Origin of the sequence: Ignatzschineria indica (assembly GCF_003121925.1) — a bacterium.
Taxonomy (GTDB): domain Bacteria; phylum Pseudomonadota; class Gammaproteobacteria; order Cardiobacteriales; family Wohlfahrtiimonadaceae; genus Ignatzschineria; species Ignatzschineria indica.
This window is the reverse complement of record NZ_QEWR01000004.1, coordinates 230,685-288,355: the sequence shown is the minus strand read 5'-3', so window position 1 is coordinate 288,355 and position 57,671 is coordinate 230,685. Positions and strand designations below refer to the sequence as shown.

60 protein-coding genes and 4 tRNA genes (2 of these 64 cut by a window edge) are annotated in these 57,671 nt (G+C 43.6%); 20 read left to right on the top strand and 44 right to left on the bottom strand.

The annotated features are described in order from the left end of the window. The 16 genes from rpoB to guaD all read right to left on the bottom strand — a co-directional run. Positions 1 to 290: the 5' portion of a DNA-directed RNA polymerase subunit beta gene (gene rpoB, locus DC082_RS08730; RefSeq protein WP_109236636.1), read on the bottom strand. It extends 3,841 nt beyond the left edge of the window; 290 of the gene's 4,131 nt are visible here — the first part of the coding sequence; the start codon lies at positions 288 to 290; the stop codon falls past the left edge of the window. A 205-nt stretch (positions 291 to 495) separates the two neighbouring features. Beyond that, positions 496 to 867, bottom strand: coding sequence for a 50S ribosomal protein L7/L12 (rplL, locus tag DC082_RS08725; RefSeq protein ID WP_094567435.1), 372 nt, complete (start codon positions 865 to 867; stop codon positions 496 to 498). 73 nt (positions 868 to 940) lie between these two features. After that, the gene (gene rplJ / locus DC082_RS08720; protein WP_109236635.1) at positions 941 to 1,450 is read right to left on the bottom strand and encodes a 50S ribosomal protein L10; all 510 of its coding nucleotides are present in this window, start codon (positions 1,448 to 1,450) and stop codon (positions 941 to 943) included. 250 nt (positions 1,451 to 1,700) lie between these two features. Then, entirely contained in the window at positions 1,701 to 2,390 is a 690-nt protein-coding gene (gene rplA / locus DC082_RS08715; RefSeq protein WP_109236634.1) for a 50S ribosomal protein L1, read from the bottom strand. 1 nt (position 2,391) lies between these two features. Continuing rightward, the gene (rplK, locus tag DC082_RS08710; protein WP_094567438.1) at positions 2,392 to 2,823 is read right to left on the bottom strand and encodes a 50S ribosomal protein L11; all 432 of its coding nucleotides are present in this window, start codon (positions 2,821 to 2,823) and stop codon (positions 2,392 to 2,394) included. Positions 2,824 to 3,069: 246 nt separating this feature from the next. Beyond that, positions 3,070 to 3,597 (bottom strand): transcription termination/antitermination protein NusG, encoded by a 528-nt coding sequence (nusG, locus tag DC082_RS08705; protein WP_109236633.1) that lies wholly within the window; start codon positions 3,595 to 3,597, stop codon positions 3,070 to 3,072. 9 nt (positions 3,598 to 3,606) lie between these two features. Beyond that, a complete protein-coding gene (gene secE, locus DC082_RS08700) occupies positions 3,607 to 4,035 on the bottom strand; it encodes a preprotein translocase subunit SecE (RefSeq protein WP_109236632.1) in 429 nt (142 codons plus the stop codon). Positions 4,036 to 4,137: 102 nt separating this feature from the next. After that, positions 4,138 to 4,213, bottom strand: a tRNA-Trp gene (locus DC082_RS08695). Between the two features lie 18 nt (positions 4,214 to 4,231). Beyond that, positions 4,232 to 5,422: an elongation factor Tu gene (tuf, locus tag DC082_RS08690; RefSeq protein ID WP_109202071.1), complete on the bottom strand. Its 1,191-nt coding sequence runs from the start codon at positions 5,420 to 5,422 to the stop codon at positions 4,232 to 4,234. Between the two features lie 42 nt (positions 5,423 to 5,464). After that, positions 5,465 to 5,540 (bottom strand) — tRNA-Thr (locus DC082_RS08685). Positions 5,541 to 5,545: 5 nt separating this feature from the next. Continuing rightward, positions 5,546 to 5,619 (bottom strand) — tRNA-Gly (locus DC082_RS08680). Positions 5,620 to 5,644: 25 nt separating this feature from the next. Then, positions 5,645 to 5,729 (bottom strand) — tRNA-Tyr (locus DC082_RS08675). Positions 5,730 to 5,904: 175 nt separating this feature from the next. Continuing rightward, positions 5,905 to 7,860: a L,D-transpeptidase family protein gene (locus tag DC082_RS08670; RefSeq protein ID WP_109236631.1), complete on the bottom strand. Its 1,956-nt coding sequence runs from the start codon at positions 7,858 to 7,860 to the stop codon at positions 5,905 to 5,907. A 415-nt stretch (positions 7,861 to 8,275) separates the two neighbouring features. Then, complete coding sequence (gene metA / locus DC082_RS08665) at positions 8,276 to 9,199, bottom strand: homoserine O-acetyltransferase MetA (RefSeq protein WP_109236630.1); 924 nt, start codon at positions 9,197 to 9,199, stop codon at positions 8,276 to 8,278. A gap of 238 nt (positions 9,200 to 9,437) precedes the next feature. Next, the gene (locus DC082_RS08660; protein ID WP_109236629.1) at positions 9,438 to 10,727 is read right to left on the bottom strand and encodes an O-acetylhomoserine aminocarboxypropyltransferase/cysteine synthase family protein; all 1,290 of its coding nucleotides are present in this window, start codon (positions 10,725 to 10,727) and stop codon (positions 9,438 to 9,440) included. 794 nt (positions 10,728 to 11,521) lie between these two features. Continuing rightward, the gene (gene guaD / locus DC082_RS08650; RefSeq protein WP_229821703.1) at positions 11,522 to 12,871 is read right to left on the bottom strand and encodes a guanine deaminase; all 1,350 of its coding nucleotides are present in this window, start codon (positions 12,869 to 12,871) and stop codon (positions 11,522 to 11,524) included. 309 nt (positions 12,872 to 13,180) lie between these two features. On the opposite strand from guaD, the gene DC082_RS08645 reads away from it, so the two are divergent. Then, positions 13,181 to 13,738, top strand: coding sequence for a MarR family winged helix-turn-helix transcriptional regulator (locus DC082_RS08645; protein WP_109236627.1), 558 nt, complete (start codon positions 13,181 to 13,183; stop codon positions 13,736 to 13,738). Positions 13,739 to 13,877: 139 nt separating this feature from the next. Here the strand turns inward: DC082_RS08645 and DC082_RS08640 are convergent, their stop codons facing one another. Next, positions 13,878 to 14,375, bottom strand: a complete 498-nt coding sequence (locus DC082_RS08640) for a GNAT family N-acetyltransferase (protein ID WP_109236626.1) — start codon at positions 14,373 to 14,375, stop codon at positions 13,878 to 13,880. Positions 14,376 to 14,705: 330 nt separating this feature from the next. Continuing rightward, entirely contained in the window at positions 14,706 to 15,251 is a 546-nt protein-coding gene (locus DC082_RS08635) for a hypothetical protein (protein WP_109236625.1), read from the bottom strand. Positions 15,252 to 15,583: 332 nt separating this feature from the next. On the opposite strand from DC082_RS08635, the gene DC082_RS08630 reads away from it, so the two are divergent. The 10 genes from DC082_RS08630 (at position 15,584) to DC082_RS10790 (ending at position 21,575) form a co-directional block, all read left to right on the top strand. Continuing rightward, complete coding sequence (locus DC082_RS08630; protein WP_109236624.1) at positions 15,584 to 16,729, top strand: exonuclease SbcCD subunit D; 1,146 nt, start codon at positions 15,584 to 15,586, stop codon at positions 16,727 to 16,729. An 11-nt stretch (positions 16,730 to 16,740) separates the two neighbouring features. Next, positions 16,741 to 19,971, top strand: coding sequence for an AAA family ATPase (locus tag DC082_RS08625; RefSeq protein ID WP_109236623.1), 3,231 nt, complete (start codon positions 16,741 to 16,743; stop codon positions 19,969 to 19,971). Positions 19,972 to 20,108: 137 nt separating this feature from the next. Beyond that, positions 20,109 to 20,264 (top strand): hypothetical protein, encoded by a 156-nt coding sequence (locus DC082_RS10825; protein ID WP_157957443.1) that lies wholly within the window; start codon positions 20,109 to 20,111, stop codon positions 20,262 to 20,264. Between the two features lie 28 nt (positions 20,265 to 20,292). Beyond that, positions 20,293 to 20,448: a hypothetical protein gene (locus DC082_RS10820; protein ID WP_157957442.1), complete on the top strand. Its 156-nt coding sequence runs from the start codon at positions 20,293 to 20,295 to the stop codon at positions 20,446 to 20,448. A 28-nt stretch (positions 20,449 to 20,476) separates the two neighbouring features. Continuing rightward, positions 20,477 to 20,632, top strand: coding sequence for a hypothetical protein (locus tag DC082_RS10815; RefSeq protein ID WP_157957441.1), 156 nt, complete (start codon positions 20,477 to 20,479; stop codon positions 20,630 to 20,632). A gap of 28 nt (positions 20,633 to 20,660) precedes the next feature. Beyond that, positions 20,661 to 20,816 (top strand): hypothetical protein, encoded by a 156-nt coding sequence (locus tag DC082_RS10810; protein ID WP_157957440.1) that lies wholly within the window; start codon positions 20,661 to 20,663, stop codon positions 20,814 to 20,816. Between the two features lie 28 nt (positions 20,817 to 20,844). Continuing rightward, positions 20,845 to 21,000, top strand: coding sequence for a hypothetical protein (locus DC082_RS10805; protein ID WP_157957439.1), 156 nt, complete (start codon positions 20,845 to 20,847; stop codon positions 20,998 to 21,000). Between the two features lie 29 nt (positions 21,001 to 21,029). Further along, complete coding sequence (locus DC082_RS10800) at positions 21,030 to 21,185, top strand: hypothetical protein (RefSeq protein ID WP_157957438.1); 156 nt, start codon at positions 21,030 to 21,032, stop codon at positions 21,183 to 21,185. A 29-nt stretch (positions 21,186 to 21,214) separates the two neighbouring features. After that, a complete protein-coding gene (locus tag DC082_RS10795; protein ID WP_157957437.1) occupies positions 21,215 to 21,370 on the top strand; it encodes a hypothetical protein in 156 nt (51 codons plus the stop codon). 28 nt (positions 21,371 to 21,398) lie between these two features. Beyond that, the gene (locus DC082_RS10790; protein WP_157957436.1) at positions 21,399 to 21,575 is read left to right on the top strand and encodes a hypothetical protein; all 177 of its coding nucleotides are present in this window, start codon (positions 21,399 to 21,401) and stop codon (positions 21,573 to 21,575) included. Here DC082_RS10790 and DC082_RS08620 read toward each other — a convergent pair. The 3 genes from DC082_RS08620 to DC082_RS08610 all read right to left on the bottom strand — a co-directional run bounded on the left by DC082_RS08620 (position 21,542) and on the right by DC082_RS08610 (position 26,245). Beyond that, positions 21,542 to 23,068, bottom strand: coding sequence for an AbgT family transporter (locus DC082_RS08620; protein ID WP_109236622.1), 1,527 nt, complete (start codon positions 23,066 to 23,068; stop codon positions 21,542 to 21,544). The two genes, DC082_RS10790 and DC082_RS08620, sit on opposite strands and share 34 nt — an antisense overlap. Positions 23,069 to 23,391: 323 nt before the next feature. Continuing rightward, positions 23,392 to 24,681 (bottom strand): amidohydrolase, encoded by a 1,290-nt coding sequence (locus DC082_RS08615; RefSeq protein ID WP_109236621.1) that lies wholly within the window; start codon positions 24,679 to 24,681, stop codon positions 23,392 to 23,394. A gap of 232 nt (positions 24,682 to 24,913) precedes the next feature. Beyond that, positions 24,914 to 26,245 (bottom strand): hydantoinase/carbamoylase family amidase, encoded by a 1,332-nt coding sequence (locus DC082_RS08610; protein ID WP_109236620.1) that lies wholly within the window; start codon positions 26,243 to 26,245, stop codon positions 24,914 to 24,916. Positions 26,246 to 26,600: 355 nt separating this feature from the next. Between DC082_RS08610 and DC082_RS08605 the strand changes: the two genes are divergently transcribed. Continuing rightward, positions 26,601 to 27,059 (top strand): RDD family protein, encoded by a 459-nt coding sequence (locus DC082_RS08605; RefSeq protein WP_109236619.1) that lies wholly within the window; start codon positions 26,601 to 26,603, stop codon positions 27,057 to 27,059. Positions 27,060 to 27,062: 3 nt separating this feature from the next. Next, entirely contained in the window at positions 27,063 to 30,425 is a 3,363-nt protein-coding gene (gene mfd, locus DC082_RS08600) for a transcription-repair coupling factor (RefSeq protein ID WP_109236618.1), read from the top strand. On the opposite strand, the gene DC082_RS08595 is transcribed toward mfd, so the two are convergent. Together DC082_RS08595 and DC082_RS10785 are read right to left on the bottom strand one after the other, a co-directional pair. Then, the gene (locus DC082_RS08595) at positions 30,360 to 30,833 is read right to left on the bottom strand and encodes a hypothetical protein (protein WP_109236617.1); all 474 of its coding nucleotides are present in this window, start codon (positions 30,831 to 30,833) and stop codon (positions 30,360 to 30,362) included. The genes mfd and DC082_RS08595 overlap by 66 nt on opposite strands. 10 nt (positions 30,834 to 30,843) lie before the next feature. Next, positions 30,844 to 30,984 (bottom strand): hypothetical protein, encoded by a 141-nt coding sequence (locus DC082_RS10785; protein ID WP_157957435.1) that lies wholly within the window; start codon positions 30,982 to 30,984, stop codon positions 30,844 to 30,846. 820 nt (positions 30,985 to 31,804) lie between these two features. Here DC082_RS10785 and glmU point away from each other — a divergent pair. Both glmU and DC082_RS08585 read left to right on the top strand, forming a co-directional pair. Beyond that, entirely contained in the window at positions 31,805 to 33,181 is a 1,377-nt protein-coding gene (gene glmU / locus DC082_RS08590; protein ID WP_109236616.1) for a bifunctional UDP-N-acetylglucosamine diphosphorylase/glucosamine-1-phosphate N-acetyltransferase GlmU, read from the top strand. A gap of 290 nt (positions 33,182 to 33,471) precedes the next feature. Continuing rightward, on the top strand, positions 33,472 to 33,786 hold the full coding sequence (locus DC082_RS08585; RefSeq protein ID WP_094567456.1) for a c-type cytochrome: 315 nt from the start codon (positions 33,472 to 33,474) through the stop codon (positions 33,784 to 33,786). Positions 33,787 to 34,451: 665 nt separating this feature from the next. On the opposite strand, the gene DC082_RS08580 is transcribed toward DC082_RS08585, so the two are convergent. The 4 genes from DC082_RS08580 to DC082_RS08565 all read right to left on the bottom strand — a co-directional run bounded on the left by DC082_RS08580 (position 34,452) and on the right by DC082_RS08565 (position 38,426). After that, on the bottom strand, positions 34,452 to 35,174 hold the full coding sequence (locus DC082_RS08580; RefSeq protein ID WP_109236615.1) for an LOG family protein: 723 nt from the start codon (positions 35,172 to 35,174) through the stop codon (positions 34,452 to 34,454). A gap of 95 nt (positions 35,175 to 35,269) precedes the next feature. Next, positions 35,270 to 36,097 (bottom strand): class I SAM-dependent methyltransferase, encoded by an 828-nt coding sequence (locus DC082_RS08575; RefSeq protein ID WP_157957434.1) that lies wholly within the window; start codon positions 36,095 to 36,097, stop codon positions 35,270 to 35,272. A 19-nt stretch (positions 36,098 to 36,116) separates the two neighbouring features. After that, on the bottom strand, positions 36,117 to 36,578 hold the full coding sequence (locus DC082_RS08570; protein WP_109236613.1) for a SufE family protein: 462 nt from the start codon (positions 36,576 to 36,578) through the stop codon (positions 36,117 to 36,119). Between the two features lie 342 nt (positions 36,579 to 36,920). Further along, complete coding sequence (locus tag DC082_RS08565) at positions 36,921 to 38,426, bottom strand: YifB family Mg chelatase-like AAA ATPase (protein ID WP_109236612.1); 1,506 nt, start codon at positions 38,424 to 38,426, stop codon at positions 36,921 to 36,923. Positions 38,427 to 38,776: 350 nt separating this feature from the next. Between DC082_RS08565 and DC082_RS08560 the strand changes: the two genes are divergently transcribed. The 3 genes from DC082_RS08560 to DC082_RS10655 all read left to right on the top strand — a co-directional run bounded on the left by DC082_RS08560 (position 38,777) and on the right by DC082_RS10655 (position 41,470). Then, on the top strand, positions 38,777 to 39,556 hold the full coding sequence (locus tag DC082_RS08560; RefSeq protein WP_109236611.1) for an enoyl-ACP reductase FabI: 780 nt from the start codon (positions 38,777 to 38,779) through the stop codon (positions 39,554 to 39,556). A gap of 484 nt (positions 39,557 to 40,040) precedes the next feature. After that, the gene (locus DC082_RS08555) at positions 40,041 to 40,259 is read left to right on the top strand and encodes a hypothetical protein (protein WP_109236610.1); all 219 of its coding nucleotides are present in this window, start codon (positions 40,041 to 40,043) and stop codon (positions 40,257 to 40,259) included. Between the two features lie 992 nt (positions 40,260 to 41,251). After that, positions 41,252 to 41,470, top strand: coding sequence for a hypothetical protein (locus tag DC082_RS10655; protein ID WP_133243701.1), 219 nt, complete (start codon positions 41,252 to 41,254; stop codon positions 41,468 to 41,470). A 102-nt stretch (positions 41,471 to 41,572) separates the two neighbouring features. Here DC082_RS10655 and priA read toward each other — a convergent pair whose 3' ends face one another. The 6 genes from priA to fabD form a co-directional block, all read right to left on the bottom strand. After that, positions 41,573 to 43,831 carry a replication restart helicase PriA gene (priA, locus tag DC082_RS08550; RefSeq protein WP_109236609.1) on the bottom strand — a complete coding sequence of 753 codons (2,259 nt, stop codon included), beginning with the start codon at positions 43,829 to 43,831 and terminating at the stop codon, positions 41,573 to 41,575. 224 nt (positions 43,832 to 44,055) lie between these two features. Next, positions 44,056 to 45,222, bottom strand: a complete 1,167-nt coding sequence (gene sohB / locus DC082_RS08545) for a protease SohB (protein ID WP_109236608.1) — start codon at positions 45,220 to 45,222, stop codon at positions 44,056 to 44,058. Positions 45,223 to 45,326: 104 nt separating this feature from the next. Beyond that, positions 45,327 to 46,208 (bottom strand): peptidylprolyl isomerase, encoded by an 882-nt coding sequence (locus DC082_RS08540; RefSeq protein WP_109236607.1) that lies wholly within the window; start codon positions 46,206 to 46,208, stop codon positions 45,327 to 45,329. A 13-nt stretch (positions 46,209 to 46,221) separates the two neighbouring features. After that, positions 46,222 to 46,497: a BolA family protein gene (locus tag DC082_RS08535; RefSeq protein WP_109236699.1), complete on the bottom strand. Its 276-nt coding sequence runs from the start codon at positions 46,495 to 46,497 to the stop codon at positions 46,222 to 46,224. Positions 46,498 to 46,690: 193 nt separating this feature from the next. Further along, positions 46,691 to 47,335, bottom strand: a complete 645-nt coding sequence (locus tag DC082_RS08530; protein ID WP_157957433.1) for an inner membrane-spanning protein YciB — start codon at positions 47,333 to 47,335, stop codon at positions 46,691 to 46,693. Further along, a complete protein-coding gene (fabD, locus tag DC082_RS08525) occupies positions 47,316 to 48,257 on the bottom strand; it encodes an ACP S-malonyltransferase (RefSeq protein ID WP_094567472.1) in 942 nt (313 codons plus the stop codon). The genes DC082_RS08530 and fabD overlap by 20 nt, the downstream gene beginning before the upstream one ends. A gap of 284 nt (positions 48,258 to 48,541) precedes the next feature. Here fabD and relB point away from each other — a divergent pair, with 284 nt between their 5' ends. Both relB and DC082_RS08515 read left to right on the top strand, forming a co-directional pair. Then, positions 48,542 to 48,820, top strand: a complete 279-nt coding sequence (gene relB / locus DC082_RS08520; protein ID WP_133243700.1) for a type II toxin-antitoxin system RelB family antitoxin — start codon at positions 48,542 to 48,544, stop codon at positions 48,818 to 48,820. Further along, positions 48,804 to 49,070 (top strand): type II toxin-antitoxin system RelE family toxin, encoded by a 267-nt coding sequence (locus tag DC082_RS08515; protein ID WP_109236604.1) that lies wholly within the window; start codon positions 48,804 to 48,806, stop codon positions 49,068 to 49,070. The genes relB and DC082_RS08515 overlap by 17 nt, the downstream gene beginning before the upstream one ends. Before the next feature lie 235 nt (positions 49,071 to 49,305). On the opposite strand, the gene DC082_RS08510 is transcribed toward DC082_RS08515, so the two are convergent. The 11 genes from DC082_RS08510 to DC082_RS08460 form a co-directional block, all read right to left on the bottom strand. Then, positions 49,306 to 50,259 (bottom strand): beta-ketoacyl-ACP synthase III, encoded by a 954-nt coding sequence (locus DC082_RS08510; RefSeq protein WP_109236603.1) that lies wholly within the window; start codon positions 50,257 to 50,259, stop codon positions 49,306 to 49,308. 11 nt (positions 50,260 to 50,270) lie between these two features. Then, positions 50,271 to 51,317 carry a phosphate acyltransferase PlsX gene (plsX, locus tag DC082_RS08505; protein WP_268245782.1) on the bottom strand — a complete coding sequence of 349 codons (1,047 nt, stop codon included), beginning with the start codon at positions 51,315 to 51,317 and terminating at the stop codon, positions 50,271 to 50,273. 180 nt (positions 51,318 to 51,497) lie between these two features. Next, positions 51,498 to 51,692 carry a 50S ribosomal protein L32 gene (rpmF, locus tag DC082_RS08500; protein WP_094567477.1) on the bottom strand — a complete coding sequence of 65 codons (195 nt, stop codon included), beginning with the start codon at positions 51,690 to 51,692 and terminating at the stop codon, positions 51,498 to 51,500. A 51-nt stretch (positions 51,693 to 51,743) separates the two neighbouring features. Continuing rightward, positions 51,744 to 52,253 (bottom strand): YceD family protein, encoded by a 510-nt coding sequence (locus DC082_RS08495; protein WP_109236602.1) that lies wholly within the window; start codon positions 52,251 to 52,253, stop codon positions 51,744 to 51,746. Between the two features lie 74 nt (positions 52,254 to 52,327). Then, complete coding sequence (gene moaC / locus DC082_RS08490; RefSeq protein WP_109236697.1) at positions 52,328 to 52,801, bottom strand: cyclic pyranopterin monophosphate synthase MoaC; 474 nt, start codon at positions 52,799 to 52,801, stop codon at positions 52,328 to 52,330. Between the two features lie 1,578 nt (positions 52,802 to 54,379). After that, positions 54,380 to 54,835 carry a YcgN family cysteine cluster protein gene (locus tag DC082_RS08485; protein WP_157957432.1) on the bottom strand — a complete coding sequence of 152 codons (456 nt, stop codon included), beginning with the start codon at positions 54,833 to 54,835 and terminating at the stop codon, positions 54,380 to 54,382. Next, complete coding sequence (locus DC082_RS08480; RefSeq protein ID WP_109236600.1) at positions 54,832 to 56,019, bottom strand: YihY/virulence factor BrkB family protein; 1,188 nt, start codon at positions 56,017 to 56,019, stop codon at positions 54,832 to 54,834. The genes DC082_RS08485 and DC082_RS08480 overlap by 4 nt, the downstream gene beginning before the upstream one ends. A gap of 43 nt (positions 56,020 to 56,062) precedes the next feature. Further along, complete coding sequence (locus DC082_RS08475) at positions 56,063 to 56,473, bottom strand: HIT domain-containing protein (protein WP_109236599.1); 411 nt, start codon at positions 56,471 to 56,473, stop codon at positions 56,063 to 56,065. An 80-nt stretch (positions 56,474 to 56,553) separates the two neighbouring features. Further along, a complete protein-coding gene (locus tag DC082_RS08470) occupies positions 56,554 to 56,838 on the bottom strand; it encodes a cell division protein ZapA (protein WP_109202206.1) in 285 nt (94 codons plus the stop codon). Between the two features lie 18 nt (positions 56,839 to 56,856). Next, positions 56,857 to 57,108, bottom strand: coding sequence for a hypothetical protein (locus DC082_RS08465; protein WP_109236598.1), 252 nt, complete (start codon positions 57,106 to 57,108; stop codon positions 56,857 to 56,859). Between the two features lie 11 nt (positions 57,109 to 57,119). Beyond that, positions 57,120 to 57,671 carry the 3' portion of a UbiH/UbiF/VisC/COQ6 family ubiquinone biosynthesis hydroxylase gene (locus DC082_RS08460; RefSeq protein ID WP_109236597.1) on the bottom strand. The gene runs 666 nt beyond the window's last position, so the window shows 552 of its 1,218 coding nt (coding positions 667-1,218); the start codon falls outside the window, past its right edge; its stop codon occupies positions 57,120 to 57,122.

The following is a 57,671-nucleotide window of genomic DNA, read 5'->3' as shown; positions in this document are numbered from 1 at the left end:
CACTCGCGAACATCAAATTCAGGCTCGCCAATGTGATAATCCACATACTCTAAAGAGAGGCGAAAGCCGTTAGATGTTGCTGTTTTAGCTTTGATAGCTTCAATTGGGAAGATCGATTTAAACGCCGCGTGCAATCCTTGATCTCTACGCTCGCGTCTAGGGGTATGCTCTTGCAAAAAATTCTCGTAAGAGTCAATTTGTGTCGCGAGAAGGAAAGGGACTTCCTGAACTTCGATCTGCTGTCCGAAGTCTTTACGGATGCGTTTTTTTTCTGTAAACGAATAGACCATGCAATGTATTCCTCATGAGATGGGGAGTGTAAACATATAAATTAATCCTTTGGCCAAAAGGCCTAATTTATACGCTTGAAAAATATTTTTTAGAAGCTAGTAAAGGCTAGAGTCGTAACCCTAGCCTTTATGTTTCATTCTTAATTAAAAGAGTACCTGGTAATATCAGGCAGATAGTTGTACATCTCTTTTAATTATAGCCTGATTATTTAAGTTCAACAGTTGCGCCCGCTTCTTCAAGCTCAGCTTTGATCTTGTCTGCTTCTTCTTTAGATACTTGCTCTTTAACTGTTGCAGGTGCACCTTCAACAAGCGCTTTAGCATCACCAAGACCAAGACCTGTGATACCACGTACCACTTTGATAACGTTGATTTTCTTGTCGCCGATAGCTGTCATTACAACATCAAACTCAGTTTGAGCTTCTGCTGCTGCACCAGCATCACCTGCAGGACCAGCTGCAACTGCAACTGCTGCTGTTACGCCAAATTTCTCTTCGATTGCAGAGATTAACTCCATAACTTCTGCAGTTTTCATCTCTTCAATTGCATTAAGGATATCTTCGTGTGAGATTGCCATAATATAACTCCTAAAATTATCTTAAAATTTTGATTAGTTAACGATTCTAAATTAAGAATTGTTAGCAGAGCGATTAAGCTGCTTCTGCTTCTTTCTTGTCTCTTACAGAAGCTAAAGTTGCTGCAAGTTTCTGAACTGGTGCTTTCAATACTGCTAAGAACATTGAGATCGCTTCTTCCTTCGTTGGGAGTGACGCGATTGCTTTCAGTGCAGAACCATCATGGACTTCGCCATCATGGGCAATTGCTTTAACTACTAACTTCTCATTCGCTTTTTCCTTAAGGAAATTGTGAATAACACGTGCGCCGGCAACTGGATCTTCCTCGCTCATAGAGAAAGCCATAATGATCGGACCAACAAGACTTGGGATCGCATCTTCGAATTGAGTATCTTTCAATGCAAGTCTTGCTAATGTATTTTTCACAACACGGATATCAACATCTGCTGATCTTGCCGCATTACGAAGAGATGTAATCTGAGCTACCGTAAGCCCGTGGTACTCAGAAAGAACTAGAGAGTGCGCATTATTTGCTAACCCACTAACCTCTTCTACCACTACTTGTTTACTTTGCAAAGAACTCATTTTTCACCTTTACATATCTGGTAATTACTTACCTGTTACAACACCCAAACAATTAAGTTTGGCCCTACGGTAACCCTAATCTAGAACCACCGTCTACGTAGACCATCTCGATAGCGTAAAACACTTAAACTATCTAGACAATTAAACCCGAAGGGAATCTACGGTCTTCGACTCACCTTTAATTAAAACTAGCTCCTCCTAAAGAGGAGCTACTCAAAATTAAAAGATAAGTTCACATTCTCTATTTTGTTTATACCGAAGCTAAATCAACAGTAATACCAGGACCCATTGTGGTCGATACTGTTAACTTCTTAAGGTATACACCTTTTGCTGAAGCTGGCTTCAAACGAGTCAACTCAGTAATAAGTGCTTTAAGATTTTCTCTGATTGCATTTGCATCAAAGTTTACCTTACCAATTGCAGCGTGGATAATCCCCGCTTTATCAGTACGGAAACGTACTTGACCTGATTTTGCATTTTTAACAGCGGTCACCACGTCTGGCGTTACTGTACCAACACGTGGGTTAGGCATAAGGCCTCTGGGACCTAAGATCTGTCCTAATTGACCTACAACACGCATCGCATCTGGCGTTGCAATAACAACATCATAGTTGAGATCGCCACCCTTCATGCTCTCTGCGAGATCTTCAAATCCAACAACGTCCGCACCTGCTTCTTTAGCCGCTTCAGCATTTGCACCTTGTGCAAACACAGCAACACGAACATCTTTACCCGTTCCGTTTGGCATAACTGTCGCGCCACGAACAACTTGGTCTGATTTACGTGGATCAACACCTAAGTTAATAGCAACTTCGAATGATTCTTCAAATTTTGCCGCAGGAACTTTTTTAAGTGTCTCAACCGCTTCTTCTAAAGAATATACTTTTTCTGAATCGATTAATTCTAAAATAGCTTTTCTTTTCTTAGTTAACTTAGCCATATTACACACCCTCCACTTCGATACCCATTGAGCGTGCACTTCCTGCAATGATTCTTACTGCAGCATCTAAGTCAGCTGAAGTTAAATCTGGCTCTTTAGTCTTCGCAATCTCTTCTAATTGCGCACGAGTCACTTTACCAACTTTTTGTGTATTTGGTTTTGGACTACCTGATTTGATACCTGCCGCTTTCTTTAAAAGATATGCTGCTGGTGGAGTCTTAGTGATAAATGTGAATGAACGGTCATTATAGACTGTAATCACAACTGGAATTGGCATACCAGGTTCCATCTGTTGTGTTGCTGCGTTAAACGCTTTACAGAATTCCATGATATTCACACCATGTTGACCTAACGCCGGACCGATTGGTGGCGATGGATTCGCTTTACCTGCTGCTACTTGCAGGTTGATATAAGACATTACTTTCTTTGCCATTTGGCGATACTCCTAATTGTATGGGTTAAACGCTTTTCAGCTCCCCAAGTTTTAAAAGACTCGGTATTGTACCATTCTTTATCAGGCACTACAACTATTTATTCAAAATAGAGGTGAATAAAACAAACCTCAAAACACCCATAAAAAACAGAAGAGAGCGTTAAAATCAAGAAATTAAAATTACTATTAACACCTTGATTTCAACACTCTCCTTGATTACTCACTTTTCAGCGATGAGATATTGAACTACAACTTCTCAACCTGACTAAATTCTAAATCAACAGGGGTTGCGCGACCAAAAATCATTACAGAGACTTTAATTCGTCCCTTCTCTGAATCAACCTCAGTAACAGTACCATTAAACTCATTAAATGGACCATCAATAACGCGAACCTCTTCCCCAATTTCGTAAAGTACCTTCAATCTAGGTCCTTCTTCTGCTTGCGCAATACGATTTAAGATCTGATTTGCTTCACGCTCAGAGATAGGACTTGGACGATCACTCTTACCACCAACAAATCCAATCACTCGTGGAACGCTATTAACTAAGTGCCAAACTTCTTCATCCATATCCGCTTGAACCAAAACATAGCCCGGAAAGAATTTACGCTCACTCTTACGACGCTTACCATCTTTAACTTCTACTACTTCTTCAGTCGGCACTAAAATCTCACCAAACTTAGATTCAAGTCCTTCTCTTGCAATATATTCATGTAATGCACGAACTACCTGCCCTTCGTACCCAGAATAAGCTTGTATCACATACCAATGCATCTTTCTCTCCTACGAAAATGACAATATAAATGAGATGATGTTCTTAATAATAAAGTCAACAAACATCAAAAAGAGCAGCGTCACGACCATGACAACAATCACAAGAAGTGTCATTTTACGAGTCTCATCCATCGTCGGCCATACTACTCGGCGCAACTCCATTCTCGACTCTTTAAAGAAGACAACTAAATTCTTCCCTGTCGGAGAGGCAAAAAAGATCCCTGCACCAACAACTAATCCTGCGATTAACGCACCAAAAGAGTAGAGCATATTAATGCCCTCAAAGTAGTAATAGACAAAGATCCCTGCCAATACCACTAATACCGCAAGCCAGACTAAACCTTTACTACTCTTAACTTCTTGCCCTTTAGTTTGTGAGGCTCTCTTTGCAGCTGCGGGTTGCTCATTCACCTTTACAGGCTTTTTCTTTGTTTTCATCTTATTACTTCTCATTCATGCACATTAAACCGGCATTATACTAGATAATTTTGATTAGATAAAATAAAAGCAGTCAGAAACAAAACTGACTGCTTTATATTTTGGCGGGCCAAGAAGGAATCGAACCCTCAACCTACGGTTTTGGAGACCGTCGCTCTGCCAATTGAGCTATTGACCCAAATACTGCTAGCAGTAATTATGCAATAACTTTAGATACAACACCTGCACCAACTGTACGTCCACCTTCACGGATTGCGAAACGTAAACCTTCGTCCATCGCGATTGGGTTGATTAACTCAACTACCATCTTGATGTTATCACCAGGCATTACCATTTCTACACCTTCTGGAAGTTCAACTGCACCTGTTACGTCAGTTGTACGGAAGTAGAATTGTGGGCGGTATCCTTTGAAGAATGGAGTATGACGACCACCTTCTTCTTTAGATAATACATATACTTCTGCTTCAAATTTTGTGTGCGGCTTAATTGAACCTGGTTTTGCTAATACTTGACCACGCTCAACATCTTCACGTTTTGTACCACGAAGAAGAACACCAACGTTATCACCTGCTTGACCTTGATCAAGAAGCTTACGGAACATCTCAACGCCCGTACAAGTTGTTTTCTGAGTTGGACGAATTCCTACAATCTCAAGCTCTTCACCAGTCTTAACAATACCAGACTCGATACGGCCAGTTACAACTGTACCACGACCTGAAATTGAGAATACATCTTCGATAGGCATAAGGAATGGCTTATCGATTTCACGCACTGGCTCAGGAATCCACTCATCTAATGCTGCAAGAAGTTTTTTAATTGCAGGAACACCGATTTCAGACTCATCCCCTTCGATTGCTTTAAGCGCAGAACCTACGATTACTGGTGTATCATCACCTGGGAAATCGTATGCATCAAGAAGCTCACGAACTTCCATCTCTACTAACTCGATCAACTCAGGATCATCAACCATATCTGCTTTGTTTAAGAAAACAAGAATATATGGAACACCTACTTGACGAGATAAAAGGATGTGCTCACGTGTTTGTGGCATCGGACCATCAGCAGCTGAACAAACGAGGATTGCCCCATCCATCTGTGCCGCACCAGTGATCATGTTTTTAACATAGTCTGCGTGCCCTGGGCAGTCAACGTGTGCATAGTGACGGTTTTCAGACTCATACTCAACGTGTGAAGTTGAAATCGTGATACCACGCTCTCTCTCTTCCGGCGCATTATCGATCTGATCATATGCACGAACGTTTGCACCTACAGACTCATTACCTACTTTTGTTAAAGCAGCTGTCAATGTAGTTTTACCATGGTCAACGTGGCCAATTGTACCGACATTGACGTGCGGCTTATTACGACTAAAAGTTTCCTTTGACATAATATCACTCTTCTTGATTAGATTAATTACACGGAAGGGGAATGGTGCTCATAACCGGAATTGAACTGGTGACCTCGTCCTTACCAAGGACGCGCTCTACCAACTGAGCTATATGAGCAGAAATGGAGCGGGTGATGGGAATCGAACCCACACAATCAGCTTGGAAGGCTGAGATTCTACCATTGAACTACACCCGCGAAACTCATTTTTGAAGCTAAAATTTGGTGGTGGAGGTAGGATTCGAACCTACGAAGGCATAGCCGCCAGATTTACAGTCTAGTCCCTTTAACCACTCGGGAACTCCACCAGAGAAGCCATCATTATACATTGTGTTTTCAATGTGTCAATTTAATTTTTGCTTATTTTTTTATCACTCCTTAAAATCTCTTTCAAACATTCTTTAAGCGATTTTAAGTGGCTTTTAAGCTACAGAAAGATAGCTCTTAAACAATCAAATTGAACTTTGGCTAACAGTGTAAACATCATTTCGAAAGATTACTGAGTGACTCTAGGAGCACTTTGTCTTTGCTGTAGATGTCAGCACGGAAAGAGATACTATCATTCTCTACTCTCGTTGTCATGTATAAAGTATAGACAGGTATCTTTTTATCCTTATTTAGACTGACATGAGCTTCCGAAGAGCGCTTAAATGCTGACTTTATCCGTTTTTGATCCCACCCTGCCTCGCCTAAAAAATACTCAGCAAGTTCTTCTGGATTCTCTATCCGCACACACCCTGAGCTAAAATCTCGTGATGTTTTATCGAAAAGATATTTTGAAGGGGTATCGTGCAGATAGATTGCATGTTCATTCGGGAACATAAATTTAACGCGACCTAAGGAGTTGTGATCGCCAGGATCTTGCCGTAACTGAAAAGGAAAGTTATTACGACTATATTGTGACCAATCTACCGTTCCAGGATCAATCTCTACCCCATTGCGAAAGATTCGAATCTTTGAGCGATTAAGCGCATAAGGGTTCTGCTTTAAGCGAGGAAGAAAATCATTGACAGCCATTGAACGAGGAACATGCCAATAGGGACTAAAGACAATATAGCTCATCGGCGACATAAAGACCGGCGTCTTACGAGCGCCCCGCCCCACTACAGTTCGCGCATTAAGAACCTCTTTCCCCTCTTTAATAACAGCATAACGAAAACCGGGGATATCGACAGCAACATAGTGATTCCCCATTGTTGCCGGCATCCAGCGCCAACGCTCCATATTGATCTGAATCTGCTCGATACGATCACGGTTAGAGCGATTTAATTCGGTAATCGTCTTTGCTCCAGCGGCACCATCAGGCTCTAAAAGATGGGTCTTTTGAAATGCTTTAACCGCTTCTCCCATTTTTGCATCATAATAATTAGCATCGCCTGCATCATACCCCTGGTAATTGAGACGATCACGCATCTGAATCACACGCTCTCCACTCATGCCGGGCTTAATAGTAGGCCCTTTTGCAATCAGCGCCGGCTCTTGATCAAATTCTTTCGCCTTAAAGGCTCGAAGTGCTCGCTTCAAATTATGATATTCAGGATAAGCTGGTTGTAACTGTGCGGCAATCGCTTCAGGATCATCACTCTCTATCAATGTTACTAAAACCTCAGGAGCATCCACTTTTCGCCCTTCTAGTAACCAATCAGGATCTCGCTTCTTCAATTCAGGCATTCCTACGACCATATCGCGGATATAGGCTAACATCCCTACCTGCAAAAGCTCATTGATCTCGGCCTGATAGAGAGCGGGGTCTGCTTGAAGGAGATTTTGAATACGCCCAACATGGTAGAGTTGTGGCAAGAGCCCCTCCTCCTCACTTGCTAAGAGAAGCTGATAGAGCGCCTCCCCCTTCGGAGTCAAGCCTTTCTGATTCACAAGGAGCGAAGAGCTATCAACTGATTCCTTAAACTGCTCTTTAAAACGTTGTTGAAAGCGATTTAAGATATTATTACTGACCCGTGCTTGATAAGGGTAACTCTCCCCTGCCTTAGCGGCTTTTTCTGCCCAGTAATTAGCACGCGCACTATAATCGATCGCTTCTGTTGGCATTGTAAATCGCTGAAAATTTTCAGCAACGAGCACCATCTCTTCCTCCGATACATCAAGATCCTCCATCAATAATTGAGGATCTGAAGAGCTTATCTCTTCCACAATCTCAACAGGCGCTTGCGCTCTCTCTGCTACTTGCGAACGCAATTCTAAAGCGGGGATATTTTCTGACTCTTTCGGCGCTGAAACCATCTCAGTAACAGTAGTTATCTCAGATAGAGATTGCTCAGATAAGGGTTGCTCCGGAAGCTCACCTCCATCAAATAGCGACCCAATCGCATCAACATTATTAAGATCAACACGAATTTGTAACGACTTCTCCTCAGAAGCAACAACTGCCTCTGGAAAGAGCGCCATCCAGATCCCTACTGCAATAAGATGTCTTTTCATCTTGATTTTACCTCACCATTATAGGTATTTATTTACATAAATTTATTAATAAGAGATCGTTATAATACACTACTTTATAGAATATTTTATAGTGTCGATGATAGTACCGATCTATAGACCCCATTCAATTAATGATCTCCTCGATGCCCCCCATCGATCCCCCATTGATAGTTCCATCAAATACCTCTATCGATATCGGCATCTATTTTTACGCTTTTTTATAAAAAAAGAGATAACCCATTTTCCTGGCTATCTCTCTTATCTCTCTTATCTCTCTCGATAATTGATGATTCATAATTTCGATTCTGGGATTTCGACTTTAGAGTTCCAATTTCAGGATCTCACTCTCAAAGAATATCCCCTAGCTCTTCTTAGCCAACGCTACGAACCTCATTCTACTGGCCTGACTCCCTCTTTAACGCTTTTTAAGCGAAAGCAGATCAAATGGTGTCTCCTGATAGACGCAGTAGTTCAACCAATTAGCAAAAAGAAGATTACCATGAGAACGCCAAGTGACAAGCGGCGCCTCTGATGGATCATTGTTACGATAATAATTTTTAGGCGGATCGATCTTATCACCCCGCTCTAAATCACGGCGATACTCACGATCTAATGTGTCATGATCATATTCACCATGCCCCATAACATAGACATGGCGCAGATCTCTATTGGCAACAATATGAACCCCTGCTTCTGCCGACTCCGCTAGGATCATTAACTCTTCATGCTCTAAAATCTCCTCTCTTCTTACCTCTGTATGGCGACTATGAGGCGCATAAAATTGATCATCAAATCCTCTTAAGAGCTTCACATTTTGAGCGGTAACTTCATGAGGAAAAACGCCGAAGCACTTCTTCTCTAAGGGATGCTTATCTACACCATAACGGTAGTAGAGCCCTGCTTGTGCGCCCCAGCAGATATAGAGTGTCGAGAAGACATTTTTATCCGCCCACTCCATGATCTCCGTTAACTCTTGCCAATACTGCACCTCTTCAAAAGGGATTGTCTCCACCGGAGCACCCGTAATAATAAAGCCATCAAATGCATCCTCTTTAATATCCTCAAAAGTACGATAGAAGGTATCTAGATACGCTTTATCGGTATTTTTAGGTTGATAGCTCTCTGTCGCAATAAAGACAGGATCGATCTGCAATGGTGTATTACCTAATACCCGCAAAAGCTGTGTCTCTGTCACCTCTTTGAGCGGCATTAAATTTAAAATTGCAATTTTTAAAGGGCGAATATCTTGTGCGACAGCACGATCTTCATCCATGACGAAGATATTTTCATTTTTCAATACCTGGTAAGCAGGTAGCGCGTTAGGAATTTTAACCGGCATTTAGCCTCCTCATATTCCATTTCTCAATGTTAAAGCGATGGGGTAACACCTCAATAACATCTCAAAACAACATATCAATAATCTATTTTACCAATGAGAAAAGAGCTGCTTAATAGTGATAAACAGCTCTTTTGGTTTTGTATTGATCATCTACCGCTTGTCGCTCTTAACGCTCGTATCGCCTCTAACAATCTATCGATAAGAGAATAAGCATCGATCATCAATACCCTATTTAGCCTTATGCTTGCTGTGATTTCTCTAATGCTTGATCAATATCTGCAATCAGATCATCAACATCCTCTAAACCGATAGAGAGACGGATTAACTCAGGCAGTACGCCAGCAAGTTTTAAGCCCTCATCATCGAGCTGTGAGTGAGTTGTCCCCGCGGGATGAATCACTAGGCTCTTCGCATCAGCTACATTGGCAAGAAGAGAGAAGATCTCTAAATTATCGATAAATTTAATGCTCGCCTCTTTCCCCCCTTTTACACCAAATGTGAAGATAGCACCGACACCTTTCGGGAAATAACGCTGCGCTCGCTCATAATACTCACTCGAAGGTAATCCAGGATGTTTTACCCAAGCGACTGCCGGATGTTTTTCAAGATGCTTTGCGATCTTTAGGGCAGATTCAGTCATGCGCTCTACACGAAGACTTAAGGTCTCAGCACCTAAAAGAATTAAGAATGCATTAAAGGGGCTAATACAGGCTCCGGTATCTCGCAATAACTCAACACGCGCCTTTAAGATATAGGCCTGTTCACCAAGATCGGCATATTGCAAACCATGATAAGCGGCATCGGGAGTATTAAATCCAGGGTAACGCGGATTATCTTTAAAGTTAAAATTACCATTATCGACAATTGCACCACCAATTGAGGTACCGTGGCCACCAATATACTTTGTCAATGAGTGGACAATCACATTGATGCCATAGGATTTGAGGTTGATCAGATAGGGGGTTCCGAAGGTATTATCAACAATCGTCACAATCTGATGTTTTTGTGCAATCTCAACAATCTTCTCAATATTGGGAATATTGATATCTGGATTGCCGATACTCTCAAAGAAGATCGCTTTTGTCTTCTCATTAATTAAGCTCTCCAATCCTGCGAAATCTTCCGGTTCAACAAAGTGAACCTTGATTCCAAATTGAGATTGTAAGCGATTATTAAAGAGGGTATAGGTTCCCCCATAGATCGTACTTAAGGTGATAATCTCATCACCAGGGGTTGCCACATTTAAAACAGCGTAGAGAATTGCTGCCATGCCAGAGCTTGTTGCTAATGCACCAACGCCCCCTTCTAATGCTGCAACACGCTTTTCAAGCACATCTGTTGTAGGGTTCATAATCCGAGTATAGATATTACCCGGCTTTGCAAGCCCGAAGAGATCTGCAGCATGTTGCGAATCATCAAAAACATAACTTGAGGTTTGATAGATTGGAACGGCTCTCGATTTGGTCTCATCAACCACTTGGCCGGCATGAACTTGTAGAGTATCGAAACTCCAGTTTTGGGTAGTCATTTAAAAGAACTCCTAAATTTTATTGGTTGCATACTCGATCCGCTCTAAAAAAGCGCTCTCTACACTTAGAGGCGCACAAATCGCAGGATCGAGATATGAAAAAGTAATCACGCTAAGTCCAAAAAATTAGAAACATAAACTTAGGCGCTTAAGAAATAGCTATATCGCAGAGAAACAGAGAAAGCAACTAAAATATTTTCCCCAATCTTTCTCTTCTTTCACTAAAGCGCTTCTCTCCCCTTCTCAAAAAATGATCTAAGAGAGTAGATCTCTGCAAGCTCTATCTTTTAAAAATTGAGCAGAGTAAAAATCTTCCTCGCCTTTACTTCCTATCCCTATTTTTTCACCGACTTTACTACTCTTACTTGCTTTAACTCTTTGGTTAAAGTGAGCAATAGGGAGAGATATTAAGATCATTCCGCAGCCAAAAAAGAGAGAGGCAGAACAGAGCAAAAACAGTATCAAAAAATGCTCTTAACAGATATTAAATAGAAGGTGATCAAGATCTAAAAAGAGTGCCAGTACTATTCTGTTTTCGATACTCTATCTCAATCTTACCCCCAAAAAAAACGAGCAAAAAATAGTCAAACTTTTTTTATCTCTATTTCCCTCTCCACTTTTCTCTCTCTATCATCTCCTAATTATTGTTTTTTTAATATTACTTCTTATCGGATTGCTTCTTACTGGAATAAAAAAGCCGGCAGCTTATTACGGCTACCGGCACTTTACAGCCCACTGTTCGTCGAGGTATCGATTCAATTTTGGAGAGAGATCATCAGTACCTCAAAGAGACGTTAGGCAGTGTAAACTGGTTCTCCTGCAATATAGGTGGCAGCAATTGCCCGATCATCCCCCATCATCATCTGAATAAAGAGCGCTTCCTCTAATGAAGAGGCAGATTGCATACGATATTCGATGATCGGGGTTGATTTAAGATCTAAAATTGTCAAATCAGCCTCCATTCCTGGAGCAATTGAGCCGATCTTCTCTTCAAGCTGAAGCGCCTCAGCTGTCCCGCGGGTTGCAAGATAGAAAGTATGTAGTGATGAATAGGGAGCCCCGTTGAGTTGTGCAGCTTTATAGGCCTCATTCATCGTCTGCAATATAGAGAAACTCGTCCCCGCACCTAAATCAGTCCCTAAACCGACCTTAATAGGACGCACCTCTGCTTTGGCGTGCTGGAGATTGAAAGCACCACTGCCTAAAAAGAAGTTGGAGGTGGGGCAATGTGCTACAGCCGCACCACGCTCATGAAGAATCGCAAGCTCCCGCTCTGTTAAATGGACACCATGCCCGTAGATCGCACGATCTCGCAATAGACCATACTGATCATAAACATCCGCATAGTCGAGTACTTTAGGAAAGAGCGAACGAACCCACTCAATCTCATCGAGATTTTCAGAGATATGGGATTGAATCAAGGTATCGGGATACTCTGCAGCTAATGCGCCGACCATCTCTAACTGCTCAAAAGTGGATGTTGGTGCAAATCGTGGCGTAATAACATACTCTGCCCGTCCACGCCCATGCCACTTTTCAATAAGCGCTTTCGATTCATCATAAGCACTTTGAGCAGTATCTAAGAGAGCTTCGGGCGCATTACGATCCATACAGACCTTTCCAGCCATAATACGCATATTGTAGCGTTCAGCCTCACTAAAAATCGCATCAACTGATTCTGGGAAAACGGTACAAAATATCGTCGAAGAGGTGACCCCATTGCGATGTTGTTCTTGCAAAAAGCGTTTTGCCACTTGATCGGCATGAGCTCGATCTTTAAATTTCTGTTCAGCGATAAAGGTATATTGATTGAGCCAATCGATCAGCTGCTCGCCATAAGAGGCGATAATCTCTGTTTGGGGATAATGCACGTGGCTATCGATAAATCCCGGCAAAATAAGGTGATCGCGATAGTGGGTAATCGGAGTATTTTCTAATGTAGGTAGCAACTGATCTGCTGAACCAACCGCAACAATCATCCCCCCTTCCATCACCACAATCGCATCTGACTCATAGCGATATGATTCCTCTAGCGGATGAAAAAATGGATCTTGATGGAAGGTTAATAGCGCCCCACGGATTGCTCTGCGCTCCCCTTGGTTTCTGGCATGCTTTAAATTTTGATCCATAACTGATTTCTGCATCGACATCTACCCTCAACTCCCCTCTAATCATAAAAAAACTTCCGCAAATCTCTTTGACGGAAGAATCTTTGTAGAAAGATACCATATTTTTGCTAAAAACGATATCCTTCTCATAAGAGATCGCACTTGAGTGCCACTGCCAAAAAAGTGAAAAAACGTTATAATTGCCCTACCGTTAAAGATCATCAATCATAGATCATGATTCTATAACGATATTCTATAACGATTATTTATTGCATCCGATAGTAGAAGATCGATCAATACGGCACCTAAAATTTTCGGGATTAAAGTTACATAAGGAGCGAAATAATGCCCAAAGAGCCCCAAGAACAAGCGTGTGAAAGTACTCTTATAGAGAGTGATAACACCCCTCCTGATCTTGTTGATCAAGTGATTGAGAAGTGGCAAGCAACCCCACTTCAACAGATGGATTTTACCGGCACCGAAATTATCGGACGAATTGTACGAATGGACTCTTTCATCAATAAGATGATCGACGAAAACTTATCACGCTATCGCATCAATTTTGGGGACTTCAATATCTTGGCTGTTCTCCTTAGAGAAGAGAATCATCAACTCACTCCTGGTCGTATCCAAGAGTTGATCTTTGTCTCCTCTGGGGGGCTCTCTAATCGTATGATTCGCCTAGAAGCCAAAGGTCTCATTGAGCGCTCCACCGATCCTAAAGATCGAAGAGGTGTTATTGTAACGCTCACAGAAGAGGGGAAAGCATTGATTGAAAAAGTAGCACCTACCCATATCGATCTAGAGAACTCCCTTATCACACACTTATCGGATGAGGAGCGAAATATCTTTATCAAACTTCTTAAAAAGACACTTCGTCATGCAGAGATTATGAGCCGGTAATTAAGATCGATCGCTACAGATTGAGATGGAATCTATCTAGGTAATGGTCGAGAAATAATAAAAAGAGACAATAAAAGAGCGGGAACATCATATTCTCGCTCTCTCTTTTCATACTACCGACCCTTTGAAATAATCTTCCCTACTTCATAAAATGCATCATCGCATAGGGCTCTTCAGCCAAGAGATCTCCCGCCTCAGGTTCTGTTAGATCATAGATTCCATATCCCAATGCCTCAATAAATTTCACCGCGCCCTCATTATCTCGATAGATATCGATATAGCTTGCGCCCTGCTCTTCTGCCGCTCTTATCAATGCAGAGCCGATGCCAAGACGAATCCACTCCTTATCAACAGCAATACGTTCTATCGCATCCTCTTCAGCGGCAAGGATTCCAACTAACTCACCTTCAACATAAGCACCTAACAGAATTGATGTTTCACGTAAAAACTGGAGAGTCTCCGGAAGCGTTGCCGAGTAGAGCGCCTTTCCAACCCCATGATTGATCTCTGCTAATCGCTGATAAAGTAATGCTCCGGCACTTTCGATCTCCTCTTCAGATACTCGTTGAATCGTATATCGACAAGATTCGGCATCCTCTTCACGGCGTTCTTTATGTAAATCTTTCATTCTCTTCATTGTGATATCACTCCTTCTAGCATTCAATCATCATTTCAATTCTACGGCGCATATCTTACACAACTCTCCCCTAAAGTCGCTACAAGAGATCACACAAAGGACTCTCTACCAACAAAGTAGTGATCAAATAACGATCAGGTAACAAGCAAACAACAAGCAAACAACAACCAAATAACGGACAAATAACAAACAAGCAGCTATCCAATAGCCTCAAGATAGCGCTAAAACAACGATAAAAAATGCCCACCTTACAATAAGGTGAGCATTTCACTCTCTTCTTTGAACATTACAAAATCAGATCTCCTGATCGATTCTCATAACGTCTAACAACTAGTTAGGTTCTTCAATACGCCCTGGCTTACGATTAGGATTCTCATCATATGCTTTTGCCACTTTTGAGAATTTAATCGCAATAGCAGCACAGATATAAGCAAAGATCGCCCCTAAAACAGCACCGATAGGAACAATGATGAAGATCCGGTAGGAGAAAGAGCTAATACCTAACATCTGCGCAATGGGCTCATCGATAAAGAAGATAATGCCGACAATCACCAAGAGATAGAAGAAACTTAAGATAAATCCTCGTTTCAAGGCCGTTAAGCGGAAGAGCCCCCCTAAATCTTGCTTCGCAAAACCACTCATCCAGAAGCCTAAAATCAACCCAAGCGGTAAAATAGCGGAGAAGGTGATTGTTGAAAAGGGAACGATCTTACTCAACTCCATAGCCGCATTATTACCATCGGCTACCAACTTATTGAGAAGCGTAAAACCGATAATATAGGTGATTAACGCAAAGAGATTAAAGATGAAAAAAAAGGTTAATGTAATTCTACCACTCTGATTCTGCTGATAGACTTGATCCGGCCGTGTTGTCATAGCGAACTCCTTCCCACAAATATGCTAAGCTTGAGTCATTGCCTTAGAGCGTCAATAGAGGCGCGATCCCATTGTTACCCTAACAGCGATAACTGAAAAATTATCGATAAACGTTATTATTGATAGACCTATTGATAGGCCTATTGATAGATATTCAATATTTCAATATCACAATATTTCAATATCACAATATCGATAATCATTTTATAAAATTATTCTAACATATCGACTCTTTATTAAGCTCGTTATAATCAAATTCTTATAAGATATTTTTAAAAGAGAGAGAGCATCAATTGCGAGAAAGAGAAAAGAGAGAGAGGAATAGAGACGGCATGAAAATTTTACACACCGCCGATTGGCATCTTGGCAAACTAATCCATGGAATCTATATGACCGAGGATCAGCGTGCTATTTTAGCGCAGTTAACCACCTATATTAAGCAAGAGCGCCCCGATCTGATCATCATTGCCGGAGATCTCTACGATCGCGCCATCCCGCCAGTTGAAGCTATCGAACTGCTCGATCAATTTTTACATGATATTGCCCTGAAAGCCGACATTCCTATTATCGCCATTACCGGCAATCATGATAGCCCTAAGCGCCTCCAATTTGGTAATGAGTTTCTCCAAAGTCAATCCTGCTTTTTAATCACAGAGCTCGATCCCACTTTTAAACCGATCATTCTCTCGGACCAATGGGGAGAAGTCCATTTCTACCCGATTCCCTACTTAGAACCCTCTCTCGTACGCCATATTTTACAAGATGAGCATATCACCGATCACGATAGCGCCTTAAAAGCGATCGTCACCAAAATCGAAGCGCAATATGATCCTACGGTTCGTAATATTCTCATTCTTCATGCATTTGTGATCCACTCCTCTTCAAAAGAGAGACTCACCTCCGATTCAGAACGTCCGCTCGCCATTGGTGGCAGTGAATATGTCTCTGCCGAGCACTTTGAGATCTTTGATTATGTGGCGCTCGGTCATCTCCATCAAGCGCACTACATTAAAGATGAACGCATACAATACGCAGGTTCCCTCTTAAAATATTCTCAATCAGAAGCCAACCATCAAAAAGTGATCTTGGAGATTGAGCTCGGAGCTAAAGGAGAGTTGTCCATTGAGAAGGTCGCTTTTACTCCCCGTCGGGAGTTGCGTGAAGTGAAAGGATATCTCAAAGAGATTCTCCAGATGCCTCAAAGTGAAGATTACTGTTTTGTCACCCTTTTAGATGAGACGCCGGTACTCCAACCGATGGCGCAAATTCGTACTGTTTTCCCCAATGCGATGCATGTTCAGAGATTGCCGATAGAGACACCGATGTTTCACAAGAAACATTTTGAGACACCTCAAAGAGAGCGAGAGGATGATCTCTCTCTCTTTACCGGCTTCTATCGTACCCTGCTCGATAGAGAACCCGATGCCGAGACATTACAGATTTTTGCTGATGCCATCCAACAGACAGAGAGAGAGTAGAGGAGAATCCCATGCGCCCCATTCAATTAACCCTTACCGCATTTGGCCCCTATCATGGAACGGAAGTGATCGATTTTCGTAAACTTGCTCCTCATAATCTCTTTGTGATCTCCGGGAAGACCGGCGCCGGCAAAACAACGATCTTTGATGGCATCTCCTATGCACTCTTTGGTGAAGCGAGCGGTCTCGATCGTCAAGATGCCACACTCTCACTCCGAAGTGACTTTGCGATCGATGATGAGCCGACGACTGCTGAGCTTATTTTTGAGCTCAAGGGGAAAGAGTATCGCATCTTTCGTCAGCTTCCCTACCGCAAAACGGGTAACAAGACGATTACCCAAGGAAAGGCGGAGTTATATGCGCTTAACCATGATGGACCTCAAAGTGATCTCTTTGCAGAGATCCCACTTGTTGAACGGCAGATCCCCAATATGGTCAACCCTAAAATTGAGGAGCTATTAGGGCTCAATCGAGATCAATTCAATCAGCTTGTCATGCTTCCACAAGGGGAGTATCAGCGTTTTCTAACCTCTAAGACCACTGATAAAGAGGCGATTTTACGCACTGTCTTCAATACTGAACGTTATCAAACCGTTGTAGAGAATCTCAAAATGAGCGCCGATCACTCTAAAGAGAAGGTCAGAGAGATTCAATCTGGTTATAACGCCTTGATCCAATCGATCTATCGACAACTACCACCGCGGGAATCCCCTTTCTTCGAGCATTTTCAAGAGAAGAGTGAAATTCAGATCAATAGCTTTCAAGCGCTTGAAGGTTTAGCTGTAGAAGTGGCATTTTATCAAGCAGAAGAGCGCACAATTTGCAAAGAGATCACGCAACAAGAAATCATCATCGAAGCAGAGCAGGAACGACTTATAGAGAGCCGAGCACTCAATGCAAAATTCCAAGAGTTAGAGGATGCAGAAAAAAATCTTCAAGCCCTTAGCGCACAACAATTAGCGGTTGACAGCTTAAAGCATTCCGTCGCTCTTGCGGAAAAGGCATTGTCGATGGAAAAATTTGCCAATGATGCCTTTCGGTTACGTCGAGAGTACACTGAAGCGCAAAAGGCGTTAGCAGTAGCGCAAGAGCGCTTCAAAGAGGCGGAAATAGAGTATCAAAATGCGCTAGAACAACATCAACTTGCACAGAAGGAAGAGGATCTTATCACGGCGCTGAGTGAGGAGGTGACCCTCCTTGAGAGTCGAGAAAGAGAGATTGAGACGCTAGCCCAATATCAGACCACTATCTCTCAAAGCCGAGAGCAGATCACTCAGATTCAACAAGAGATCAACCGTTTAAGCGATATCATTCGCGAAGAGCAGACGAAAAAGAGTGATTGCCAGCAGAGAATAAAAAATGCTGAAAGCAATAGCGATCCTATAGCGCAATATCAACGACTCCATCGCGACTTTGAGCATTTCTCAACACTGCTTGAGAAGCAGAAGCGCGAGCAAGCAACGCTCTTATCACTCGAAGAAGAGAAAACAAGAAGAACCACTGCGCTTGAAAATGCGCAAAAAGAGCAGAAAGATGCAGCTACAAAATTTTATCAGCAACAAGCTTTAACGCTTGCCCATACGCTTGAAGATGGCAAACCTTGCCCTGTTTGTGGCAGCCTCCAGCATCCCAATAAAATCGATGGAGAAGATGCTCATATAGCAGATGAAGATTCCATCAATCCACAACATCAGTTTGAGATGGCCAATCAGAATCTGATCGCTGCTCAGCGACAATATGATCAACTACTCAATAGAGAGAAAGAGATAGAAGAGAGAGCTCAACAAGTTTCCCAAGATCTTGAAGAGTCGTGGCAGAAAATGACCACTTTCAGCCAACAAGAGCGTGATGAGATAGCGCCTCTAGCCCTACAGATCTCAACCTACGAAATGATGGTTTCATCACTTGCCTCTAATCGGCAAAAAGTACAATCTGCCTTTGATAATAGCCAAAAATCATTACAGCTATTACGAACGTTACGCCCCGAGCTTGAAGCGATTGAAACCGCTTTAATGCAACATCAAAGAGAACTCGACCAAGTAAGGGAATCTTATCAAGAGAAGAGAAACTACCTTACAGAGATGGAGAGCGCGCTCAAATCGATACTCCAAAATATCCCTGAGGAGCTGCGTGATCCTCAAGCCTATCGAACTTATCTCGATCAGCAAAAAAGCGCTTTAACAACGCTCAAAGCGCAACTCAAATTAGCAGAAAAAAGATTACAAGAAGCAGAAAAAGAGCGAGCGCTTCTCTTTCAGAAGCTAGAGCAACATCAGATACAAAAAAAGAAGCTCTCTCAAGACTCAAAAAAGGCAGAAGAGGATTTTACTCAGGCACTTATCCAAGCCTCTTTTATCAAAAAGAGTAATGATGGTACTGAAGAGGCTGATGAAGCTCAATTTATTGCAGCGCAACAGCAGATCCCCCATCTCGCTGAAAATCGTGACAAGGTGGTCGAGTTTGAACGACACTATCTCATCGCCAATGAGAAGGTCAATGCCCTCTCTCTTACTCTTGCCGGAAAAGCACCGATCGAGCTCTCCGAGCTTGAGCAAAAAGTCAATAGCAATAAAGAGAAGCTTGCAAAATTACAGAGCAGACTCCACATAAATCAACAACTTATAACACAGATAAAGCAGACGATTGCCGGGATTAATGAAATCAGTAGCGCTTTAGAGGCGGCACGTGCGCGTCATGAAAAAACAGTTGAAGTTTATGATCTTGTGCGCGGACAAAATAGTAGCCGAATCTCGCTCGAGCGCTTTATTCTCATCGAATATTTTGAAATGATTATTCATGCGGCAAATTTCCGACTCTATCAGATGAGTCATGGTCAATTTCAATTTATTCGTTCCGAAGATATTGCTGCGCGCAATGTTCAAAGTGGGCTTGATCTCAATATTTATGATGCTTATACCGGAGAAAATCGCGATGTTAAGACCCTATCCGGCGGAGAGAAATTTAAAGCTTCGCTCAGTCTCTCACTCGGCATGGCAGATGTGATTCAATCCCACAAAGGTGGCGTCTCTATCGACACCCTCTTTATCGATGAGGGATTTGGAGCGCTTGATGAGGAATCCCTTCTGCAGGCAATCGATGTTCTCATCGAGCTACAAGCTTCTGGACGTATGATCGGTGTGATCTCCCATGTAGAAGAGCTCAAGCAGGCATTGCCGGCACGTATCGAAGTCACCAAAACAAAGAGTGGTTATAGTAAAACGGCAATTATTCACCATCAATAACCCCTTCGATCTTATCGATAACGATCCTAGGGCATGCATTAGTGAAAAGAACGAAATGGTTGGCTCCCGCCCCTCAACAGATTCTCTTAAGAATCACAAGAATGATTAGCTGAAATTAATTGAAACAAAGAAGGCTGTTGAGTTGCCGGAGATCACCACTGCGCGTTTCCAAAAACCGCGTGCCGGCAATTGGCATCAAAGATGCCAAACCGTGGGCATGCACCGGTGAAAAGAACGAAATGGTTGGCTCCCGCTCCTCAACAGATTCTCTTAAGAATCACAAGAATGATTAGCTGAAATTAATTGAAACAAAGAGGGCTGTTGAGTTGCCGGAGACCACCACTGCGCGTTTCCAAAAATCACGTGCCGACAATTGGCATCAAAGATGCCAAACTGCGGGCATGCACCGGTGAAAAGAACGAAATGGTTGGCTCCCGCCCCTCAACAGCCCCTCTTAAGAATCACAAGAATGATTAGCTGAAATTAATTGAAACAAAGAAGGCTGTTGAGTTGCCGGAGATCACCACTGCGCGTTTCCAAAAACCGCGTGCCGGCAATTGGCATCAAAGATGCCAAACCGCGGGCATGCACCGGTGAAAAGAACGAAATGGTTGGCTCCCGCCCCTCAGCAAATTCTCTTAAGAATCACAAGAATGATTAGCTGAAATTAATTGAAACAAAGAGGGCTGTTGAGTTGCCGGAGATCACCACTGCGCGTTTCCAAAAATCACATGCCGGCAATTGGCATCAAAGATGCCAAACGGCGGGCATGCATTAGTGAAAAGAACGAAATGGTAACTTCCCTCCCCTTAACAGATTCTCTTAAGAACCACAAGAATGATTAGCTGAAATTAATTGAAACAAAGAGGGCTGTTGAGTTGCCGGAGGCCACCACTGCGCGTTTCCAAAAATCACGTGCCGGCAATTGGCATCAAAGATGCCAAACGGCGGGCATGCATTAGTGAAAAGAACGAAATGGTTGGCTCCCGCCTCTCAACAGATTCTCTTAAGAATCACAAGAATGATTAGCTGAAATTAATTGAAACAAAAAGAGGCTGTTGAGTTGCCAGAGATCACCATCGCGTACTTCTAAAAATCACGTGCCGGCAATTGGCATCAAAGATGCCAAACCGCGGGCATGCACCGGTGAAAAGAACGAAATAGTTGGCTCCCACCCCTCAACAGATTCTCTTAAGAATCACAAGAATGATTAGCTGAAATTAATTGAAACAAAAAGAGGCTGTTGAGTTGCCGGAGATCACCACTGCGCGTTTCCAAAAACCACGTGCCGGCAATTGGCATCAAAGATGCCAAACTGCGGGCATGCACCGGTGAAAAGAACGAAATGGTTGGCTCCCGCCCCTCAACAGATTCTCTTAAGAATCACAAGAATGATTAGCTGGAATTAATTGAAACAAAGAAGGCTGTTGAGTTGCCAGAGATCACCATCGCGTACTTCTAAAAATCACGTGCCGACAATTGGCATCAAAGATGCCAAACCGCGGGCATGCACCGGTGAAAAGAACGAAATGGTTGGCTCCCGCCTCTCAACAGCCCCTCTTAAGAATGATTACATCGGTCCTAGCGGTAGCCCTAAGCTATAGTAGATTAAAAAGAGAACTGTCCAGCTACTAATAAAGATCAAACAATAAGGCAACATAATAGAGAGGAAAGTTCCAAAGCGAACTTTCGCGTTATATTGTGCAATCAACGCTAATACCATCGGTAGATAGGGGTTTGTAGGCGAGATTACATTGGTCGTGGAATCCCCAATACGATATGCCATCTGAATCGCTTCTGGCTCAACACCGACTAACATTAAGAGCGGGACAAATACCGGCGCCATCATCGCCCATTGGGCAGAACCACTAAAGACAACAAGATTGATTAACCCTGCTAAAATCACCAGAGCCCCTAGCATCACAACATTGGGTAACTCTATCTCTGCTAAAAAATCAGCCCCCGAAACCGCAAGCCACATCGAAAGATTGGTCCAGTTAAACCAACCGATAAATTGGGCAATAAAGAAGACGAGAACAATATAACCCCCCACATTTTTTAAGGCATTGGCTAATAGTATTGGTAGATCATCAAAATGGCGAATCGTGCCGGCAAAGATCCCATAGACAATTGCACAACTGATAAAAAAGGTCATGATAATGGGAATCATGCCACTTAAGAAGGGCGATGGGACAAGACCACCACTACTATTTCTTAAGGGAGAATCCTCTGGATAGATCGTTGCAATTAAGAGTAGAACAAAGAGTAAGGCGTAAAACCCTGTAATCTTTAGAGCGCGCTTCTCTTTCGCAGTAACTTGATAATCATCTCCCCCTGCCGGCGCTAAATTATCATTGTAATCTGCCGTAATAGGAAAACGTGGCTCGATAATTTTTTCTGTAATCCATGTTCCTAAAATGGTTAAAAAAGGCACCGATAACAACATAAAGTACCAGTTTGCCGCAGGTGTAATCTCAACACCATTGATAATCTTAGAGGCTTCATTGGTGACACCGGAGAGAAGCACATCTGTCCCGGCAATAAAGATATTTGCAGTAAACCCCGCTGCAACAGCAACAAAGCCGGCACAAATTCCCACAATAGGATTCCGCTTAGTTGCTGCAAAAATGATCCCCGCGAGAGGAGGAACAAGGACAAATGCCGCATCTGATGCGAGATTGCCAACGATACCAACAATAAAAATAGAAGCGGTCACAAAACGGCGCGGCGCATTGAGTAGAAGCGCTTTAATCGCTGAATCAGCTAACCCAACCTCTTGCACAAGACCTACAGCAATCATCATACAGAGTACTAAACCGAGCGGTTTAAAGTCGATAAAGTTACTCACCGTTGATTGTAAAATATAGACTAAACCCTCTCCACTAATGAGATTGCGAATAGAGACCACATCATTCGTCACAGGATGGATCACTTCTAGGTTAATACCACTTAAAATTGCGGATAGTATCGCAATTAAGAGACAAAAAATAACAAATAGATAGAGCGGATTAGGGATCTTATTCCCAAATGATTCCACTCGATCAAACCAACTTCTCTTCTCTGCCGTCACAATGGGCCGCTCTAAATTCTTCTGCATTCGCACTCTCCTTAAATTACTTCATCTATCTACATCATCCAATGGCACTCTTCTTCAGGGCAATCTGCTCGCCCCCAAGATTGAGTACACAATTTATACTCTTTTCGACCTCATCGGCTTCTTCATCCCACAAGGTTGTCATCATCGATCTCCTTTATTGATCTATCTCTAATCTCTGCCAAACTGAAAAAGATGATCGAAGTAGAGAGACTTCGATCATTCTTCATTTTCGGTAAAACTAGCAACTTACACTAAAACTGATACTAGTAATTCATACTGATAATCCATACGGATAATCTATTTCATCTACTCCTTATCTAACATCATTTCGATGAAAGATAGGACTCAACTAAACCTACCAAAAAACTGGCCCCTAAAGGGGTAATATCATCATTAAAATCGTAATGACTATGATGCAGACCAATCGGTGCACCCGCTTCTGTTGCTACCGTGCCATTACCAATAAAGAGATAGCAACCCGGCACCCGCTCGAGATAGAAGGCAAAATCTTCACTTGTCATCTGCTGCTCAATATCGAGTTTGACCTGATCTGCACCTACAAGCTCTGTTGCGACGCTGATCGCTCTAGCCGCCTCTAACTCACTACTCACTGTGACGGGATGGCTAATCGGCCCTAAACGCATTGTCGCCTCCATCCCAAAAGCGCGCCCCATACTCTCTACTAAGAGATGCAATTGTGCAATGATCTTATGGCGCAATTTTTCATCATGGGTGCGGATCGTCCCTGCCATCTCGGCACTGCCAGCAATCGCATTGGTCGTCTCTCCACCATGAATTTGGGTAATCGCCACCACCAGAGGTGAGAGAGGATCGACAGTTCTTGCAACTAACCCCTGAATCCCTTGATAGATATGAGTTGCCACAAGAAGAGGATCTTGTGTCAACTGCGGAAGCCCGGCATGACCACTCTGTCCTTTTATGGTGATAAAGATTCGATCTGAACTTGCCATAATCGAACCTGGTTTAATGGCAAAAGTTCCCGCCGGCAATGTAGGCCAGTTATGCATCGCATAGATCGCATCTAAAGGGTAACGCGCTAAAAAATTCTCTTTAACAACTAACTGCTCGGCACCTCCCCTTCCCTCCTCCGCAGGTTGAAAGATCAAGATCGCCGTACCGGCAAAATTTCGATATTTAGCAAGATATTTTGCCGCCATCAATAGCATCGTGGTGTGACCATCATGACCGCATGCATGCATAATGCCGGGATATTCAGAGCGATAGGTAAATTGATTCTGCTCTACTATCGGCAATGCATCCATATCTGCTCGAAGACCAATCATCGGTCCCTCATAACGGCCGGCAATAGTAGCAATTACTGCCGTCTTTGCAAAGGAGAGATCGATCTTATCAACACCATAAGCTGTTAAGAGCTCGACCACTTTCGCGCTTGTCGCTGACTCTTCAAATCCCAACTCTGGGTGCTGATGGAAAGCGTGACGGATCGCTCTCGCCTCCTCTTGCCAGCCTTCGATCTCTTGCAAAATCGCTTGAGCACGATGCCTTTTAACACAATGCGCTTGCGAATCTTCCTCTTGAATATTTCCCTCTTGAATATCTGCTAAAACGCCTCTTCGCTCACCTTCATTCATCGATATTACTCCACTCTTCTTCTCATCCCTTTAACTAAAATTGATCGAGCGCATTCGCTCAAATCTCCCTAAAGGGCGCCTATTTCGCCCTTCTCTTCTTCCTATATACCCCATAATGAAGAAAGATGAAAGGAGGATGGAAGGAAGATGAAGGAAGATAGAAACGCTTCCTAAGAAGCGTGAGGTTAGAAATCTTAGTAGAGATAGCGAGATATTGAAATCATCTTCAAATTTAGAGCGATAAATCCAATATCAACGCAGAAAAGAGGGAGATTCCCCGAATAATATCTGCCTCATGACTCAACTCTTGAGCATGATGACTCAATCCATCGACCGAAGGGATAAAGAGCATTACCGTTGGCATCAATTGTGCCATAAAGGCTGCATCATGTCCGGCACCACTTAAGAGCGAATGAGATCGATATCCCAACCGCTCGGCCCAAGAGGTTGCCTGCGCCTGAAGAGCTCTATCGAAAAGAACAGGCTCTGTAGTAGAGAGTCGCGTCAACTTACTTGAGAGCTGATACTGCTTCTCAATGTGACTCTGCTGCTCCTTTAGCGCCTCTAAAAAACGATCCCGATATTGCGTCCTAGAAAAACGGATATCCACTACCAGTTGCGCAGCTCCCGGCACAACATTGATCGCATTAGGCGTCGTAATGAGCCTGCCACAGGTTGCTACAAAATAGCCTTGTTCAAGCGCAGCCTCTGCTGCCATCTCAATCGCTAATTGATGAATCCTTGTGATCAATGCCGATGCCCCCACAAGGGCATCTTCTCTTAAGGTCATCGGGGTTGTACCGGAGTGATTCTGCTTACCGCTAATATTAATCTCCACACGATCGATTCCCACAATACCGGAGACAATTCCCACTTCCCGATCCAATGCTTCTAAGAGAGGTCCCTGCTCAATATGGAGTTCAACAAAACAATTTCCCGACTTTGGTGAAAGCAGATCACTCTGGAAGGGCGCTTCTCCCCCCATTTTGACAATAGCATCTGCTAACACTTCATCGGTGTAGGGATTTTTTCGTGCTAAATCTTGCTCGCTCAATACGCCGGCTAAACCTCTACTGCCGATACAAGAGAGCCCCCAATCACTACTCTCCTCTGCTAAAAAATCGATTAGTTCTAGAGAGTATTGCGGTTTTTCTCCGGAAGTGATGATGCTTTGCAGCACTGAGATCCCGGCAATCACCCCTAAGATACCATCATAGAGCCCTCCACCCGGTACCGTATCTGTGTGGGAGCCAAAGTAGATCGTCTCCGCTCTCTCCCCCTCTAAACGCGCCCGAAGATTGCCAATGGCATCATAGTAAGGCGTTAAACCTAATGCACTTAATCGTTCAACGAGCCATGCTCTACCAGCTAGATACTGATCGGTAAATGCACGGCGCGTATAGGGCTGATCAGAATCGGTTAATGCTTTTAAAGCAGCAAAATCAGCAAAGATCGATGGCTGATCAATCTGACCTACTAATTGTAAAATCTTCAGGTTTCGCGCTTCTTCCGATCTCACCCGCTCCCCCTTCATCATCCCTTCCCTCATCATCTCTTCCTCCATATTACTCCGCCTCACTAATGGCTCACTGATAGCTCACTGGTAATTCACTCATAATTCACTAATGACTCATTGACAGCTCATTGATAACTCATTGACAAACCATTGATAACTCATTAATAAGTGATTGCTTACTGATTGATAACTCATTACTGATTCATTCATAGCTACTCCTTACTATTGACCCATCACTGATAAAAATGCAACGGCGAAATCCCCTCCGCAATTCTGCAATAGGCATGTTAAAATAGTAGCCATTTTTTAATCCATGATTTAAAAGTCTCTCGAGATGATCTTGTTTTAAAGTCGCCTACTAAGACTTCGATCTCTCAATCGATCAATCTATGAGGAGTTGTAGATGACAACCTATCCCCGTGCCCTACTCCACCGCCGACTCGGCGCTCTGCTATACGATATTCTCGCGATCTTTGCCTTAGAGATGGTGATTGCTGTGATCTTCTTGCCCTTTAATGGTGGCAATGCCATTGAAGCGGATCATCCCCTCTTTCCCCTTCAACGAACACTCTTTGCGTTGCTCCCCTTTATCTACTTTCTCTTCTTCTGGTTAAGGGATGCCCATACAACCGGCATGCGCGCATGGCGTCTACGTATTCAACAGATCGATGGTCGTCCTATTACAGCTCAACGAGCTATTCTTCGCCTGCTTACCGCGATCATTAGCTGGATTCCATTGGGCTTAGGCTTTTTATGGGTCTTTGTCTCCCCAACTCGCCTCGCCTGGCATGATAAACTCTCCGGCACTGAGATTATTCAACTTCCTAAAAAAGAGAAACAATCTAACAAAAAGCGCGCTTAAGTTATGAAAAAAATTGCCCTCCCCTCTCGCTCTATCCCCGTGCAGAAACGTACTATTGAGTGGGAGATTGAAAACCCTGCTCATTTTGCCCTCAACCTGGTCAACTCAGCAAAGAGTAGCGATCAAACCTTGGTGGTGATTGTTAATGATATGCGCAAAGCAGAAAATCTTGCGCAAGATTGCACCTTTTTTGGGGGTGAAGCGGCGATTTTTCCCGATACTGAAACGCTCCCTTACGATCCCTTCTCTCCTCAGATCGATATCATCTCCGAACGACTCTCCCTTCTCTTCCATCTGAAGTCCGGCAATCGTAAGATTGTGATTATCACAATCCCCACTCTCCTTGAGCGCCTTCCTCCTCGCGAATTCTTCGATGCAAATGTCCTCCTCTTTCAACGAGGCGATATTATCGATCGCGAACAGTTTCGCCTCAATCTAGAAGCTGCGGGCTATCTCGCTGTCTCCAATGTTCTCTCTCCGGGTGAATTCTCTGCACGCGGCTCACTCTTCGATCTCTTTCCAATGGGAGAAAAAGCACCACTTCGAATCGATTTTTTCGACAATGAGATCGATTCAATTCGCACTTTCGATCCAGAAAGTGGCGATACTATTGAAACCTTTGAGAAATTATCACTCCTGCCAACACGAGAGCTCGATATGAGCCCCAAAGGTTTGGAGACCTTTGCCCAAAAATACCGATCCACCTTTACCGATGATCCTGCTATTTTAAGCAAATCTCATATCTATCAAGAGACAACCAAGGGGAATCTCCCCTCCGGCATTGAAAACTATATGCCCCTCTTCTTCGATAATAGCGCTACCTTTTTCGACTATCTCCCGACGACAACTTCGCTCATTCTCTACCCTCATGTCGAGCAGGAAGCACTCCGTTTTCAAGAGCTGATCGAGACTCGATTTGAACGCTATCGCCACGATCATCTCAAACCGATTCTCCCCCCAACGCGCCTCTATCTCACCCCTAAAGGGGCGGAGAGCCTCATTAGTCACTATCCACAGGTTGATCTTCGCTTTACTACGCAGTTTCAACCTTCGATCGATCTTAAAGCATTAAAGACACAAGCAGAATCGGGGAAAAGCCCTCTCTTTCTCTGCGCTGAAACATCAGGACGCCGTGAAAATCTTCTCAATCGCTTAACCAATGAGGAGATCACACCTGTTGTAAGCCCCTCATTGCAAGCGGCATTTGCTCAACCAGCCCCTTTAATGCTCTTAACAGGGGCATTGAGTCAAGGTTTCTCAAATGAAACCCCGCCCTTTAAGATGGTCACAGAAGCGGAATTCTTGGGAGTCAAACCACGAGAATATCGGGCAAAAGGGAAAATTGCCGATATTGAGGCGATGTTAACCAACCTCGATACATTGGAAATTGGCGATCCCATTATCCATATCAACCACGGGATTGGCCGTTATGCCGGTATGGATATTATCGATGATACCGAACTTGTGGTGATTCAATATAGAGATAATGCCAAGCTCTATGTTCCCGTCACCTCGCTCGATCTCCTCTCTAAATATTCAGGCAGTGAGAAGAGTAGCGCACCGCTCCATAAGTTAGGCTCTGATCAGTGGGATAAAGCTCGAAGAAAAGCAGCTGAGAAGGCAAATGATACCGCTGCTGAGCTACTCGATATCTATGCTCGCCGAGAGGCGCAATCGGGTAAAGGAATGACTCTGCCTGAAGAGTATCACGCCTTTGCCGAAAGCTTCCCCTATAAAACAACACCCGATCAGCAGCGAGCGATCGATGCCGTTTTAAGTGATCTTGAAGCGGGAAAGATGGATCGTATTGTCTGTGGTGATGTTGGTTTTGGGAAGACAGAAGTGGCAATGCGTGCGGCATTTATGGCGGCAATGAATGGTTATCAGGTGGCAATATTAGCCCCTACAACTCTTCTTGCTGAGCAACATGCCACCGCCTTTGAGGATCGTTTTGCCGATTGGCCCATTAAGATTGCCGCGCTCTCCCGTTTTCGTAAGAGTCGAGAGACAAGGGAGATCTTAGCTAGCCTCGAGAAAGGGGAGATCGATATTATTATCGGCACCCATCGTCTGCTCTCAGAAGATACCCGCTTTCATAATTTAGGTTTAGTGATTATCGATGAAGAGCATCGATTTGGAGTCAAACAGAAGGAGCGCCTTCGTGCTTTAAGAGCAGAGGTGAACTTTATGGCGATGACTGCAACACCCATTCCTCGCACACTCAATATGGGCTTAACAGGGCTTAAAGCGCTCTCCATTATTGCAACACCTCCCGAAAATCGTATCGCGGTACAGACCTTTGTCAATGAGTGGAGTGATGAACTGATTGTTGAAGCCTGTATGCGTGAATTTAAACGGGGCGGACAGGTCTATTTCCTCCACAATGAGGTGAAAAGTATTGAGCTCGTTGCCGAGCGACTTGCCGCGCTAATGCCCAATATCTCTATCGGTATGGCGCATGGGCAGATGCATGAGAATGAGTTGGAAAAAGTGATGCTCGATTTCTATCATCATCGTATCAATATCCTTCTCTGTACCACCATTATTGAATCGGGGATCGATGTTCCTAATGCCAATACGGTGATTATCAATCGTGCAGATCATCTTGGACTTGCGCAACTTCATCAGATTCGGGGCCGTGTTGGTCGTTCTCATCATCGTGCTTTCTGTTATCTTATCGTGCCGGAAGCGGCAGCAATGACAAGTGATGCGAAAAAACGGATTGAAGCGATTGCCACGACCGATACTTTAGGTGCCGGCTTTATGTTAGCCAATCATGATTTAGAGATACGAGGTGCCGGAGAGCTCTTAGGAGATCAGCAAAGTGGTGAGATCAATGCGATCGGTTTCTCTCTCTATATGGAGCTCTTAAGTGAAGCGGCAGAGATGATTAAACGGGGTGGAAAACTCGATGTTGCAGATCCCTTCAACAAAGGATTAGAGATCACCATCGGTGCGCCGGCATTGATTCAAGAGGATTTTATCTTTGATGTTGCGATCCGTCTCTCCTACTACAAACGGATCGCTAGTGCGAAGAGTATCGATGCGCTCGATCAGATTCAGATCGAAATGATCGACCGTTTTGGTCTTCTACCCGATACAACAAAACGCCTCTTCAAAATTGCCGAGCTTAAATTAAAAGCAAAGCCACTCAACTTAAAGAAGATCGAAGCGAATGCCCAAGGAGTACGCATTCTCTTTGGAGAACAGCCTCGTATCAATACGCCAAAATTAATCAGCCTGATTCAGGAGCAACCTCAATTTTATCAACTTCAAGGGCAAGAGGCCCTACGTTACAAGTTACCCCTTGAGAGCCCAGAACTTCGCATCAATGCCATCAGCCGCCTGATCGATCTTCTCAGCTAATAGCAAGAAGATCACCCTTGTCGGCACGTGGTTTTTGGAAACGCGCAGTGGTAATCTCCGGCAATTCATCAGCTTTTTGTTTTGACCAATCACAATATTGTTCTTAAGAAAATTCGTGGAGTTGCGGGAACCGACCATCTCAATCTTTTCACCGGTGCATGCCCGCCATTCGGCATCCTCGATGCCAACTGCCGGCGCGTAGTTTATGGCAGTGTATGAGAGTAAAATCCGGCAGCGCTCAGCCTCTTTTATTCCAAGAAAATAGTCAGCGATGGGGAATCGCCTCTTGCCGGCATGCAATTTATGGAAGTATGCGGTGGTGATCTCCGGCAATTCATCAGCTTTTTTGTTTTGATCAATCACAATATTGTTCTTAAGAAAATTCGTGGAGCTGCGGGAACCGACCATCTCAATCTTTTTACCGATGCATGCCCGCCATTCGGCATCTTCGATGCCGAGAGTTATTGCGATGGAATGTGATAATTTCCGGTGATAGATGATCGCCACTTGCCGGCACGTGGTTTTTGGAAACGCGCAGTGGTAATCTCCGGCAACTCAACAGCCTTCTTTGTTTCAATTTATCTCAGCTAATCATTCTTATGATTCTTAAGAGGATCTGTTGAGAGGCGGGAGCCGACTATTTCGTTCTTTTCACCGATGCATGCCCGCGGGTCGGCATCTTTGATGCCAACTGCCGGCGCGTGGTCTGAGGAAGGGCGCGATAGTGAGATCCGGCAACGTTCAGCCTTTGCTGTTTTGATGAATTACTCTTAAGAAGGTTTATGGAGGGGCGGGAGCCAACTATTTAGTCCTTTTCACCGATGCATGCCCGCCATTCAGCATCCTCGATGCCAACTGCCGGCGCGCGATTTATTGAAGCATGCAGTGGTAAACTCCGGCAACTCAACAGCCTTCTTTGTTTCAATTTATCTCAGCTAATCATTCTTATGATTCTTAAGAGGATCTGTTGAGAGGCGGGAGCCGACTATTTCGTTCTTTTCACCGATGCATGCCCGCCATTCGGCATCCTCGATGCCAACTGCCGGCACACGATTTATAGAAACACGCAGTGGTAATCTCCGGCAGCGTTCAGCCTTTACTATTTTGATGAGTTGACAGAGATTCCCGGTAAAGATTGATCTTATCCCGCTTTGCCAAAAATTTCCTGAAGTGATCAGCGTAAAAGATTAAAATGGGGAGATCGATATCGGGTCGGCATCATGGTCGATAGGCTCAATTAAACCTTTTTGTTGAGCCGAAAAAAGTCTATAGAGCCGAGAGATACAATATCATTTACCATATCTCTACGATATATCATTGTATTATTTGAACAATCTTATTGATCAATAAGAGCTATCAAAAGAAAAGGAATTTAGGATATGAAAAAGCTTTCCATCGTCATTCTAGCGGCAGGTTTAGGTTCTAGAATGAAATCAGCACTCCCCAAGCCCCTCCATAAAATTGGAGGCAAGCCGATGCTTGAACATGTTTTAGAGAGTGCAAGAAAGCTCAATCCCGATCGTTTAATTGTTGTTTATGGTCACCGTGGAGAAGAGCTACAAGCGGCCTTTACCCACCATGAAGATATCACTTGGGCAAAACAAGAGACCTTTGAAGGTACCGGAGATGCGATGAAGTACGCACTGCCCTACACCATTGAAGACTCTACCGTCCTCGTCCTCTATGGTGATACACCATTGATCCGTGCAGAAACATTGGAAGAGCTCGTCAAGAATGCCGAAAATACGCGCCTCAACTGGTTGATCTCTTCTGTTGAAAATCCTACCGGTTATGGCCGTATTATTCGTGACCATAATCATCATATGATTGCGATTATTGAAGAGAAAGATGCCAATGAGACCGAAAAAGAGATCAAAGAGATCAATACCGGTATCTTCGCCATCTGCCAAAACTTCTTAAAAGAGGCGCTTCCACAGATCGATAATGATAATCAACAAAATGAGTACTATCTCACCGATGTTGCAAAACTTGCAGTCCAAAATGGAATCACGATCCATACTATCGAGGAAGATCCAGCAGTGATCCAGGGCGTTAATGATCGTATTCAATTGGCTAATCTTGAGCGCTACTATCAGCAAGAGATGGCAAAACAACTCATGCTCAATGGTATTACGATCGATCATCCCGACTCTTTAACGATTCGTGGACGTGTTCAGAATGACCTCGATTGCCATATCGAAGCGAATGTGATTTTAGAAGGTAAAGTGATCTTAGGTAAAAACGTTGTGATCCGTACCGGTAGCGTCTTAAAAAATGTCGTTATTGATGATAACACCATTATTCATCCCTACTCTGTTATTGAGAATGCTTCAATCGGTGCGAATGCCTCTATCGGTCCTTTTGCACGCATTCGGGAGAATAGTAAATTGGGGGATAATACCCGTATTGGTAACTTTGTTGAGACTAAAAATAGCACTCTGGCAGAGGGGGCTAAAGCTTCCCATCTTGCCTATTTAGGGGATGCTACGATCGGCAAGGAGAGTAATATTGGCGCAGGTGTTATTACCTGCAACTACGATGGAGCAAACAAGCATCAGACCATTATTGGCGATCATGCCTTTATCGGTTCGAATAGCTCCTTAGTAGCGCCCGTTAAAATTGGTAATCATGCAGCAACAGCCGCGGGTTCTATTGTTCCTAAAGATGTTAAAGATCATACCTTAGTTCGTAATCGCTTAGAGGCGATTCATGTGGAAAATTGGGAGATTCCGAAAAAAGGGGATACTAAAAAATAAATTTTAAAAGTTTTTAAAAGCTTCTTAAAGTTGCTTAAAACTTCTTAAAGTGCAGATGATCCCGATCATCTGCCCAATCAGTTGAAAATTGATATACAAAAATATAGAGTAAATACTCCCATTTAACGGTAGAATAGTGGATGATTCTGGTAGAATAGAAGTTATATGGATGTGATTTATGGCGACATCTATTGTGGATCCGCTCCGAGCAGAAGCATTCGATCACAATAGTTACTAGCAGAGTCACAATAGACTTCAGTGATGAATCATTCAATTAAAAGGAAATTCATATGAAAAAAATTCTTCTTATTGCCGCTTCATTCGCAGCACTTTCAGTTCCAACTTTTGCACAGGTTGATCCTGAGCTTGCAACAGCTTCAGGTTGCTTTGCTTGCCATCGTCAAGATAGCAAATTAATTGGCCCAAGCTACGATGAAGTATACGAAAAGTATAAAGATGATGATGGTGCTGAAACCTATCTTGTTGAGAAAGTCACCAACGGTGGTTCAGGTGTTTGGGGTCCTATTCCAATGGCACCTAACTTACACATTCCACAAGAGAAGATTCAACTCTTAGTACAACAGATTCTTCATAAAGCAAACTAATTAGAAAGCAGAATGAAGCAAAGTTACGCTAATTTGTAACTTGTCATAAAAGATCAATTAAAAGATCGATAGATATCAAAATGCCACCATAGAGTTATCAATGGTGGCATTTTTTTATTGCTCTTTATTAGATTGTTGATTGAAAAAGGCTGATGAATTGCCGGAGATCACCACCGCATACTTCCATAAATTGCATGCCGGCAAGAGGCGATTCCCCATCGCTGACTATTTTCTTAAAATAAAAGAGGCTGAGCGCTGCCGGATTTTACTCTCATACACTGCCATAAACTACGCGCCGGCAGTTGGCATCAAGGATGCCGACCCGCGGGCATGCACCGGTGAAAAAATGAGATGGTCGGTTCCCGCAGCTCCACGAATTTTCTTAAGAACAATATTGTGATTGATCAAAACAAAAAGCTGATGAATTGCCGGAGATCACCACCGCATACTTCCATAAACTGCATGCCGGCAAGAGGCGATTCTCCATCGCTGACTATTTTCTTGGAATAAAAGAGGCTGAGCGCGCCGGATTTTACTCTCATACACTGCCATAAACTACGCGCCGACAGTTGGCATCAAGGATGCCGACCCGCGGGCATGCACCGGTGAAAAGATTGAGATGGTCGGTTCCCGCAGCTCCACAAATTTTCTTAAGAATAAAGATTCTACTTCGCTTCCTCTGAAGAGAGATCCTTATAGATGGGCGCTAAGGCTGCTAAGACCTCTTCCACACTATCGACTAGCGTCACGCGATCGAGATCTTTCGCGATAATCATCTCTTGAGAGAGAAGCTCATTTCCAAACCAATTGAGAAGCGGCTGCCAAAATTGTCGATCGACGAGAATGATCGGTTTTTCGATCATCTTTTTCGTCTGCATCAGGGTTAAAGCTTCCATCAACTCATCGAGCGTGCCAAATCCCCCCGGCACACAGATAAAAGCCTCTGAATAGGCTAAAAAGACTGTCTTACGCGTTAAAAAGTGATCAAAATGGAGCGAGAGATCTTGGTAGATATTCGGCGACTGCTCACGAGGTAGCTTAATATTAAGACCGATTGAAGTTCCTAACTTCCCCGCCTGACACCCCCTATTTCCTGCTTCCATAACGCCGGGTCCACCACCGGTGATAATAGAAACGCCCCGCTCTGAGAGCGCTTTGGCAATCTCAAAAGCTAATTGGTAGCTCCGATCATCTTTCGTTAATCGTGCAGAACCGAAGAGACTGACGGCCGGCTCTAAATTACGCAACCCTAAAACCTCATCCGCCCGCTCTAACTCTGCTTTAACAATAGGGATATCATAGATGGGAATCCGTCTTGCACCGCGACTTGCGGCTTTCAATGTAGAATCCTCATTTACTGCAACTAAATCGGTAATTTCGCGACTCATCTCTCTCTTTTTAACTCCTACTTGATAACCTGATGTGATCACTTAGCGCTACACATCGATATTGATTAGATACCCCATTCCGATCGATTTTGAACCTACATACTTTTCGTCGAGCGAAGATAGACATCAAAACGAGTATTCGGCGACTCAACAGAGTGGTTAGGCCTTTTCTCCCCCACAAAAGGAGCGCCTTTCGGTCTTTTAACAACGATCCGCTCTGCCCCGCTCTCTAGCGCGGCGTCTAGAAGCGCTTCACTATCGGGATCATCTCCCACAAGTTCACGGATAATACGAAGCTCTTTTTTGACTAAGGCTGACTTCTTCCGCTCAGGATACATCGGATCGAGATAGATCAACTCAATCGGCCCTCCTTCAGACTGATCTCCTTCAGACTGATCTTCTTCAATCTGACCAAGGCTCTCACCCACGCTATCTTGCGCTTCATCCGCACGATAAAGTCCGTAATGGGTTAGATACTCAATTGCATCTTGCTCTTTTAGACGCCACTGCTGCGGGAACTCTGCCATCGGCACCGCTTCTAACGCCACTTTTAACAAAATCTGTAATACAGGATTACGCTCAAACATCGTCACATTGAAGCCTGCAAAAAAGAGAAGTGCAGAATCTCGCCCTAATCCCGCCGTCAGATCAAGCACATTTTTACGCTCATTACTCTTCCATCCTAAAGCTCTAAGAAGTGGCTCCTGTGCCTTATTGAGATGTTGCATACGGTAGCGCATCTTCTTGGAAAAGAAGTCAATTTTAAGATCGCCGGCCGCTAAATCGCGCCAAAAAAAGGTCTTACCATCCCAAATAAATCGATTCTCTTCTCGATCGCTCTCTTCCAATTGTGCCAAAATCTTTGCAGGAAGATTGTGGGGAGTACCAACTCCCTTCTTTGTTATCTCAAATGGATAGCGCATATTCTCCCTTTGACACACCTTAAAGGGCGCCATGTTCCTCTTCAATTAAGGTCTGCTCCGCAATTAGACGAATCTTCTTCATCATCTGCGCTAAACCATTGGCACGATAGAGGGAGAGATGCTGCTCTAACTCAATTTCACGGATAAAATCAGGGGGATGATCTAAGATCTCCTGGGGCGTACGCCCTGAGTAGACCCGAAGAAGAAGCGCTAAAAGGCCGGAAACAATAGCGGAATCACTCGCGGCTTGAAAATAGAGACGCCCTTCATGATATTGAGAGAGTAACCAAACCTGTGCCTGGCAACCATAGAGGCGATTCTCTTCAATACGCTGATCATCGGGAAAGGGGGGCATTGCGCGCCCTAAATCGATAAGATATTCATAACGGGCGGTCCAATCATCTAAAAACTGAAAGCCATTAACAATCTTTCCTACCACCTCTTCGATAGATTGTGTAGGCGCTACAAGTGACTGACTCAACTTAAATCTCCTTCGATCGCTTGATCTGATCGGTTATCTGCTTAGTGAACTATTGCCTTGATAGAATTTATAGACTTTATAGACTTTATAGAATTTCTATCAATCAACATTGATCAAATATCGTCGTGCAACTCCCCTAGATTATGGTGAGCATCGGCGATGATTCGATCATAAAAAATGATCTCAATAGCCCTCTAGTATATCCTCCTTTACCCCACAAGCGAAAGGGATCTCTTAAAGAGAAAAATTGAGAAGGAGATAAAAAGAGAGATCGATAGGTAAAAGGTCAGCCCAAAGAGAGATAGAGATTGATAAAATTGCTGTAAATTTGATCTATAACGCCTATGGACTCTTCTGATAACCCCGATCGAGCGCTCGAAAGGCAAGACTCTCCGTTAAATGTCGACTACTGATCTTTTCACTCTCTTCAAGATCGGCAATTGTTCGCGCTACTCGTAAAATACGGTGATAACTCCGTGGGGAGAAATTGAGCCGTTTTTGCGCCATCTCCAATAATTTCAACTCCCCTTCTCCAAGGGAGCAGTCAGACTCAATCTCACTGACGGTAAGATCAGCATTGATCTTCTCACGTCGCGCTAATTGTGCCGCTCTTGCAACCTCAACACGCTTTCTAATCTCTGAGGTGGGTTCCCCTCTCTTACTACTTTGGAGCTCTTCTGTGGAGATACGAGGCACTTCCACATGAAGATCGATCCGATCTAACATCGGTCCCGATATTCGCCCCTTATAGCGAGCAATCGCATAATCACTACAGCTACACTCATGAACAGGATCTCCTAAATAGCCACAAGGACAGGGGTTCATCGCTGAGATCAATTGAAACTTTGCCGGAAATTCCACCTGTTGCATCGCTCTTGAGATATGGATCATCCCCGATTCAAGCGGTTCTCGCAATACTTCTAACACCGTGCGATTAAACTCTGGCAACTCATCGAGAAAGAGAATGCCGTGATGTGCAAGGGAGATCTCCCCCGGCTTTGGATAAGTTCCGCCCCCCACTAAGGCAACAGATGAAGAGGTGTGATGAGGCGTGCGGTAAGGACGAACACCAAATTGCTCCGCTCGAAATCCCTGCCGACTGATAGAGGCGATCATCGCGCTTTCGATCGCCTCCTCTCGTGTCATCTGCGGTAAAATGCCGGCAAAGCGGGAGGCGAGCATGGTCTTTCCAGTTCCGGGCGGACCGATCAAAAGAACATTATGTCCACCGGCTGCGGCGATCTCTAATGCGCGTTTAGCAAAAAACTGTCCTTTAACCTCTGAAAAATCGGGAATGGGCGTATCAGATTGAATCTGTAGAACAGGTGGTTCTGCTAATTTGACTCTCCCATCGATAAAATCCACCACTTCACGGAGATTTTTCGCCATCAAAAAGTGTTGATACCCAAGAAAGCCGATCTCTTCAGCTCCATCATAAGGGACAATTAAGCGCCCCTCCCGCTTCATCACCTGAATGGCTGTGGGCAGCAATCCTGTGATAGGTCGCAACTCTCCAGTAAGCGCCAATTCACCGACAAATTCATACGCTTTAGGCGAATTTTGTAACTGTCCTGAAGCCTCTAAGACCCCTAGAGCGATGGGCAGATCGTAACGCCCGCCCTCTTTAGGAAGATCCGCCGGAGAGAGATTGATGGTAATTTTACGATTAGGGAACTCAAAGCCAGAATTGACAATAGCGGCAACGACCCGATCCTTACTCTCTTTAACTGCCGTTTCCGGCATCCCCACAATCGTTAATGCCGGCAAGCCATTACTGATATGAACCTCAACACGTACCTCCGGCGCATGCAGCGCACTCAAGGCTCTCGTATAGATTACTGAAACCATCGATCCGCCCCCTAACCTTCTCCCAAAAAATAAACTAATACTAAATACTCAATACTAAAATATGGATAAATCACACTCATAGCGCCCTAACTATTGAGGGTAAAGCGCTCTTAAATGTAATAATCGTAGTGATTCTTCCTAGAATTTGGGAGAAATAGCGCAATGCCCCAATAAAAATTCGTGGTAATATGGTGCTATTTAATCTGTCGCAAAATGGCAGATCTTTACACGCTTTTTTATGGTGTTTTATACTATTTTCATACTATTTTTATATCGTTTTGATTCTTTGATGCGCTTCGATACGCTATCGATCAGCAACAATAATCAAACAGAAGCAGAAAGGATTTAATATGGGTTTTTTAAAAGGTAAACGTGCATTAATCGTCGGTCTCGCCTCTAATCGTTCAATCGCTTGGGGAATTGCCAAAGCGATGCGTGAGCAAGGTGCTGAGCTTGCATTTAGCTTTCATGGTGAGCGTTTAGAAGATCGCGTTAGAAAGATGGCGGCAGAACTCGACTCAGAAATCGTCTTCCCATGTGATGTGGCAAGTGATAGTGAAATTGAAGCATTAATGACTTCACTCAACAATGTTTGGAGTGATGGCTTTGATATTGTGATCCACTCTGTCGGCTTTGCACCAAGAGAAGCACTCGATGGTAACTACCTCGATACCGTAACAAGAGAGAACTTCCAAATTGCTCATGATATCTCCTCTTATAGTTTTGCCGCATTAGCAAAAGCTGCACGTCCTTACCTTCGTAAAAATGCATCACTCTTAACATTAACCTATCTTGCAAGTGAGCGTACGGTTCAAAACTATAATGTAATGGGCTTAGCCAAAGCATCACTTGAAGCCAATGTTCGCTATATGGCAGCAGCGCTTGGTAGAGATGGTATTCGTGTTAATGGAATCTCCGCAGGTCCGATCCGTACTTTAGCAGCATCAGGGATTGCGGACTTTAAGAGCATGTTAACGGCATTTGAAGCAGCCGCGCCGATCGGTCGCTGTGTCACTATTGAAGAAGTGGGTAATGTTGCCGCATTCCTCTCTTCTGATCTTGCATCAGGTGTAACAGGCGAGATCACTTTTGTGGATGGCGGATTCAATACCGTTATTGCCGGCATGTAATTTTCCCGATTGATTGGTTGGCTGATGGGTTGACTGATTGATCAACGCACTCAATCTAAAAGGCTCTAATAATGATTAAATATTAATCAATTAGAGCCTTTTTTCATATCTCAAGATCTCTCTTTGAAAACGTTTTCTCTTCCTACTTCTGCTCACTTATCGCTTTTTACATCGATATTCCCGCAAAAATGGCTACTTTTTTCACAAAAACCGCTAATTTGAAAATATTTCTAAATTTTTTATCTTTTGCTTAAGATATTATTTGACAACCCATAAAAAAAGCACTACTATATGCGTGACGTTTGAGCAATCAGACGTTCTCCTCCATATCCTCCTTTGGTGGTTATTTTGCCGAGTCTTTAAGAGCTCGGCTTTTTTTTGCCCAAAATTTGTCGCCCAATGACCACTTCTATCAACAATATTTAATGTCGAACTAGGGGCATTCAAGAAGGGATCTTATAGATCCAATCCCAAACAGAAGCTGATGAATTGCCGGATCTTACTATCACGTTCTTCCAGAAACTACGCGCCGGCAGTTGGCACCGAAGATGCCAAACGGCAGGCATGCAATCGTAAAAAGATTGAGATGGTCGGCCCCGCCGCTCCACAAATTCTCTTAAGAGCAATTGATTATACAAAGAGAGCTGATGAGTTGCCGGAGATTACCCCTGCATACTTCCAGAAATCATATGCCGGCAAGTGATGATCTTCTATCATCAGTTATTTTGAAATGAAAAAGGCTGAACGGTGCCGGTTCTTACTATCGCGTTCTTCCAGAAATCGCGCGCCGGCACGAGGCGATCATCTATCACCGGAAACTATCACATTCCATCGCAATAACTCTCGGCATCGAAGATGCCGAATGGCGGGCATGCATCGGTTAAAAGAATGAAATAGTCGGCTCCCGCCGCTCCAAAAACCTTCTTAATAGAATCAAACACAAAGATACAATTTATCTAATAATGATCTACACTTATGGTCTGTTATATTTCTAATATCTTCAATAGAATTAAATGGATAAAGTGTATCGACATACCATTATAAAAATTAGATGAAGCTCTCTTTCAGGAAGAGAAGAAAAAGTTGCAAGTTAGCTTAAATCGTATAATGCTATGTATGAACCCATAAGGGGCTTTTAAGACTCTTAGCAATAAGAGCTAGTATTAAATTATGGCAATGACACGCCATTGATACTATTTTAAGGACATCTAATTAGATGTCCTTTGTCGTTTCTTAAGATAGATAACTCTAGGATCTATTGCCAACACATCTACTTTAGATAGACCCCTATTCTTCTCGGTATTGAGAATGCCAAACGGCGGGCATACACCGGTAAAAAGATTGAGATGGTCGGCTCCCGCCGCTCCACAAATTCTCTTAAGAACAATTGATTATACAAAGAGAGCTGATGAGTTGCCGGAGATTACCCCTGCATACTTCCAGAAATCATATGCCGGCAAGTGATGATCTTCTATCATCAGTTATTTTAAAATGAAAAAGGCTGAACGGTGCCGGTTCTTACTATCGCGTTTTTCCAAAAATCGTGCGCCGGCAAATGGCGATCTTCTATCACCGGAAACTATCACATTCCATCGCAATAACTCTCGGCATCGAAGATGCCAAATGGCGGGCATGCATCGGTTAAAAGAATGAAATAATCGGCTCCCGCCGCTCCACAAATTCTCTTAAGAGCAATTGATCAAAATAAAAAAAGCTGATGAACTGCCGGAGATTACTACTGCATACTTCCAAAAATTGCGTGCCGGCACGAGGCGATCTTCTATCACCGACTCTTTTCTTGAAACGAGAAAGACTGTTGAGTTGCCGGATCTTACTATCGCGTTCTTCCAGAAATCGCGCGCCGGCAAGTGGCGATCATCTGTCACAGGAAACTATCACACTCCATCGCAATAACTCTCGGCATCGAAGATGCCGAATGGCGGGCATACACCGGTAAAAAGATTGAGATGGTCGGCTCCCGCCGCTCCAAAAACCTTCTTATTGAGTCAAAATGATTTAGGTGAAGTCGATGGGGTCAACCTCGATTAAGAGGCGAATATTGGAGCGAATATTGGCTTCATAGAGGAGACGTATTTGGTATGCCATTCGGTGCAGAGCACTTCGCTTTTCCGATTGAAGGATCACATGTACCCGATAAAATCCTTGCCGGCGCTTAAGGTTATTGGGCATCACTGGGGTGATCTCAACTTGAGGATCTGGCTCAATATGATTGAGTAACCCTTCGAGATATGAAGTCGCTTCCGATTCACTTCTTGCTTCTACCTGAATTAAGATCTGATAGGAGTAAGGCGGAAGATTGAGAATCTGACGTACTTCAAGCGCCTCTTGGGCATAAGCTTGATAACCGATCTTAGGTAACTGATGAAAAAGGGCATTATCAGGAAACATCGTCTGTACTAAAACCTTTCCTCTCTTCTCCCCCCGCCCTGCACGCCCTGAAACCTGCATCAAGAGTTGTGCTAGCTTCTCATCTGCCCGAAAATCATTGGCAAAGAAGAGCCCATCACTATTGAGGAGAACCACTAAAGTGATATTGGGAAAATCATGCCCCTTTGCTAACATCTGCGTGCCTACAATGATATCGGCTGATTGCTCCCCGATCTGGGTTAAATTCTCCACTAACTCCCGACTATTGCGAACATTATCCCGATCAAAACGTAAAACTCTCGCCAAAGGAAATGCATCGGCTAATGCTTTTTCAATCTTCTGCGTGCCTGCCCCTAATTCCTTAAAATGCGTACCACCACAAGCACTACATACTTTAGGATAGGGATATCGTGTCCCACAATGATGGCAATGAAGCATTCCGGTGGTGCGATGAAAGTTGAGATAGCTACTGCAATGATGACACTCCTCAATCTTGCCACAGTCGAGACAGGTTAAAACAGGAGAGAATCCACGCCGATTTAGGAAGATCAATACCTGCTCTTTCCGTGCAATCGTCGCCTCAATCTCATCTAAAACCCGTGTTGTGATGCCATCGTAATTCTTCTCCTCATTGAGATCGACAATCTCCCACTCCGGCATTGCACCACTCACTCGCTCTGGCAGCTGATAATAGCTAAAACGCCCTTCCGCAATATTACGAACACTCTCATAGGTAGGCGTTGCACTCCCCATCACCAGCGGAATCTTTTCAAAATGAGCCCGCCAAATGGCACTATTGTGAGCAGAATAACGAACACCATCTCGCTGTATATAGGAGCTATCATGCGCTTCATCGATAATCATCAAACCAAGACGCGCAAAGGGGGTAAAGAGCGCAGAACGGGTGCCGATAAGTAGATCGATCCGCCCTAATGCGGCATTACGCCACGCCTCTAGACGCTCATTATCACTCAATTGAGAGTGAATAACGGCAACACGGACCGATAATGCGGACTCTATGCGACTGACAAATTGAGGCGTTAAGCCGATCTCCGGCACTAACATCAAAACCTGCTCCCCTTTTGCCAGATGATGACGCGCGATCTCTGTATAGACAGCTGTTTTCCCTGAGCCTGTCACTCCCTCAATAAAGGAGAGAGGCGGTCTATTGACCACAATATCATCCACAATATGCTGCTGTGCGGTAGTTAATTGTAATGGAGGCTCTTCTGATGGCGGTTTCGCCGGAGAAGGCTCACAATCGAGATCGGCTTCACGCAGAAGTAGAGCACTCTCTAAGAGCGCACGACGATGATTTTTAAAATTAGGAAATTGGGCTAAAAGCGCTACTTCACTATAACGCTGCCCTTCTTCGAAGAAGTTAAGAATCGCAATTTTAGCTCTTGAAGCACGATTTTGCACATCTTCACGCCATGCAATACCGGCATCGGTGATCTGATAGTAATCTTCCGCAACATAGAGCGGCCGCCCTTGTCGTAGAGGAGTAGGAAGAAAGAGTTGTAAAACCTCCCCTATCGGCGCGTGGTAGTAGTGGGCAATTCTCTCAGCTAGGCTCAAAAGATTACGCCCAATAATGGGCATCTCATCGAGGAGATTTTTGATCAGTTTCAACTTCTCACGAGGATAATCGCTCTCCTCTTTGACCGCTACAATAATTCCGATCATCTCCCGACGCGCAAAATTAACAGCAACTCGCATCCCAACGGCGGGGCTAATCTTTTTTGGGGAAGCGCTCTCCGCCTCATCTTTAATAAATATATCAGTAGCAAGATACTCAAAGGTGCGATGAAGCGGACAAGGCAACGCCACTTCTATTACCCGTTCCGCAGCTTCTACGCTCGCTTCTCTAATGCGCTTCTCAGCCATTCTATCCTCTACCTTCTCTCTACCTACTACCCTGATTTCTATGATCAACGCCGACAGTACGACTCAGCTCATAAAAAACCCCAATAACGCACCATTATAATCGCTATTGGGGTTGATCTCTATTTTCACCGGCAAAAGAGCACTTTTACTCTCTTGCCGGCTTACTCTCTTCTATCTTACGACTACTCAAAATATCCCTTCAATATTCTATCAATATCACTACCTTAGAAGGGAATTCGCTTCATAATACGAGTTAAGAAGCGGGAAATTCCTTGACGGACAGAGCTCTTCTCCACATATTGAATCGTGTAGACATTTTTATTCTTCATCGATTCTAAGATATAGGAATCACTCGTCTTTAACTCATCCACTAAACCGAGTTCTAGCGCTTTAACCGCAAGCCAATACTCGCCCGTTGCGATCTGCTCAATCTCAAGCTGTGGACGATATTGTTGGACAAAATCTTTAAAAATATGGTGAATCTCATTGAGTTCGGCACGGAACTTCTCTTTTGCCGCTTCACTATTCTCACCAAACATCGAAACTGTGCGCTTATACTCACCTGCAGTAAATTGCTCATAATCGATATTATATTTCTCCAATAATTTATGGAAATTAGGCATCTCTGCCACAACACCGATAGAACCGACAATGGCAAAAGGCGCTGCTAAGATCTTATGCGCAACAGAAGCCATTAAATAACCACCACTAGCAGCCACTTCATCCACTGCCACCGTTAAATGGATCCCTCTATCGCGAATACGTACTAATTGTGAGGCGGCTAAACCATAACCATTGACAGCGCCACCGGGGCTCTTAAGACGAATCAATACCTCATCCCCTTTCTCTGCGATCTGCAATAACGCGGAGACCTCCTCTCGTAAGCTACGCACCTCTTCCGCTTGAATATCCCCATCAAATTCCAACACATAGAGCGTATCTGCCTTTTTCGGCTTGCTCTTCTCTTTCTCACGCTTCCAAAACTGCCAGAAAGGGGCTTTTGCAACTTGCGATTTCTCATCACGCTCAGCACGCTGATCGCCCTCTTTATCCTCTTTATCCTCTTGCACAATATTTTCAGGGACCGTTTCAGATCTCCCTTCAGATATCGATTCTGCTGCATTCTCTAAAGCTTCTGCTTGCTTCTCTCGAGATTCCTCTTTCTCAAGTTCGGCCTTAAAATCTTTATCATCAAGATCGCTATGTTTAAACTCTAAAAAACCCTCTTTGATCTGCTGATAACGCTCACCAAGATCCTTAAACTCGATCTTGCCCCCCGATTGCTGCTGATTATTACGCAGAGAAGCTAAAAAGAGAAGCGCCACAATAAAGGCGACAATAATCGTGCCAGTCTTCGCCACAAAAAGAATAAACTCAAAAAAATATGCCATCAATTAACCCTAATGAACAAAAAGACCTGAAACCTCTCGGAGAGGATCAGGTCATTACAGAGCGCCCCATTATTGGGGCGAACTACAGATCAACGATAAGATCGTTACTGTTTTGCTTCTGGTAGCTCAACATTCACTTTCTCTTGAACTTCTTCCACATATTTTTGGAAGAGTGGTTGTGCTAACTGTAATTTAGTCTCTTCATCTAACTCATCAAATGGTTTGATCTCAAGATCTAAATCACGCACATCATCTAAAACGATAACATGGTAACCAAATTGGGATTCAACAGGCGTTTCGCTCATCTTCCCTTTCTCCATTCCTTTCAACGCTTCACCAAAACTTGGATCCATCATTGAAAGGCGGAACCAACCACCGATGCTACCATCACGTGCAGCGGTTGCTGGATCGAGTGATTTCTCTTTTGCCGCTTCTGCAAAAGTTGTTTTACCACTCTTGATATCTTCGATAATCCCATTCGCTTCCTCTTCCGAGTCAACTAAGATATGAGATGCCTGATACTCAGTCTGCTCAATTTGAGCCACCATTGCATCATATTGTGCTTTGAGCTCTTCTTGAGTAATCTCACCCTTATCGAGCATATTTTGGAAGAGAAGATCCGCTAAGAAGAGATCGCCAATAAGACGCATCTTCAATTGATAATCTTGATCCTTATCGAGTCCACGCTTCTTCGCTTCTTCTGCTAAAGCATCTTGGGTGCCAAGGAGTTTAACGAGTTGTACCGCTACTTCTGGACTCTCGACCTCATCGACTTCAACACCTTGAGAGAGGAGTAGGAAGTTCTCTAATTCTGCTTTAGAAACCTCTTTTCCATTGACTGTTGCCACAGGGTCTTGTAATTGATAACCCTCTGATACAACTTCCGCTTCAACAGCAACAGGCTGTGCCTCATCTGCCATTGCAACTACAGAGAAAGCTCCCATAAGTGCTGCGGTTAATAATGTCTTTTTAAATAAATTTTTCATTGCTACTCTTCCCTTATTTCGGTTGTTGAGTCGTAATTTGAATACTTAATGCATGGATATCACGATCCATCATGGTATCTAATGCTTGATACACCAATCGATGCTGCTTTAAAAGCGGCAGACCGACAAATTTTGGTGAATCGATCTTTACTGTAAAGTGACCTGCGCCTCCTCGAGCACCGGCATGACCGGCATGGAGATGACTATCATCGATAATCTCGAGAAAAGTTGGCGCTAATGCCTCAGTCAATAAGTCTTTAATTTTATCTAATCTTGCTTGATTATTCATCTTTTTATCTAAAAACCCCACAATAATGTAATAGGTTAATCTTTACGCTCCGTTATTAGCCCTTATTAGTCCTTATTAGAACTTAATTCGCAATTATTAATAGATATTTGTATATCGGTGTATATCGGACGATATCAAACACCTAGTGATATCAACTTATCGAAATACTACTAATATAACCAATCGAGACCGATTATGACTCTTCTTGCTCTTTTTGAGCGAGCTGATGCTGCTTACTATCCTCTGCCTCTATTTCAGCGCGCTTGATTGCCTCATAGTGCTTCCCTTTTTTAACAAGATGTACCATCAAGAGAATCGCTAATACAAAGGTAAGAAGCGGATTGATCACCATCTTAAAGCTCATCCAGACTTCAGAGGAGAGCCCTACGAGAATAATCACAGCATTGAGCGCCGCCATCACCAACATATAGGCTGCCCACCAGAGATTGGTTCGTAACCACTCATGCTCCGGCAGTTCAATATCTAAAGTCTTCCCAAAGATCATCTTAATGGGAGATTTTTTTAGATAGAACATCCCTACAAGGCCAATTGCGATAAGAATATTGACAATAGAAGTACGCCACTGAATAAAGACCTCATTATCGAAGACAATGGTCATCGTTCCGAAGATCAATGTCGCCGAGAGGATTAACCAATCATTTCGACGCATCGATTGCCGGAAGAAGAGTCCTGAAACGAGTAACGCAATCGCCGAGCTATAGACCAATGCTTTTGTTGCAAGAACAAGATCGCGACCAAAGAAGAGATAGGTCCCTAAAAAGATCGCGGTACACGCCCCTAAGAGGATTTGGGGGATATTAGATTTCTTTGATAACACTCTCGAGAGTTCCTCCATCTAACACATTGTAAGTGGTCAAGGATTTGTCGATACGGCGGATAAGACCGGTCAATACCTTACCAGGACCACACTCTACGATCGTAGTAACCCCTTCGCGCGCAAGGTATTCGATCGTCTCTGTCCAGCGAACAGGTTCATAGAGTTGGCTAATTAATGCTTCTTTAATCTCTTCGACATCACGATGCGCGCTCACATCCACGTTATGGATCACAATCTCTTTTGGAGCAGAGAGCAGCATATCATCGAGCACGGTTGCTAACTGTTCAGCCGCTGGTTTCATCAAAATTGAGTGGGAAGGAACAGAGACAGGGAGCAGAAGTGCGCGACGCGCTCCACGCTCTTTTGCAAGTTCACAAGCCGCTTCTACCGCCGCCTTTTCACCGGCAATGACCACTTGACCGGGAGAGTTAAAGTTAACGGCAGCGACGATACCTGCTTTTTCAGAATCATGACAAACGGCTCTAACGGCATCATCATCTAATCCTAATACTGCCGCCATTGCACCCGTTCCTACAGGAACAGCTTCCTGCATAAAGAGACCACGTTGATGGACTAATTTAACCGCATCTTTAAATGCTAAAACGCCACTTGCCACAAGTGCGCTATATTCCCCTAAGCTATGGCCGGCAAGATAGGCAGGTTTTGCACCATTTTCTGCGCACCAAACACGCCAAAGCGCGATGCTAACGGTTAAGATCGCCGGTTGAGTGATCTCTGTTTTCCCTAATTGATCAGCATCTCCTGAACGAATAATTTCTGATAGTGAAAATCCTAATGCATCATCGGCATCCTGTAAGGTCTCAACAACAAGTGGATGATCTAAAAGGTCGGCAATCATCCCGGTACTTTGTGAACCTTGACCAGGAAAGACAAATGCTAATGTACGATTTATTTCACTCATTTTATTTTCTCTCTCATTGAATACTTAAAGGAGAGAATTCCTAATAAGAAATTCCCTCTCGTTTTTAATTTATCTTCCCAATTCTACCTTTTTATCAGAAATAGCGCTATCGACAATTACAATCAGAATTTTTGATTGATTAATAACACTTCTTAACTGGAATATTATTGAATGAAAAAGATTGTTGAGTTGCCGGAGATTACCCTGCATGCTGTCAAATCAATGTAAAAGAATTGAGAGGCATAAAGAGAGGTCTATTGAATTTCAATGGCGAATTTCCCACAATGGAAAAAGATCAACTAAAATCAAAAGGATTGTTCATCATGAAGAGGGGAAAGATGTTAGCAATAGACCTACCAAAAGAGATCTCTACACGATTAACAGCTTTAGCTCATAAAGCCGGTATCAGTGAGGAAGAATATGTTAAAGAAGCTCTTTTAGAACATATTACCGATATCGAGGAAGCTCAGATAGCTGAACAAATTCTAAAGCGTATTCATCAAGGTCAAGAGTCGACACATAGCAGTAAAGAAGTGAGAAGAAGACTTGGTCTGGAGAATTGAATATTCTGATAGCGCTCTAAAAGCATTAAAAAAGATCGATAAAACTTATGCTAAACGCATAGTGGATACTTTAGAGCTACAAATTGCTCACTTAGATGATCCGAGAGTGAGGGGAAAAGCCCTACAAGGTAATCTCAAAAGTCTCTGGCGCTATCGAGTCGGCAATTACCGAATTATATGTGATATACAAGATAAAAAATTAACGATCCTTGCTCTCTTTATCGGACATCGAAAGAAAATTTATAGATAATCAACAAAAGAGGCTGAACGGTGCCGGTCCTTACTATCATGCGCTTCCAAAAACTACGCGCCGGCAACGGGCATCATCGATGCCAATAGCGGGCATGCACTAGTTATAAGAACAAAATGGTAAGCTCCCGCCGCTCCACAAACCTTATTATTACAACCATATAACAACAAAAAAGGTTTTAAACATTACTGTTTAAAACCTTTCTTTAATCGCTTTCTATCGCTCTTCTCTGAAATTACATTCTCACTAAGGCTGAACCCCAGGTGAAGCCACCGCCGAATGCTTCCATGAGAACAAGATCCCCCTTCTTCACGCGACCATCTTTACGCGCAACATCGAGCGCTAAAGGAATACTTGCCGCAGAGGTGTTCGCATGTTGATCAACGGTGACAATCATCTTCTCTAATGGCATGCCGGCACGTTTTGCTGTTGCCGTCATAATTCTTAAATTCGCCTGATGCGGAATTAACCAATCGATATCAGACCCGGTTAAGTTTGCCGCCGTTAAGGTCTCATCAACAATCTCATGCAACTTAGTCACTGCATGACGAAATACCTCATTCCCCTTCATCTGCACATAAGGATAGACATCTTCACGCGAGATAACACTCTTCTTCACTGAAAGAAGATCTTTATACGCACCATCTGCATGAATATGGGTGGAGATAATTCCCTCTTCCTCTGTTGCCTCAAGGATCACAGCTGCAGCACCATCTCCAAAGAGAACACAGGTGGTCCGATCACTCCAATCGAGCACGCGAGAGTAGATCTCAGAACCGATCACCATCGCTTTTTTCGCAGAGCCTGCTTTAATAAAGTTATCGGCAATTGCTAAAGCGTAGATAAATCCTGAACAAGCTGCACTAATATCGAAGGAAGCCGCATGGTGATTTCCAAGCATATCTTGCACTAATGTTGCTGTTGATGGATATGTCTGATCTGGCGTTGTTGTTGCAAGAACAATCAAATCTAGTTCATCTGCATCAATATTGGCATCTTGCAAAGCTTGTTTCGCAGCTTCATATGCTAAACCCGCTGTTGTATCGCTCTCATCGGCAATATGGCGCTGGCAGATTCCAGTCCGCTCTACAATCCACTCATGCGTTGTATCAACAGTTTTGGACAATTGCTCATTTGTCACAATATTTTTTGGCAAATATTGCCCAGTTCCGATTATTCTTGAATTCATCCTTATCCAACCTATTCGTTTGACTGCTGATTCTCCGCAGTTTCAAATTGTTTTCTCATCTTATCAATTATTTGTTGCTCTACAAGCTTAACAGATATCTCTATCGCATTTTGAAAAGAGATACGATCTGCATTCCCATGTGATTTTACAACAATTCCGCGTAAACCTAAGAGACTTGCACCATTATGTTTACGAGGATCCATTCTATTTTTAAGATCTTTTAAAACCGGCATTGAGACAACTGCCGCACATTTTGTAAGAAGATTCTTCTTAAAGGAGTTTCCTAGCTGCTGGACAATCATCTTCACTGTCCCTTCCAATGTTTTTAGTGCAATATTGCCGGTAAAACCATCAGAAACAATCACATCAACATCATCAAAGAAGATCCCATCGGGCTCTGTAAAGCCGATATAGTTAAGATCTGATCCCTCCATTAGCGGAACCGTTCCTCGCACTAACTCATTCCCCTTCATCGCTTCCGTCCCAATATTCATTAAAGAGACTTTCGGCGCCGGATCGCCACTGACCACTGAAGAGAGGAGTGAACCCATCACCGCAAATTGGTAGAGATGCTCAGGGGTTACATCCACATTCGCACCGAGATCTAAAAGATGCACATAACCACGCTCACGAAGTGAGGGGATCGAAGTACAAATTGCCGGGCGCATGATGCCAGGAAGTGTCTTTAAGACAAATTTTGCCGTTGCTAAGAGCGCCCCAGTATTTCCGGCAGACATTGCAACATCGGCCTCGCCTGCTTTAACGCAATTGATGGCAACACGCATCGATGAATCCTTCTTATTACGAAGCGCACTTTGGGGTGCATCATCCATCTCCACTACTTCTGTTGCCGACACAATAGTGATTCGGCCTGATTTAAAGTGGGGCTGATCAGCTAAAAGGGGCTGTAAAACATCCTCTTTTCCGACAGCAAGGACAGAAAGATTATCATGTGCATTTAACGCACTCACAACTGCGGGGATATACTCTGGTGCGCCATTGTCACCACTCATCATGTCTACTGCGAGCTTTACAGGCACTTGATTGCTCTTAATCACGTTGCTGATTCCTAATTTTTAACATCAACTGATAACAGATTCTCATCCCGCTCTGCTATCACTACTCAATTGCGGGGAAATAGGAGAGAAACTCATAATAAAAAACCTACGCTATCTTCGAACAAGACAAGGCGTAGGTTTTCCGATATATGTCTATCAACCTCTAACAGTCGTTAAAGATTATTCTTGATCGACAACTTGTTCGTTTTTAGTGATAACTTTACGGCCACGATAGAAACCATCAGCAGTTACGTGGTGACGTAAATGCATCTCTCCTGAAGTCTTATCGATGCTTACTGGGCGTGAAGTTAAGAAATCATGCGCACGACGCATTCCTCTTTTTGAACGAGTTACCTTCGATTTTTGTACAGCCATTTTAACTACTCCTAATTAAACTATATTCTTTCAAGTGATAGAAAGATCTACCTAATCCAATAGATCTGACAGAACAGCAAAAGGATTCTTCTTCTCCTCTTCTTCTGGCAGCTCTTGATTCTTTAAAAACTCACGTCCTTCGCAAGGCTCATCATCTGCATGGTAAGGTATGATCGGCAATGCCATCAATAACTCATCTTCAAGATGATATAAGAAGCTAATGATATCGACATCTTCAATAATAATGACATCAGCATCATCCCCTACTAGCTCTGCTTCATATTCGCTTTTGACAGGAAGCCATCGAAAATCGACATCCAGATCAATCGGGAACGGCTCAAGGCAACGTTGACATTCAACATCGACATTGACGAACGCATGTCCAACAATGCACTTATGCTGACTCTCATCGAGGCCCGCCTCAAAAGACACAACAATATCACCATTGACCTTTTCAACCGCTTCCTCTAATCGGGGAAAGAGTTTTTTCGGTAATTGAACATTTTCAACAACGAGACGTTGATCAATGGCCTGCCATATGGTTAATGTAGAGTAATTCAAAGAACACCATCAATTCTAATAAAAGAGGGATATAGTAATCTATTGCGCAAATTTTTGCAATAAATCAGTTCGCACTAACGAATAAAGTCACCACTCTTGCCACCTGTTTTTCGATCAAGGGCAATATCGGAGATCACCATTCGTTTATCAATGGCCTTTAACATATCATAAATGGTCAGTAACGCAACAGATGTTGCCGTTAAAGCCTCCATCTCAACACCGGTAACGCCATTTGTGACCACTTCTACCGTCGCAATAACGCTCTTTTTCTCCGGCATGAGGTTAAACTCCACATTCACCTTTGTCAGGGGAAGAGGATGGCAAAGCGGAATAAGATCGGCCGTTCGTTTTGCCGCTTGAATCGCCGCAATTCGGGCAACTCCCAAGACATTCCCCTTCGTAACGCGCTCCTCGACCAAAGCAGAAAATGCCTCTTGATTCATAGTAATCATGCCACTTGTAATCGCCCGGCGTTTTGTGATCGCTTTATCGCTCACATCCACCATATGCGCCTCACCATCGGCATTAAGGTGGGTCAGCTTCTCCACTAACGAGCCTTCCACTACACGATCCTCATCTCTCTTCATCACTTAATCTCCTTGATTAATAGCATATTAAGAAGTTATCTTCCGATAGACTCTACGCTTGTCAGTCTCATTACTTCAACAATAACAATATTGTAACCAAAAAGCGGATCAATTGCGGATGAGTTTGATTGATTGAGTGAAACAATGAAAAACAGAGGCTGATGAATTGCCGGAGATTACCCCTGTATACTTCCAGAAATCACATGCCGGCAAGTGGCGATCTTCTATCACCGGAAACTATCACATTCCATCGTAATAACCCTCGGCATCGAAGATGCCGAATGGCGGGCATGCATCGGTTAAAAGAATGAAATAGTTGGCTCCCGCCGCTCAACAAACTCTCTTAAGAATCATAATAACAATCCATTGAAACAAAAGAGGCCGATGAGTTGCCGGAGATCACCCCTGCATATTTCCATATATTGAGCGCCAGCAAGTGATGATCTTCTATCATCAGTTATTTTTGAAATGGAAAAGACTGAACGGTGCCGGTTCTTACTATCGCGTTTTTCCAAAAATCGTGCGCCGGCAAGTGGAGATCTTCTATCACCGGAAACTATCACATTCCATCGTAATAACCCTCGGCATCGAAGATGCCGAATGGCGGGCATGCACCGGTTAAAAGAATGAAATGGTCGGCTCCCGCCTCTCCACGAATTCTCTTAAGATCAGATATTATGATTAATCAAAAAAGAGCTGATGAATTGCCAGTCCTTACTATCGCGTTTTTCCAGAAATCGCGTGCCGGCAAGTGGCAATCATTCGATTTCCGAAATATTTCTTATCTTTATAAGGGCTGATGAATTGCCAGTCCTTACTATCACGTTTTTCCAGAAATCGCGTGCCGGCAAGTGGCGATCTTCTATCATCAGTTATTTTTGAAATAAAAAAGGCTGAACGGTGCCGGTTCTTACTATCGCGTTCTTCCAGAAATCGCGCGCCGGCAAGTGGCGATTTTCTATCCGGAAACTATCACATTCCATCGTAATAACCCTCGGCATCGAAGATGCCGAATGGCGGGCATGCATCGGTTAAAAGAATGAAATAGTTGGCTCCCGCCGCTCCACGAATTCTTTTAAGAACAGATATTATGATTGATCAAACCCAAAAGAGCTGTTGAGTTGCCGGAGATTACCCCTGCATGTTTCCATAAATCGCGCGCCGGCAAGTGGCGATTTTCTATCACCGGAAACTATCACATTCCATCGTAATAACCCTCGGCATCAAAGATGCCGAATGGCGGGCATGCACCGGTTAAAAGAATGAAATAGTTGGCTCCCGCCGCTCCACAAATTCTCTTAAGAACAGATATTATGATTAATCAAAAAAGAGCTGATGAGTTGCCGGAGATTACCCCAGCATGTTTCCAGAAATCGCGCGCCGGCAAGTGATGATCTTCTATCATCAGTTATTTTTGAAATGAAAAAGGCTGAACGGTGCCGATTCTTACTATCGCGTTCTTCCAGAAATTGCGCGCCGGTAATAGGTATTCTCAATGACCGGAGTGGGACTCTCTCATCACCGAATAACGACTTATCTCTACTGATTGGGCATAATTTCTTCGATAATAAAATCTTCTAGAAATTCGTCATCCTTTAAAGCCGATTCATGGAGTAGCGCTAATTGAGGAAAGGGATAGATCTCCCTCACTTGAGAGCGATCACCTGAGATCAAATGATGCCATGCCGGCAGAGATTGCCCTTCCGCCCGTAGACGATAAGCACAAGTTTGAGGTAACCAACGAAATTGGGCAATATCTTGTAACTGCAGAGAGATACATTCCGGAACATATTGATGACGATTGCAATAGTGCTGACATGCGCCCGATTGAAGATCTAAAAGATTACAGGCAACTCGCGTATAGTAGATCTCCCCATCATCTTCATCTTCTAATTTGTTAAGACAACAGAGCCCACAACCATCACAGAGCGCTTCCCACTCCTGCGAACTCAACTCTTCGAGCGGCTTTTCCCAAAAAGGGGATCGATGACTCACTTCTGCTCCCCATTGTCTGATGCACTCTCTGGATCACTTCCCTTGCCATTTGATGCTGAAGAAGTTGTTGAGATCTCAAGATGATCGGTCACCTGAACACCCACATCTTTCTCCATCGGGGAGAGCGTAATCACCGACTCCACCTGCCGACCATTCTCACCACAACTCACCTTACCCACCGCCGGGGGCGAGATATCCACCGACTCACTTGAAAGATGCTTAACAAACCACTCATTACGATCGGTATCTTTCGCCTCAAGACAGAGACGAATCTCCACCTGACTCGGTTTTACCTTCACCTCATCATCATGCGCTATGAGTGATTTAAATTGTAGATAGAATGCAATCTGACTCCCCACTAGAACGATGAGCCAAGAGAGATACATCCACATAATAAAGAGAACAACACTGGCAAAACCGGAATAGATCTGCGACTGCTTACCCGACATCACCACAAATTGGGTAAAGAGCTTACCGATAAAGTACCAGGCATTTGCCGCAATCAGCGCACCAATGAGTGCCGGAATAAGATTTACTTTACGGAAAGTGATAAAGAGATAAGCAAGCCAAATCACCACCGTGACCACGGCAATGGTGAAAAATTGCCCTAATAGAAAGGTGATCACAGGATCGGTTACAAAACCTGTAACACGCAGAACAATGGAGCTTGAGAGAAAGGAGAAAGCGATAAAAGCAAAGATCGGGCCGATCAGAATTACCACCACATAAGAGAGTAAGCGCTCCTTAAATGAGCGCCCTTTCGCCACGCGCCAGATTCGATTAAAGGCCGATTCGATCGTCGTCATCAAGTTGATCGCCGTATAGAGAAGAACTAATAATCCCACACCACCAAGAATAATCCCGCGGGTATTTTCTACAAAGCCGATCAAAATATTGACAAAATCTGTAGCATTCTCCTCCCCTAAAAAGGAGAGCGCACTCTTTAAGAGCGGTTCTAGCTCATTATGAACACCAAAGCCCGCTAAAATAGAGAAGGTTATTGCCATCAATGGCACTAGAGAGAGCATTGTTGTATAGGTTAATGCTTGCGCCCGCTCTTTAAAATTGGCCTCACTATATTGCACTGCAATGCGATAGAGAAGCTGTAATCCCCGACGTAACAATAAAAAAGAACCTGTCTCAGACCAGAGCCAGGCTTCTATCTTTTGAATCAATGCTTTCATAAATGCCTTTTATGAGAAAAAAACAGATATAACTATGCCAAAATTATGCAAGTTTATCAAAGGCATCCTTCAATAATTTAATTCGACGCTCTAATGCATCTGCCGCATATTGTGTGCTGAGCTCAAAATACCCCCACACAGGATTAGGCCATGCAAGGTCGGTCTCGTAGCGTGCAATCACATGAATATGGAGCTGACGGACGATATTACCGAGCGCCCCAATGTTGAGCTTATCGGCATCAAATTGTGTCTGCATCACTTGAGAAGCCATGCGTAACTCTTTGAGTAGTTGCTCCTGATCTTCAATGGAAAGATCGATAATCTCCTCAATATTATCGCGCTTAGGCACTAAAATAATCCATGGAAAACGCGCTTCATTCTGAATACGCACCTCACAGAGAGGGAGATTCGTTACAAGGCGGCTATTTTTGGCTAATTCTTCATCTAAAGTCATACGCGCTCCTCATGCATATCATATGTTACTCATTATTATCATTTGAGAGTGATCATCGATCCTATCATTGATCCTACTCTTTAGAGAAACTGATCCACCTTTTTCGATAAGGCGACAAGCTCTTCTCTTAACTTAAATTCTGTCAATTCTACCCCTTTCTCGGCACGGACAAGCTCACTTGCGAGAATGATCCCCGCCATGATCGCCGCCTTCTCAAGAGAGAGACGCCCTTTTGAGCGTAATTTTGCAATCTCTGCATCTAGACGCAGTGCAGATTCGCGCAAAACCTCCTCTTCCGATTTTGGAGTGCTGATAGGATACTCTTCATTGGCAATTTTTACCGATACAACTACAGTCTCTGACATCTTGATTCTCCTACATTCCTACATATTTTGGCTCATCGATTCCACACGGGAAACGAGCTTATTTAACTTCTCGGAAAGAAGGGCATTATCCGCCACTAATCGAGCATTCTCCTGCTCCATATTTTGACGATAGGTACCAAACTCGAGTTGCAAGTTCTCATACTTCTCTTCAGCTTCTTGCAGTTGGGTCACGAGCTGTTGCTTCTGCTCGCCTAATGTAACCATCTTCTTCTCTAACGTCTCGAAGGCTGTTTTCAATGTATCTGACACAGTTTTTACCTCTATTTCGGTTTAACAAAAGCGGGAATATCGCCATAATACCCCATCGCAATTTTAGCAAGTTTTCGCTTCACAAAGGGAAGTTTATCTGCTGCGGATAGCCCAATATTGCGAATTCCCTTTATAATACCAGATTGGCTCGTAGAGCTTCGCTTAAAGAGATCCATCGATCCCATGATTAACATATTATGTGCTTTTCGCCGTTTTTCATAGCGTTTTAACATCTCTAAGTTACCAAGCGAAATACCCGCCTTGCGCGCATTGATTAACTCTTCCACCAATGTTGCTGAATCGAGATAGCCAATATTGACCCCTAAACCGGCAAGGGGATGAATTGAATGTGCCGCATCCCCTGCTAAGGCAAAGTTCTCGCGAACATAGGTCTGTGCATGATTGAGTCTTAAGGGATAAGCACCCAATTCGCCGGCAATTTCGATACGCCCAAACTTCCACTCAAAACCTTCTGAGAGGCGATCAGAGAAGCTTTCAGGATCGAGCGCAAGGAGCTCATCCGCCTCTTCATAAGTAGTATGCCATGCCAAAGAGCAGCGTCC

What these genes read in the sequence shown, in the direction of transcription:
- rplL (WP_094567435.1), bottom strand. Translation starts at nt 867, where the DNA reads ATGGCAATCTCACACGAAGATATCCTTAATGCAATTGAAGAGATGAAA.
- rplJ (WP_109236635.1), bottom strand. Translation starts at nt 1,450, where the DNA reads ATGAGTTCTTTGCAAAGTAAACAAGTAGTGGTAGAAGAGGTTAGTGGG.
- rplA (WP_109236634.1), bottom strand. Translation starts at nt 2,390, where the DNA reads ATGGCTAAGTTAACTAAGAAAAGAAAAGCTATTTTAGAATTAATCGAT.
- rplK (WP_094567438.1), bottom strand. Translation starts at nt 2,823, where the DNA reads ATGGCAAAGAAAGTAATGTCTTATATCAACCTGCAAGTAGCAGCAGGT.
- nusG (WP_109236633.1), bottom strand. Translation starts at nt 3,597, where the DNA reads ATGCATTGGTATGTGATACAAGCTTATTCTGGGTACGAAGGGCAGGTA.
- secE (WP_109236632.1), bottom strand. Translation starts at nt 4,035, where the DNA reads ATGAAAACAAAGAAAAAGCCTGTAAAGGTGAATGAGCAACCCGCAGCT.
- tuf (WP_109202071.1), bottom strand. Translation starts at nt 5,422, where the DNA reads ATGTCAAAGGAAACTTTTAGTCGTAATAAGCCGCACGTCAATGTCGGT.
- DC082_RS08670 (WP_109236631.1), bottom strand. Translation starts at nt 7,860, where the DNA reads ATGAAAAGACATCTTATTGCAGTAGGGATCTGGATGGCGCTCTTTCCA.
- metA (WP_109236630.1), bottom strand. Translation starts at nt 9,199, where the DNA reads ATGCCGGTTAAAATTCCTAACGCGCTACCTGCTTACCAGGTATTGAAA.
- DC082_RS08660 (WP_109236629.1), bottom strand. Translation starts at nt 10,727, where the DNA reads ATGACTACCCAAAACTGGAGTTTCGATACTCTACAAGTTCATGCCGGC.
- guaD (WP_229821703.1), bottom strand. Translation starts at nt 12,871, where the DNA reads ATGCAGAAATCAGTTATGGATCAAAATTTAAAGCATGCCAGAAACCAA.
- DC082_RS08645 (WP_109236627.1), top strand. Translation starts at nt 13,181, where the DNA reads ATGCCCAAAGAGCCCCAAGAACAAGCGTGTGAAAGTACTCTTATAGAG.
- DC082_RS08640 (WP_109236626.1), bottom strand. Translation starts at nt 14,375, where the DNA reads ATGAAGAGAATGAAAGATTTACATAAAGAACGCCGTGAAGAGGATGCC.
- DC082_RS08635 (WP_109236625.1), bottom strand. Translation starts at nt 15,251, where the DNA reads ATGACAACACGGCCGGATCAAGTCTATCAGCAGAATCAGAGTGGTAGA.
- DC082_RS08630 (WP_109236624.1), top strand. Translation starts at nt 15,584, where the DNA reads ATGAAAATTTTACACACCGCCGATTGGCATCTTGGCAAACTAATCCAT.
- DC082_RS08625 (WP_109236623.1), top strand. Translation starts at nt 16,741, where the DNA reads ATGCGCCCCATTCAATTAACCCTTACCGCATTTGGCCCCTATCATGGA.
- DC082_RS08620 (WP_109236622.1), bottom strand. Translation starts at nt 23,068, where the DNA reads ATGCAGAAGAATTTAGAGCGGCCCATTGTGACGGCAGAGAAGAGAAGT.
- DC082_RS08615 (WP_109236621.1), bottom strand. Translation starts at nt 24,681, where the DNA reads ATGAATGAAGGTGAGCGAAGAGGCGTTTTAGCAGATATTCAAGAGGGA.
- DC082_RS08610 (WP_109236620.1), bottom strand. Translation starts at nt 26,245, where the DNA reads ATGGAGGAAGAGATGATGAGGGAAGGGATGATGAAGGGGGAGCGGGTG.
- DC082_RS08605 (WP_109236619.1), top strand. Translation starts at nt 26,601, where the DNA reads ATGACAACCTATCCCCGTGCCCTACTCCACCGCCGACTCGGCGCTCTG.
- mfd (WP_109236618.1), top strand. Translation starts at nt 27,063, where the DNA reads ATGAAAAAAATTGCCCTCCCCTCTCGCTCTATCCCCGTGCAGAAACGT.
- DC082_RS08595 (WP_109236617.1), bottom strand. Translation starts at nt 30,833, where the DNA reads ATGGTCGGTTCCCGCAGCTCCACGAATTTTCTTAAGAACAATATTGTG.
- glmU (WP_109236616.1), top strand. Translation starts at nt 31,805, where the DNA reads ATGAAAAAGCTTTCCATCGTCATTCTAGCGGCAGGTTTAGGTTCTAGA.
- DC082_RS08585 (WP_094567456.1), top strand. Translation starts at nt 33,472, where the DNA reads ATGAAAAAAATTCTTCTTATTGCCGCTTCATTCGCAGCACTTTCAGTT.
- DC082_RS08580 (WP_109236615.1), bottom strand. Translation starts at nt 35,174, where the DNA reads ATGAGTCGCGAAATTACCGATTTAGTTGCAGTAAATGAGGATTCTACA.
- DC082_RS08575 (WP_157957434.1), bottom strand. Translation starts at nt 36,097, where the DNA reads ATGCGCTATCCATTTGAGATAACAAAGAAGGGAGTTGGTACTCCCCAC.
- DC082_RS08565 (WP_109236612.1), bottom strand. Translation starts at nt 38,426, where the DNA reads ATGGTTTCAGTAATCTATACGAGAGCCTTGAGTGCGCTGCATGCGCCG.
- DC082_RS08560 (WP_109236611.1), top strand. Translation starts at nt 38,777, where the DNA reads ATGGGTTTTTTAAAAGGTAAACGTGCATTAATCGTCGGTCTCGCCTCT.
- DC082_RS08555 (WP_109236610.1), top strand. Translation starts at nt 40,041, where the DNA reads ATGAATTGCCGGATCTTACTATCACGTTCTTCCAGAAACTACGCGCCG.
- priA (WP_109236609.1), bottom strand. Translation starts at nt 43,831, where the DNA reads ATGGCTGAGAAGCGCATTAGAGAAGCGAGCGTAGAAGCTGCGGAACGG.
- sohB (WP_109236608.1), bottom strand. Translation starts at nt 45,222, where the DNA reads ATGGCATATTTTTTTGAGTTTATTCTTTTTGTGGCGAAGACTGGCACG.
- DC082_RS08540 (WP_109236607.1), bottom strand. Translation starts at nt 46,208, where the DNA reads ATGAAAAATTTATTTAAAAAGACATTATTAACCGCAGCACTTATGGGA.
- DC082_RS08535 (WP_109236699.1), bottom strand. Translation starts at nt 46,497, where the DNA reads ATGAATAATCAAGCAAGATTAGATAAAATTAAAGACTTATTGACTGAG.
- fabD (WP_094567472.1), bottom strand. Translation starts at nt 48,257, where the DNA reads ATGAGTGAAATAAATCGTACATTAGCATTTGTCTTTCCTGGTCAAGGT.
- relB (WP_133243700.1), top strand. Translation starts at nt 48,542, where the DNA reads ATGGAAAAAGATCAACTAAAATCAAAAGGATTGTTCATCATGAAGAGG.
- DC082_RS08510 (WP_109236603.1), bottom strand. Translation starts at nt 50,259, where the DNA reads ATGAATTCAAGAATAATCGGAACTGGGCAATATTTGCCAAAAAATATT.
- rpmF (WP_094567477.1), bottom strand. Translation starts at nt 51,692, where the DNA reads ATGGCTGTACAAAAATCGAAGGTAACTCGTTCAAAAAGAGGAATGCGT.
- DC082_RS08480 (WP_109236600.1), bottom strand. Translation starts at nt 56,019, where the DNA reads ATGAAAGCATTGATTCAAAAGATAGAAGCCTGGCTCTGGTCTGAGACA.
- DC082_RS08475 (WP_109236599.1), bottom strand. Translation starts at nt 56,473, where the DNA reads ATGACTTTAGATGAAGAATTAGCCAAAAATAGCCGCCTTGTAACGAAT.
- DC082_RS08470 (WP_109202206.1), bottom strand. Translation starts at nt 56,838, where the DNA reads ATGTCAGAGACTGTAGTTGTATCGGTAAAAATTGCCAATGAAGAGTAT.